The organism is Streptomyces sp. TRM68367, assembly GCF_014495685.1.
GTDB lineage: Bacteria > Actinomycetota > Actinomycetes > Streptomycetales > Streptomycetaceae > Streptomyces.
This window is the reverse complement of sequence record NZ_JACTVI010000027.1, coordinates 1-57,671: the sequence shown is the minus strand read 5'-3', so window position 1 is coordinate 57,671 and position 57,671 is coordinate 1. Positions and strand designations below refer to the sequence as shown.

Sequence of the window (57,671 nt, the reverse complement as noted above, 5' to 3'; positions counted from 1 at the left end):
CTACGCACCGATGCGTCGACTGCGGCCGCAACAAGAAGGCCACCGTCACCACATGGCCGGTCGGCCCCCTCTGCTCGCCCTGCTACAACAGGCGTCGACGCAACCCGGAGCCCTGTGCCCTCTGCGGCGTCACCCGCGTACTGATCGGTCGCAGCGGCGAGGGCGAGCACGGGCGGCTTGCGCCACATCAGTGGGCGGCTTTGGCCCAGGACAGCTGGGCCGACTACCTCGCGGCTCTCACGACTCAGAACAAAATGTCGTAGCAGTAGGGCCCGCACAGCCTCACATCCGGGATCGCAGCACGTCGACCTCGCAACCCGGCGCGAACGGGTCGAAACCGTGCTCGACCAGCCAGCGAACCGCCAGCAGGCTTCGCAACGACCACCACGCGTGGATCACATCGAGGTCGATGTCAGTGCCGTAGCCGGCGATGACGTCGTCAAGGTGCTCCTCGTGTCCGAGCGTGAAGGTGGCGAGGTCGTACCGGGCATCACCCTGGCCCGCCTCGGACCAGTCGATGATGCCCGTGACCTCGTCGCCGTCGACGAAGACGTGCGCGATCTGCAGGTCGCCGTGCGTGAACGACGGAGTCCACGGCCGGAGCGCGGCCTCGGCGACCAGGCGGTTGCGGGTGACCAGGTCGGCGGGCAGGATGCCGTTCGTCACGAGCAACTCGCACTCGTCGTCGAGTTCCGTCGCCAGCGCGGCGATGCTCCGGCCGGCCCGGCCCGGCCGGGGCGGCAGCGGCGCGTCGTGCAGCTTCCGGATGGCGGCGCCCGCAGCGGCCCACCCGGCCGGCGACCCGGTCGACGGCCCGCCGAGGCGCCCAAGCGTCGTCCCCGGGAGTGCGGCGAGGGCGAGCACGGGCGGCTTGCGCCACAGGACCTCCGGGGTCGGGACCGGCGCGAGGGACATCGCCTCGACCTCGACGTCGATGCGCGCCTGATCGGCGTCCACCTTCAGGAACACGTCGCCGACGCGCAGAGTCGCACGCTCGGAATGGGCGACGACGACTTTGACCTCATCCATGGGCGACCAGTATCCCGGGGGTGATCGCCGACGTCGCCGGGTTTATCGCGTGCGATTACGCGGCTGGCCGCATCCCGCTACCCGGCGGCCTCGTGCACGGCACCGGCCTCAGACCAGGTCAAGCAGTCCTCAGAGCCGCTGAATAGCACACTACCGGAACACTGCCTCTGCACCAGTATGCAGGGAAGCAAGCACGGTTGTCGGCGTCCGCGCAGGCGCTGATGCGTTCGGTGTGTGCCCAGCGCGCGGGCCGGGCAAGCACCGCCTGGATGTGGTGGCGTGGTGCTGAATCCTCCACTCCCGCCGATGCTCGCCGAAGCCTGGTGGGCGCTACCCGGCGGGCTGGCCGTGGAGCCGAAGTTGTGGACAGAGGTCACAGCTGCCCGTAGTCCATGCCGATGCAGGCCGACTGTGCACTCCCACTGCCTCAGGTACCGCACCCGAAGCCCGAGTGGGCCTACTCGGAGGTGCGGTGGATCCACCGTTGAGCCTCAGCTTTGGCCGGCTTCTCCCATGTGTGACGCAGTGTCTGGGGGCAGCTACCGTAACTACTTGCCATTGTGATCGTTGAAAGTGATCTGCTTTCGTCCGTCAGGTGGCTTCTCGGGGCGCTGACCTCGATTTTCCTCATCCGGCCGCATGCTGCGCATACTGCTGGACTTACTCCATTCGGGTGATTCGGTGTGATGGTGCCTTGTCACTCAGTTGGAGGTGTGGGTCACTGAGAGTGTGAACCGGCGGGCTGCCCATCCCGCGCCGGGAGAGCGTTCCAGAAGGCAGCCGTTGCCGGTTTTTCCCGTGCCCACAGGAGATGGCAGAGGGCTGCTGCGCTTGCCCGTTTGCGGTCTTGCTCTTGCCTGTTGCGGCAGGTGCTGGCTGGTCCTGCTGGTTCCTCGTCATGTCCCCTGTGAGAAGCGAGGAAAAAACTGCCATGCCTATTTCTCCCAATCAGGGTTCAACCGGCGGTGGGACGCTGGTGACCATCACGGGTACGAACCTGTCCGGCACCAGCGCGGTGAAGTTCGGCAGCAAGTCGGCGACGAGCGTCACCCAGGTCTCACCGACCCAGGTCACCGCCGTCTCCCCGTCGGGAACCGGCACGGTCGGGGTCACCGTGACCACTCCGGGCGGGACCAGCAACCCGGTGCCGTTCTTCTATGTGGGTGCCCCGTTCAAGTCCTCTCTGGACACGTCCTCCGGGCCGCTGGCCGGCGGCAACAGCATCACCATCAGCGGCACCGGTCTGTCCACGGCGACCAGTGTGGACTTCGGCGGGGTGACCGCCACGCCGACGGTGAACTCCGACAGCTCGCTGAGCGTCACAGTGCCCGCGGGCGCGGCGGCCGGCCCGGTGGCGGTGAGCGTCACCACCGCCGGGGGCACGAACAACGGTCTTGCCTACACCTACGTCGACATCCCGGCGATCGGGGCCATCACCCCGACCTCGGGTCCGACGTCGGGGGGTACGGCGGTGACCATCACCGGCACCAACCTCGACAGCACCGACTCGGTCACCTTCGGCGGCACCGCGGCGCCGTTCTCGGTGATCAACACCACCACGCTGTCCGCCGTCACCCCGCCCGGGACTGCGGGAGCGGCCGACGTGGTCGTGACCAACCCCGCAGGGTCGGACACGGAGGTCGGCGCGTTCACCTACGTCGCCGGCCCTGGCATCTGATCCGTCCGGAAGTGACGGGGTCACGCGCCTGCGCTCCTCCAAGCGAGCGCCGACACCCCCTTCACATACCCGCCCGTGGCGGCCTTTGCCGGCGCCACGGGCGGGCACCGGCCTACGTCCTGGGAGAGGAAGCTGCCCGTGTCCGTCGATCTGCTTCCGCACACGCGTACCGTGGCCGCCACGGCCCTCGCTGTGCCGATCGCTGCCATCCCGGTAGGCAACGGCCCGACCGGTATCGCCCTCAGCCGCGTCGGCCGGACGGGTTACGTGACGAACTTCGCCTCCGGCACCGTCACCGCCCTCGACACCGCTACGCGGACCGCCACCGCCACCATCACGGTGGGATCAGGGCCGTGGGGAGTCGCCGTCGACCCCACCGGAGCCGAGGCGTATGTGGGCAACGCCGGTTCCGGGACGGTCAGTGTGATCGCCACGGCCACGAACGCCGTCACCGCGACGATCGGCGGCATCTCCGCCCCCGCCGGTATCGCCTTCTCCACTGACGCTGCCCGTGCCTACGTGGTCAGCCAGGACACCGGCACCCTGATCGTGCTCGATACGGCCACGCGCACAGTCGTGACGAGCGTTGAGGTGGGCAGTACCCCGTACGAGATCGCGCTCTCACCGGACATTCCGCACGCGTACGTCAGCGACTTCGGCGGCGGCACCGTCACGGTCGTCAACACCGGCACCCTCACAGTCATCGCCACCATCGGCGGCTTCACCCAGCCGCGCGGCCTGGCCGTCACCCCCGACGGCCAGCGCCTGTACGTCACCGACCACGGCAGCGGCACCGTCAGCGTGGTGGACACCACCACATACACCGTCGCCAAGACCATCGGCGGCTTCAACGCCCCCGTCTGCGTGGCCATGGGCCCCCGCGGCGTCCTCGCCTACGTCACCGAAGACGGCTCCGGCTCGCTCACTGCGATCAACCTGGGCACCAACACCCGCGCCTCCACGGTCGCCGGTCTCAGCAATCCTGATGGACTTGCCGTCACCCCCGACAGTCACCACATCTATGTGGCCGACACCGGCAGCGACACCGTCAGACTGCTGAACATCCCGGTGGCCGTCTCACCCGACCAGGGCCCCAGCGGAGGCGGTACCCCGGTCATCCTCACCGGACGCGGCTTCCTCCACGCCACCCAGGTCCGCTTCGGAGGCCGCCCCGCCACCTCGTTCACGGTCGTGGACGACACCATCATCACCGCGCTCACTCCCGCGGGCAGCGGTGCCGTCCCGGTCACCGTCACCATCGCAGGTGCCTCCTACTCCATCGGCACCTACTTCTACCTCGAGCCCCCGAGAATCCGCACCGTCTCTCCCACCGCCGGCCCGAACGCAGGCGGCAACACCCTCACCATCACCGGCATCGGCCTGTACACCACCGAGGAAGTACGCCTCGGCACCACCAGCGTGTACCCGACCGTCGTCTCCGACGCCCGGCTCGTCCTCACCGCGCCCCCCGCACCCCCGGCTCCGCCCGGGCCGGCTATAAGGGTCCCGGTGGTGGTGACCACCCTGGGCGGCGTCGCCAGCGGTCGCGTCTACACCTATCTCGACCCGGCCACGACCACCACACTGAGTTCCTCGCCGGAGCTCCCCGTCGTCGGCGAGCGGGTGAGGTTCACCGCGGCCGTCGCGACCGTCGTCCCCGGAGCCGGCACGCCCACGGGGACGGTCTGGTTCGACTTCGGCGACGGCACCGTCCCGGTCAATGTCGTCGTCGTGGACGGTCTGGCAACAGCGGCGCACACCTACACCAGCACCGCCAACAGCCCGTACATGGTCACCGCCGGCTACAGGGGGGACAACGACTTCGCCCCCTCATCGGACGCCGCGCAGCAGGCGGTGGCGCAGGCGCCGACCTCGACGACCGTCCTTTCCTCCCCGGAGCCCTCGAGCCCCGACGGGCCGGTATCCGTCACCACGCGGGTCATCGTGGCCGCCCCCGGCACCGGGCGACCCACGGGCACGGTGACCATCGACTTCGGCGACGGCACACCGACCGTCGTGCAGCCCCTGGTGGACGGCCTGGCCACGGTCACCCACACCTACCCCGCGAGCGAGGCCACCTACACGATCACGGCCTTCTACAGCGGAGACACCGACTACGCTTCCTCCACCGATGTCCACACCCACCGGGTACTGGCCAACGTCCGAGCCACCACCACGAGCGTGGCCTCCTCCCCGGATGCGTCGACGGCCTGGCAGCCGGTGACCTTCACCGCCACCGTCGCACCAGTGCTGCCGGAGGCAGGCACTCCCACCGGCACCGTCACCTTCGACTTCGGCGACGGCACGCCCACGGTCCCGGTCGCTCTGGCCGACGGGGTCGCCGTCGTCAGCCACACCTACACCACCGCGACCGGCAGCCCGTACCCGGTCACCGCCTTCTACACCAGCGACAACGCAGAGCTCAGCTCCTCCGTGGGATACGACACCCAGACGGTGAACCCGGCGCCCACGTCCACCGCGGTCGGCTCCTCAGCCGAGCCGTCCCTGCCGGGCGAGCCGGTGACCTTCACCGCCACCGTCACACCGCACGCTGCGGGGGCCGACGCGCCGGCGGGCACGGTGAGTTTCGACTTCGGCGACGGGACGGCGCGGGTCGCGGCCCCGGTCGAGGACGGGACCGCGGTCATCACCCACGCCTACGCCACCACCGTCGGCAGCCCGTACACGGTCACGGCCGCCTACGACGGGGACGCGGACTTCGCCGGCTCCGCCGACACGGCTGCCCACACGGTGGACCAGGCGTCGACGAGCGTTGCGGTGGCGTCCGTGCCGGATCCGTCGGTGGTGGGCGAGCCAGTGGCTTTCACCGCCACCGTGGCGCCTCTCGCTCCGGGAGCGGGCACCCCCACCGGCACCGTCACCTTCGGCTTCGGCGACGGCACCACCTCCGTCACCCTGCCCCTGACCGGGGCAGCGGCCACGACCGACCACACCTACACAAGCGCCACCGGCAGCCCGTACCCGGTCACGGTCACCTATGACGGCGACACGGACTTCACCGGCTCCACCGGCGCCGCCCTGCACACGGTGAACCGCGCGTTCACCACGACCGCCGTGGCGTCGGTGCCGGATCCGTCGGTGGTGGGCGAGCCGGTGGCCTTCACCGCCACCGTGGCGCCCGTGACTCCGGGAGCGGGCACTCCCACCGGCACCGTCACCTTCGGCTTCGGCGACGGCACCACCCCCGTCACCGTGCTCCTGACGGATGGCTCCGCAACCGCCACCCACACCTACACCGGCAGGTCCGACGGCCCGGAGGCGGTCACCGCCACCTTTGACGAGAGCGTGGACTTCGTCCCCTCCACCGGCGCCGCCCTGCACACGGTGAACCGCGCGTTCACCACGACCGCCGTGGCGTCGGTGCCGGATCCGTCGGTGGTGGGCGAGCCGGTGGCCTTCACCGCCACCGTGGCGCCCGTGACTCCGGGAGCGGGCACTCCCACCGGCACCGTCACCTTCAACTTCGGCGACGGCACCACCCCCGTCGCCGCCCCCCTGGCCGGCGGCACCGCGACCGTCACCCGCCCCTACACCGACCGGAGGGACGGCCCGTACACGATCACCGCCACCTACAGCGGTGACACGCGCTTCGCGGATTCCACCGGAACCGCCCTGCACACCGTGGACCGGGCATCGACCAGCACTGCCGTGGTCTCAGCGCCGGATCCGTCGGTGGTGGGCGAGCTGGTGACCTTCACCGCCACCGTCACCCCCGCGGCTCCGGGAGCGGGCACCCCCACCGGCACCGTCACCTTCGGCTTCGGCGACGGCACCACCCCCGTCGCCGCCACACTGGCGGACGGCACCGCCACCGTCACCCACGCCTACGCCACGCGGGCCGACAGCCCGTACACGATCACCGCCACCTACCACGAGAGCATGGCGTTCGCCGGCTCCACCGGCACGGACACCCACACCGTCGGGCAGGCATCGACCACCACCACCCTGGTCTCGGTGCCGGATCCCTCGGTGGTGGGCCAGCCGGTGACCTTCACCGCCACGGTGGCGCCACTCGCTCCGGGAGCGGGCACGCCTACGGGCACCGTGGCGTTCCAGTTCGGTGACGGCACCACCTCCGTCACCGCCCCCCTGGCCGGCGGCACCGCCACCGTCACCCGCCCCTACACCACGCGAACCGGTACCCCGTACACGGTCAACGCCACCTACAACGCAAGCCCCGACTTCGCCGGCTCCACCGGTACGGACACTCACGCGGTGAACCGGGCATCCACCAAGACCACCGTGACGTCTGCGCCGGATCCGTCTGTGGTGGGCCAGCCGGTGACCTTCACCGCCACGGTGGCGCCACTCGCTCCGGGAGCGGGCACCCCTACGGGCACCGTGGCGTTCCAGTTCGGTGACGGCACCACCTCCGTCACCGCCCCCCTGGCCAGCGGCACCGCCACCGTCACCCGCCCCTACACCGCCAGGTCCAGTGGCCTGTTCACCGTCACCGCCACCTACCTCGGCAGCACCAGCTTCGCCGGCTCCAGCCGCACCGACCCGCACACCGTGGACCGGGCGTTGTCGACCACCACCGTGGTCTCCTCCCCGGACCCATCAACCCCGGGACAGGCCATGACCGTCACGGCAACCGTCACAGCCGTCCCGCCAGGAGCGGGCACACCCACTGGCTCCGTCACCTTCGCCGTCGCAAACCGCTCACCTGTCACCTCTTCTCTCGTCAACGGCAGCGCCACCACAACCGTCAGCACCCCCTTGAGCGTGGGCACCCACAGCATCACCGCCACCTACATCGGCAGCACGGACTACACCGGATCCAGCGGCACCGACAATCACACCGTCACGCCCTGATCCGCGTGACTACACACCGAGCGGCGCCCGCAGTTTCCCGACCGGGCAGAGGAAGCCACCTCAGCGGCCGCCGTACCACGGGGCAGAAAACCGTGCCGAGAAAGGAACGCCTGCGCTGGCCCTGCACCCGTGGTCAGCGGGCCGGCCCGGACGTGGTGCACAGGGGGTCCGTACACCGTGGACCGCGGCACGCCGAACATGTCGGCGATCTGCTGGACGGTCTTCTCCCCCTCGTCGTACAGGCGTTGGGCGAGCGCGGCCTGGTCCGGGGTGAGGCGCGGTCGGCGCTCGCCGACCCGGCCGCGGGCCCGCGCGGAGGCGAGCCCGTCGTTTGCACCATCAACACCCTCGGCGGCAACCCCGACCGTGCGGTTCAGCGTCCTCATCGTGTCCGACCGATCTGCGGTCCGGGAGAAGACGAAGCGACGCAGGTTGTACCCGGTCATGGCGGGACGGGACAGCGTGCCCATGGAGGACTCGCGGCCTTCCTCGCCGGCATGGCACCCGATCGCCTGCCTACTTGATCAGGGCATTCGCGACAATGATCACCAGGCCGATCAGCATGTCCAGACCCCCTGCCCGGCACGAGGACGGCCATCCGTGCCCGGCGGTGCGGGCGGCCCAGGCGCCCCAGCCGAACAAGGCGACGGTGTTGAACAGCAGGGCCGCGTCCACTGCCGTGGCCTCTGCCCACCACCCGGCTACCGCGGCGAGCAGTATCCCCACCGTGGGCAGGACGGCGGCGACCAGGGGCCACTCGGCGAGCACCAACCGCCGTCTGCTCGTGGTGGCTGCCCTGTCGACGGACGCACGCTGGGCGATGACGTGCGCGTACCCATGGGCAGCGCCCGACGCCAGCGCGGTGAGCAGGACCCACAGCGCGTCCGGACCGGGATCGGCCTTCTCGCCCGTCGCGTCCAGCGCGGCCACCAGGGCGCTGGCCAGCACCAGTCCGTAGATGCCGCTGAACATCGAATGCTCGGGCGGCCGGTGCCGCGAGATCCACCCTGGTGCGACGGTCTCGGGGCGGACATGGTCGGCGTGGTCGGGCATCGTATCGCCTCGGTGCGGGAAGAGGGCTGGGTCCGCACATGCTCACCCGCGTGGCGTCAGGGAACACGACGCCACGCGCTGCTCGCATGATTGTTGTGCCCTGTGGGCTCGTAACACGATCTTGGGCGGGTCTTCTTGAGGCGCCTCCGGCAGATGAGGCCGCAGGCGAGGGAGACGAGGGCGTCGTGCAGGCCGAGGCGCCTTTCCCAGCGGACGGCCAGGCGTTCGAAGTGGTGCAGGAGCGAGCAGGTCTGCTCGACGACGTAGCGGAGCTTCCTCAGGCCCTTGATGTTCGGGTCGCCCTTGCGGGAGATCACCAGCAGGATCCGGCGCCGGCGCAGCTCGCGGCGGTGGGGTTGCTGTCGTATCCGTTGTCGCCGAGCAGGGCGTCGGGACGCCTGCGCGGTCGGCCTGGTTTGTCGGCCACAGGCGGGATGCCGAGGTCGCCGACCCGCCGGGGGACCGGTGACCTGGAACGCCTGGAGCACCTCGGCACCCTGCTCACCTATCAGGGGTGCGGCGCCGCCGCCCACCGGCGTGTGTGACGCCTCGGCTCCCGGCACGCGCGCGTTCACGGTCCCCCCGCGCGCTCGCTGTCGTAGGCCCCCGCAGCGCCCGCTCACGGCAGCCGCCCCCCGGCCGCCTTGCGGCACGCCTCCGCATACCCCCGCACCAGCGCCCTGCCCCCGGCCTCCCGCCGCCACGCCAGGACGTAGCGGCTCGGGGACAGCCCCCGTACCGGGCGGGTCGTCACGCCGCCCAGGGTGATCAGCGGGGCGTTGCCCGACGCCACCAGGCACACCCCGAGGCCCGCGACCAGGGCCTCGTACGTCTCCTCCGTGCCGGCGATCTCCGCGCCGATGCGCGGCAGGCGGCCGGCGCGTTCGTCGAGGGCGAGCCAGAAGTCGCGCAGTGGGCCCGCGCTGGGCGGCAGTGCGAGGAACGGCTCGTCGGCCAGGTCCGCGAAGTCCACCTCCGCGTGCTCCGCCAGCGGGTGCGTGTCGGGCAGGGCGACCAGGCGGGGCTCCTCGGCGACCGCCGTCCAGCCGTAGCGGCCGGCGTCGGGCAGCGGCAGCCAGACGAACGCGACGTCCGCCTCGCCGTCCGCCAGGCCCGCCGTCGGGTCCTCCCAGCCGACCTGCCGCAGCCGCACCACCACCTCCGGGTGCGCGGCCGTGAAGCGGGAGCGGATGGCGGGGAGCAGCCCGCCGCGGCCAGGGCTGGTGCTCATGCCCACCACCAGCGTGCTGCGCTGCGCCGACCGCACCGCCTCCACCGCCGCCGCACCCTCGGCCCAGGCCGCCAGTACCCGCCGCGCGTGCGGCAGCAGGGCGGTACCGGCCTCGGTGAGGGTCACGCCGCGCGGCTCGCGCCGGAACAGCTCCACGCCCAACTGCCGTTCCAGCGCCCGTACTTGCTTGCTCAGCGCGGGCTGCGACACGTACAGGCGCTCGGCGGCGCGGGTGAAGTGGAGCTCCTCCGCCACCGTCACGAAGTAGCGCAGGTCCCGTAAATGAACGTCCGTCGACATAACCAACGGTTATCAGTGTGGGTCTTGGACGGGCAACCGGCCCCGGCGGCAGGCTGGTCCACGCAACGGCGAAGAGCGAAACAGCGAAGCAGGGCGAACCCATTCAGGAGCGGGCATGAACAAGGTGTGGCTGGTCACCGGCGCGAGCAGCGGTTTCGGACGGGCGATCGCAGAGGCGGCCCTCGCGGACGGCGATGTGGTGATCGGTGCGGTACGGCGGCCCGAGGCCCTGGACGACCTCGTCGCCGCCCACCCCGACCAGATGGAGGCGCTGCGTCTGGACGTCTCCGACACGGGGGCAGCCGAGGCGGCCGTGCAGGACGTGGTCGCGCGGCACGGGCGGATCGACGTCCTGGTCAACAATGCCGGCCGGACTCACGTCGGCGCCTTCGAGGAGACCACCGAGGACGAGTTGCGGGCGCTGTTCGAGGTGCACGTCTTCGGGCCGGCCGCCCTCACCCGGGCCGTGCTGCCGCACATGCGCGAGCGGCGCTCGGGCGCGGTCGTGCAGATGAGCAGTATGGGCGGGCAGATGTCCTTCGCGGGCTTCTCGGCGTACAGCGGCACCAAGTTCGCGCTGGAGGGCATGTCCGAGGCGCTCGCGGACGAGGTGCGGGACTTCGGCATCAAGGTGCTTGTCGTCGAGCCGGGCTCCTTCCGTACGGGTCTGTTCGAGACGGGCCGGGCGGGCGCCAGTCCGGACAGCGGTCTGTACCCCAAGGTGAGTCAGACCCGCGGCTTTGTCTCCGGCGGCGACGGCACCCAGCCCGGCGACCCGGCCAGGGCGGCGGCGGTCATCCTGGCCGCGCTGGCGGCTGAGGAAACCCCGCTCCGGCTGCCGCTGGGCGACGACGGTGTCAGCGCGGTGCTCGGCCACCTCGACCAGGTCCGTGACGAGGTCATCGCCTGGGAGAAGCGCACTCGCGCCACGGGCTTCGACGACTGAGAGCCGCCACCGGCCAACGGCAAGGGCCCTGCGCATCCGTGCAGGGCCCTTGTGCAATTCCTGTGAAGGCCTCAATCTTTCGGCTGACGCACAGGAGCCGTTTCGATTGACATGACCATGTCTTCGGCTGCTCCCGATGGGCGTGTACCACCCCGCCAGTGCACCACCGACTGAGGAGGATCCCTCATGGCACTGCGTCACACCCGCCGAAGACTGTCCGCACTCGGCGCGGTGACCACCGCGGCGCTCGTCGCGGGCCTCGTCTCCGCCCTCCCCGCCGACGCGGCCGAAGGCCGTATCCAGTACGACGGCGCCGCGAACGCCGTCGCCGACAGCTACATCGTCACCCTCAGGACCGAGCAGGCCGCCTCCGGGCGCGGCCGGGCCCTCGCCGAGAAGTACGGCGCCGACATCGAGCGCACCTACACCAAGGCCCTGAACGGCTATGCCGTCGAGGCCTCCGAGACCGAGGCGAAACGTCTCGCCGCCGACCCGGCCGTCGCCTCCGTCGTCCAGAACCGCACCTTCACCGTCACCGGCACCCAGCCCAGCCCGCCCTCCTGGGGCCTGGACCGCATCGACCAGCGGAGCCTCCCGCGCGACAACTCCTACACCTACCCGGACACCGCCGGGCAGGGCGTGACGGCGTACGTCATCGACACCGGCGTGCGCATCACCCACAGCGACTTCGGCGGCCGCGCCTCCTACGGCTACGACGCCATCGACAACGACAACACCGCGCAGGACGGCCACGGCCACGGCACGCACGTCGCCGGCACGGTCGCCGGGAACGCCTACGGCGTCGCCAAGCAGGCGAAGGTCGTCGGCGTCCGCGTGCTGAACAACTCCGGTCAGGGCACCACGGCCCAGGTCGTCGCAGGTATCGACTGGGTCGCCCGCAACGCCGTCAAGCCGGCCGTCGCCAACATGTCCCTCGGCGGCCCCGTGGACACCGCCCTCGACACCGCTGTACGCAATGCCATCGCCTCCGGTGTCACCTTCGCCGTCGCGGCCGGCAACGAGTCCGTCAACGCCGCCACCCGCTCACCCGCACGCGTCACCGAGGCCATCACTGTCGGCGCCACGACATCGAGCGACGCCAAGGCGAGCTACTCCAACTACGGCTCGGCGCTGGACCTGTTCGCCCCGGGCTCCTCCATCACCTCGGCCTGGCGCACGAGCGACACGGCCACCAACACCATCTCCGGTACGTCGATGGCGAGCCCGCACGTGGCCGGAGCGGCCGCCCTCCACCTGGCCGACAACCCCACGGCCACCCCCGCCCAGGTCGCCTCCGCGCTGACGGCCGCCGCCACCACCGGCGTCGTCACCAGGCCGGGCAGCGGCTCGCCCAACCGGCTGCTGTACGTCGGCGGCGGTACGACGACCCCGCCCGGCCCGCGCTTCGAGAGCACCGCGGACTACGCGATCAGCGACAACTCCACGGTCGAGTCACCGCTGGCCGTCACCGGCGTCTCCGGCAACGCGCCCGCGTCGCTCGCGGTCGAGGTGCACATCCAGCACACGTACATCGGCGACCTCCGGGTCCAGCTGATCGCCCCGGACGGCACGGCGTACACGCTCAAGGCGTACGGCGCCGGCGGCAGCGCGGACAACATCGACACCACGTACTCCGTGAACGCCTCCGCCGAGGCCGCGGGCGGCACGTGGAAGCTGCGGGTCAGCGACAACGCGCGGCAGGACACCGGGAAGATCGACGCCTGGGCGCTGCAGTTCTGACGCCCTGTCAATCCCGCACCGCGTAGGTGTCCTCGTCCTCGCGGAAGGGCTCCGGGTCGGTGACCCAGCCCGCCGCGAGGACGAGGCGTGAGTGACGGTGCAGCGCCAGGAAGCCGAACGGCCGGCCGAAGGTGGCCTCGACGACGGTCGTGCGGTAGCGGAGTTCCGGTATGCCTGCGCCGGCTGCTGGGAACACCGTCACCGCGGCGGCCTCGAAGCCGCGGGCGCCGAAGCGGGCGAGCGCCGACTGCCGGGCCGATTCGATGAACAGGGGGAAGGCGGCGATGCCGGGAAAGTGGCCGGTGATGGCCTGGCTCGCGGACGTGAGGCCGAACAACTCCGGCTGCCTGAGCAGGTCGTGGTCCGCCGCCACGTCGTACGCCACGGTCCTGACGTCCAGCGTCGGCGGATCGGGTCTCATGCTCGACACCTCGACGACCCGCAGGCCGGGGCCCGCGTCTCCGCACGGCAGCTGCGGGCCCGGTACGACCGGGTGGCTGCCCGCGAGGAGGTCCACCCCCGCGCCGAGCACCTGGCCGGGCGTCATCTCCTCCTCGCCGAGCAGCAGATGCACGTCCACGGCGTTGTCGCCGAGCACCTTCAGCTCGGTGACCTGTCCGTGCGGTGTGTCCGCCACGGCGACCCGGTCCAGGAGTGCGCTTCTGCGGCGCAGGCCCCGCAGCACGCGGTCGCGCCACGGCCCGTCCGCCGGCTGCCACGGCACCTCGTGGAAGGGCCGCAGCCACCGCGTCCGCAGCGCCAGCGCGCTCGCCAGCACCAGTTCGGTGTCCTTCGTCAGCCGTACCGGCATGCGCTCGATGAGTCCGCCGGTCCGCTTGGCCGCCCAGGCGTCCAACGCCTCCCGGTCGGCCGCCACGTCCCCGGTGAGCACGCCGTGCGCGTCGGCGGGCAGCCCGGCCGCCCACGCCTCCCGCAGCTCCAGCGTGCGCTTCGTCCACAGTCCCAGGGCCGCGTCCAGGCCGCGTGCGGAGTCCAGCGCGGCGAGCAACTCCCGCGCCGCCGCCCCCGACTGACCGCCCGACCGCCCGCCGGGCAGCCCGACCGCCTCCGTCAGCTCCGCCCGTGCCGCGCCCGCCGCGCCGTCGGCCAGAAGGGCGAGCAGCGGCCAGACCCCGGCGGCCGAGAAGACCGTGCTCTGGCGAACTTCCCCCGCCCAGCGGGTGGTCAGGGCGTTCACCGCCCGGATCGTCGCTTTCGTCACCTGCATTCCGCCCCCCTGTGCCGTCCGCTTACGATGCGCCCAGCCGCACACCGGTTCTTCACCGATCCCGCCTCAGCCAGGAGCACGGTACCCGTGTCCATACCTCCGCCCTCCGGGCCCCACCAGCCCCAGCACCCGCACAGGCAGCCGCCCGGCCCCTGGGGCCAGGGACCCGGTCCGTACGGCCCGTATCTCTACGGCTCGAACGGCACGTACGGCGCCCCGCCGCCGGTCAACGGCGTGTCCATCGCGGCGCTCGTCCTCGGGCTCCTGTGCTTCCTGCCGGCCGCCGGGCTCGTGCTGGGACTGATCGCGCTGCGCCAGATCCGGCGGAAGGGCGAGCGCGGCCGGGGCATGGCGATCGCCGGGTCCGTGCTGTCCTCGGCCGGACTCGCCCTGTGGGTGGTGTCGCTGTCCACGGGCGTCGTGGCGGACGCCTGGGACGGGCTCAGGGACGCCGTGCGCGGCAACGAGAGCCTGACGCTGCGCAAGGGCGAGTGCTTCGACTCGCCGGGCGGCATGGAGGGGGACACGTACGACGTCGACCGGGTGCCGTGCGGCGGCGCGCACGACGGGGAGGTGTTCGCCGTCGTCAAGCTCTCCGACGGCCGCTTCCCGGGCGACAGGTCGGTCGCGGACACCGCCGACGAGCGCTGCTACGCGCTCCAGGACACCTACGCCATGGACACCTGGGCCGTACCGAAGGAGGCGGAGGTCTACTACCTGCTGCCGAGCCGCGAGACCTGGACCCTGGGCGACCGCGCGATCACCTGTGTGTTCGGCAACGCGAACGAGTCGGGCCACCTGACCGGCTCGCTGCGCGAGGACGGGACGACGCTCGACGGCGACCAGGTCGCCTACCTCAAGGCCGAGCGCGTCCAGAACGCCGCGCTGGAGTCGGCGCCCGACACCGAGTACGTCGAGGACGACCTCGGGGGCCACCGGGCCTGGGCCGGGCGGGTCTCGGCGGCGCTCGCCGAGCAGACCCGGATGCTGCGCGGGCACCGCTGGCCCGCCGGCGCCGAGCGGCCGGTCTCGGACCTGGCCGCCGGCCTGGACAAGGCGCGCCAGGAGTGGGCGCGGGCCGCCAAGTCCCCCGACGTCGACACCTTCTACGAGCACTACGACAAGGCCTACGACCTCATCACTCCCCAGAGGTCGGTCACCGCACGCAAGGCTCTGGGCCTGGCCACCACGCCGCCGGCCTACGAGGAGAGCGGTGAGAGCGGAGGCGGAGACTCCGGTGCCGAGGTGTGAGCGAGGCCATAGCGGGGAGAAAGTGCCTGGGTAAAGCCCTCTGCGGCCTCAAGTCATCACATCGGGTGATTCTCTGGCCTTTGCTTGCTTGGCACAACCTACCGTTGCCACGCTGTTGCTGTCTGTACAACCTGATGGGAGCGGCCAGTGACATTCGGTGAGCAGCCGGCGTACCTGCGTGTCGCGGATGATCTCCGCAAGAAGATCGTTGACGGTCTGCTGCCCCCGCACACCCGGCTCCCCTCGCAGGCCAGAATCCGAGAGGAGTACGGCGTCTCGGACACCGTCGCCCTGGAGGCGCGCAAGGTGCTCATGGCCGAGGGGCTGGTCGAGGGCCGCTCCGGTTCCGGGACGTACGTGCGCGAGCTGCCCGTGCCCCGCCGGATCGCCCGCTCCGGCTACCGCCCGTCCAGCGGCGCCACGCCCTTCCGGCAGGAGCAGGCGGACGCCGCCGTGCGCGGCACGTGGGAGTCCAGCAGCGATCAGGCCGAGGCCAGCGGTGCCATCGCCGAGCGGCTCGGGATCCAGGCCGGTGACCCGGTGATGTGCACGAAGTATCTCTTCCGGGAGGCCGGCGAGGCGATGATGCTCTCCACGTCCTGGGAGCCGCTCGCCGTGACCGGCCGTACGCCCGTGATGCTGCCCGAGGAGGGTCCGCTCGGCGGCATGGGCGTCGTCGAGCGCATGCGCGCCATCGACGTGATCGTCGACAACGTCACCGAGGAGGCCGGCGCCCGCCCCGGCCTCGCAGAGGAACTCCTCCTCCTCGGCGGCGTCCCCGGCCATGTCGTCCTGGTCGTCCAGCGCACGTTCTACGCCTCCGGCCGCCCCGTAGAGACGGCGGACGTGGTGATCCCGGCGGACCGGTACCGGGTGTCGTATCACTTGCCGGTGAAGTAGTGCGCTCCGCGCGACGGCGGCCCGCGAAGTGACATAGCGCACGCTGCGCGCGGGCCCGCCCGCTGTTCCTGCTTTCCTCCCTCACCCCACGGCCGCACTGATCCGGCCGTTCTCACCGGCGTTCCCGCGGGTCGCCCTGGCCCGTCTCCGGCATGTCGCCGCCCCGAAGCGCAGGCGCGTGAAGGGGTGCACGCGATTCCTTACGCCCGCTGAATGCTGGCCGGTTGCCTACCTCTTTGTAAAAAGCCGTATTCGGTGCGTGAAGGTAAGGCGTAGGCTCGGGCATATGCGCATTGCGGTTTCCTTAGCGGGTGGGGCACGGCATGAGCCGCGGACGGGGAGTGGAGGGGCGCGATGAGCGACAGCACGGTGACTCTTCCCTGGCTCGTCGTTCGCCAGGACGACAACGGCAATCGCTACCGCGTCGGCCGGTACGCGACCCGCATCGAGGCCGAGAAGATAGCGGACAGCCTCGACAGCAGCGGACACCGGCAGACGTATTCGGTGGAGCGGGTCGGCCAGAACGGCACGGCGGCGACGGACAACTGACGGGCCGACGCCGTCGCGGGGTGCAGGGGGCGAGGCCCCTGCCGGGGTCCGGGGCGGAGCCCCCGGAGGCAGCGAGCTCCTGGCTGGTCGAGTCGGGCAGTGGTCGGGGTTCGGGGGCGGGGGCTTGCTCACCGTTACCCTCCCGGCATGCTCAAGCGAATCGTCGTCGGCGCCGCCGTACACCACCGTGGACGCCTGCTCGCCGCCCGCCGCAGCGCCCCCGCCGACCTCGCCGGCCGCTGGGAGCTGCCCGGCGGCAAGGTCGAGGAGGGCGAGGCGCCCGAGCTCGCGGTCGTCCGGGAACTGCGCGAGGAACTCGGCGTCGAGGCCGAGGCCGGCGACCGCGTACCCGGCGAGTGGCCCCTGAAGCCGCCGTACGTCCTGCACGTCTGGACCGCCCGCCTCCTCCCCGGCTCCGCCGCCCCCGAGCCGCTGGAGGACCACGACGCCCTGCGCTGGCTCACCCCCGACGAGATCTGGGACGTGGACTGGCTCGACCAGGACGTCCCGGCCGTCCGCGACACCCTGATCCACCTCGGCCTCACTCTCGGAGGAACGGCCGGCGCGTGAGGCCCGCCAGGGGAGCGCGCCGTACGGGCCATCCACCGAGGGCACCCGTACGCCGTTCGTGCCACAGTGCGCCGCTCCGGGCGGTACTGCACCCCGGATATCGGGTATGTGCCCATTAACCCCACGAAACCAGACATGGGTGGGCTGCTTGCCTGGGAAGTGATCGGCGTGATCGACACCGAAGACGACTGCGCCGAATGGACCTTTCCCGCGGACCCCGGCGCCGTGCGCACCGCCCGCGCCGCCGTCCGCGGCCAGCTGCGCCACTGGGGCCTGGACAGTGTCGGTGACATCACGACCCTGCTGGTCAGCGAGCTGGTGACCAACTCCCTGCGGCATGCCATCGGCCCCATCGGCGTCCGTCTGGTCCGCCCCTCGGACCTGAACGGCGTCCTGCTGGTCGAGGTCTCCGACTCCCTCCCCGACCCGCCCCGCGAGCGCCACGCCCGTCCCGACGACGAGAGCGGCCGCGGTCTGCAACTGGTCGCCTCCTCGTCCCGCCGCTGGGGCACCCGCCCCGGCCACACGGGCAAGACGGTGTGGTTCGAACTCGCGGTACCCGGCTGAAGCCGCCCCGGTATCCGGCGGAAGGCGACCCACCGGTATCCGGCCGATCCGGCCCTGCGCCGAGCCGCCCGCCCATCGGTGCCGATCGATGGTGAACCCGCCTCGCGGCGGCACCGTGTCCTTGTGCAGCCGTAACAATCGTGTCCAGCCTCCGGGTCGGGCCGGCAACGGTTGACCGGGTGCGTGATTCGACGACGTGTCCCCTGGTTAGAAGACTGGAAGTGTTCTTGCGGCCCGGTCCAAAAACCATCGGGACCGTGCTGTGATCGTGAACACCGTGTTGTGCGGCACCGTAGTGCTGGATACTGCGGGCAGCCGCCCCCGGTGACCGGTGCCGGACGCGGTGAGCTGGAGGGGACGGTTCGCGTGAGCGAGATACCAGCGAAGGCCACGGAGTCCGAGGACCCGTCGGACGGCGCGAGGTCGAGGGGCGACAGCGGCCCCGCTTCCGACGCCGCGGGTGCTCTTCCCGGCGAGGGTGTGCCGCCCGGGGACAGCATGTGGCAGAGCAGTCCGCCCGGCTCCATCTACGACTACATCAAGGTCGCCTCCTTCTCCATCGGCCCGGACGGGCTCGTCGACCAGTGGAGCCTGCGCGCCGAGCAGCTCTTCGGCATCCCCGCCGAACACGCCGTCGGCATGGACCCCATCGAGGCGTTCATCGACCCCGACCTGCGCGAACAGGGCCAGCGGAAGATGGCCGAGATCCTCGACGGCCGGGAGTGGACCGGCGTGGTCCCCTTCCGGATCCCGGACTCCGCCGGTGGGGGTGCCTCCCTGCCAGAGCGAAACCGAGAGCTTGGGGGAGAGCGCGGGCAGGAGGGGCTGGCCGAGGTGTACGTCATGCCGACGCGCACCGAGGAGGGCGAGAAGGCCGCCGTCTGCATCGTCGTGGACGTACGCACCCTGCGCGGCATCGAGACCGACCTCGCCGCCGCGCAGTCGATATTCGGCCAATCTCCCTTCGGCTTCCTGCTGATCGACCCCGACCTGCGGGTCCGCCGCGTCAACCAGCGGTTCGCCTCCACCTTCGGCGGCACCCCCGACGACCACCGCGGCCGGGGCGTCCACGACTACCTGCCGCGCAGCGAGGCCGAACGGGTCGCCGCGACCCTGCGCCGGGTGCTGGAGACCGGCGAGTCCATCACGGACATGAACATCACCGGCTACCTGCCGGGCAGGGACGACCGCCGCCACTGGTCCGTCAACCTCTACCGCGTGCACAGCGGTTCCGGCCGCCCCATCGGCGTCGCCTGGCTCGGAAACGACGTCACCCGTCGCCGCGCCGCCGCCCGCGAGGCCGCCGCCGCGCGGCGCAATCTCGCCCTCCTCAACGAGGCCGGCGCCCGGATCGGCAACTCCCTCGACCTGGAGACCACCGCACGCGAACTCCTCGACGTCGTCGTGCCCGGCTTCTGCGACCTGGCCACCGTCGACCTCTACCAGGGGCTCCTGGTGGGCGACGAGACCCCGCCGGGCCTCGCCGACGGCAGCGCGGAACTGCGCCGGGTCGCCTTCGCCAGCGCCGTCTGCGACGTGCCCTTCGCCGGTGCAGGCGAGCCCGTCGCGGTGGGCGCGGTCCACCACTACCCGTTCAACTCGCCCTGCGCGGACGCCCTGCGCACCGCCCGCCCGCGCAACGTCTCCGGCGAGGACGGCGGCCTCGTGCAGTCCACGCTCGCCGTGCCGATGGTCGCCCATGACACGGTCGTAGGACTGGTGCAGTTCGCCCGGACGAAGGGCAGTGAGCCGTTCGGGGAGCGGGACCGCGCCCTGGCCGTGGAGCTCGCCGCGCGGGCCGCCGTCTGCATCGACAACGCCCGCCTGTACCGGCGCGAGCACGAGCGCGCGCTGATACTGCAACGGTCCCTGCTCCCGCCCGGCGACCCGGAGGCCTCCGGCCTCGACATCGCCTGCCGCTACCTGCCCGGCAACGCGAACACGGGCCGTCCCAGCGAGGTCGGCGGCGACTGGTTCGACGTGATCGAACTGCCCGGTCACCGCACCGCGTTGGTCGTCGGCGACGTCATGGGCCGCGGCCTGCGCGCCGCCGTCGCCATGGGCGAACTCCGTACGGCGGTCCGCACGCTGGCGCAGCTCGACCTCGAACCGGCCGAGGTGCTGTCCCAGTTGGACGAGATCGCGCGCGGTCTCGGCGCGCCGGGCGGTGTCCAGCAGGCGACGCGGGCGGCCCGCCGGCCCCGCGAGGCGGACCTGTCCGAGGTGTACCTCGCGACCTGCGTGTACGCCGTCTACGACTCCGTCACCAGGCGCTGCACCTTCGCCAACGCGGGCCATCTGCCGCCCGTGCTGGTCGAACCCGGCGAGCCGGCGCTGATGCTCGACGTGCCGCCGGGCATGCCGCTCGGCGTCGGCGGGGAGCCCTTCGAGGAGGTCGAGGTCGAACTTCCCGAAAGCGCCCTGCTCGCGCTCTACACGGATGGACTGGTCGAAAGCCGCGACCAGTCCATCGATGAGGGCCTGGATGCCTTGGTGGGGGCGCTGAGGGACCCGGCGCACCCACTGGAGGACGTCTGCGACCACGTCCTCAACACCCTCGACACCCACCACGGCGAGGACGACATCGCATTGCTGATGGCACGCGTACAAGGGCTGCCCGCCGAGTCCGTCGGCGACTGGACCCTGCTGCGCGAGCCGCGCAGCGTGGGCCGGGCCCGTGAGTACGCCCGGGCCCAGCTGCTCAGCTGGGACATGGAAGAGCTGGTCGACACCACGGAGTTGCTGGTCAGCGAGCTGGTGACCAACGCGCTGCGGTACGGCGAGGGCGAGATCAGAGTGCGTCTGCTGCTCGACCGCACGCTCGTCTGCGAGGTATGGGACTCGGGGCTGGTCCAGCCGCGCCGCCGCCGCGCCCGCGACACGGACGAGGGCGGCCGTGGGCTCCAACTGGTCGGCCTGCTCAGCGCGGCGTGGGGCTCACGCCGTACGCCGCGCGGCAAGACGGTGTGGTTCGAACTCCCGCTCCCGGGCGGCGACCGCACCCTCACGGATCCGGCGGAGGCCCTGCTGAGCCTGTTCTGACTCGGCACGGCTCCCGCAACAGCATCTTCCGATGTCCCCGATCACCGCGCGCCTGCACGCGCCCGCCACTGCGACCGCGCCGGCCCTCACCCTGCGCCCCTGGACTCCGCAGGACGCCGCCGAACTGGCCGCGCTGCACCGGGACGCGACCCTGCGGCGCTGGATCACCGGGGCCGTGGACGACGAGGCGGGCGCTGCGCGGTGGCTGCGCGAGCAGCGGCGGGGCTGGGAGTCGGGACACCAGTACGCGTTCGCGGTCGTGGAACCGCACGGGGACGGGGAGAACGGCGGACGGCTGGCGGGACACGTGATCCTCAAGGACGTCACGCCGGGCGCCGAGTCCGCCGAGGTCGGCTACTGGACAGCCGCCCACGCCCGAGGCCGCGGCGTGGCCACCCGCGCCCTGCACACCCTGACCGACTGGGCGTTCACCACCTTCGCCGCGTCCGGCCTGACCCGCCTCACCCTCCTGCACCAGGCGGACAACACGGCCTCATGCAGTGTGGCCCGCAAGACGGGCTACGACTTGACCGACCTGCTCCCGCCCGCCCCGCCCGCGTATCCGGCGCAGGGGCATCTGCATGTGCGGCATGCGTAGGGCGGCAGGGGGAGGCCATGCGGGCCGGGTGCGGGGCTTCCGGGCGACAGGGCCGCAGGGCTCAGTGCGGCGGAGGTGTTCCCCGGCGGGTCCGGGTGTCCGGGCCGCCGTAGGAAGGCGGTGCGAGGGAGCCGGACGCGGCCGGCCCGCCGTCCGTCGGCGTTCCGGTCAGGAGGATGCCGCCGAGGACGGCCCCGCCGATGCCGCTCGCGTGCTCGGCCGGGCCCACGACCGGGGTGCCGTGCAGCCGTACGTCCTGTTCGGCCAGCTCGCGGGCCTGCCGGGCGAGGGCGTCGGCGGTGGACGCCTCGACCGGCTCGGTGCCGAGCAGTCGCTGTGCCTCCGCCAGCCGCGTACGGGCCGTGGCCCCCACCGCGCCCCGATGGGTCGTGACGTAGTCGGACGCGGCGGCAACGGCGCTCCGGGCGACGAGCACCCCGGCGACCGGCACCACCGCGGCCCGCCCCGTGGCCAGCGGCTCCACCGCCCGCACAATCCGCCGCAGCACATCGAGCGGGTCGTACACCCCACCGACGACCTCCTCCCGCACGCTTCCCAGCGCGAAGTCGGCATGCACCACCCGCGCCCGCAACTCACCCAGGGGCACATCCACCGCCCCCGCCACGGCCGCCGGACCCGGCATACTCCGACTGCCCTCGACGGCTCCCGGAGCTGGGCCGGTCATCCCCGCCGCGCCTCTCGCCGTCCCCTGATCCGCCCCCGCCACGGGCGCCGGACCCCGCAAACCCCGGCTGCCCTCGACCGCCTCCCGCGCCGTACCCGGCACGCCTCCGTCGCCTCCAAGCGTCTCGTCAGCCGCGCCCGGCACGCCTCCGTCGCCTCCGACCGGTGCCTCAGCCGCACCCGCTACCCCCGCTCCGCCTGCCGTCGTCTTCTCCGCCGCACCAGCCACCCCTGCGCCGCCTCCCACCGTCTCCTCAGCCGAGCCCGCCACCCCCGCCCCCGCGGACCCGCCCCCCTCCAGCACCACCCCCGAAGCCCCGGCCGCCGCCACCTCTACCGCCCACGCCAACCGCTCCCGCGCCCCCGCCACCTCCACCTCCGCCCCGGTCAACGCGGCCGGTATCAGTTCCGTCGCCTCGGACAGTTCGGTCGCGAGGCGTTCGATGGCGTGGACGAAGGTGGCTGTCTGGGCGATGGCGGACTCGGCGGTGCGCAGGCGGGCGGCGGCGCGGAGGTGGTCGGCGGCGTCTGCGGACTGGTGGGCGTCGTTGAGCCGGGCCGTGGCGAACACCAGGCGGTCCTTGGCCTGTTCGGCATAGCCGGTGACCGGGGTGCTCGCCGACGGCCCGTACCGTTCGGCCAGCTCCGCCAGCACACCCTCCGCGCTCCCCGTCCGCGCCGTCAGCTCCCGGAACCGCGCCTCCGCGAGCGCCAGCGCCTCCCGGACGCCCTCCCCCTGCTCCAGCCCGCGCATCGCGTCGAACCCGGCCGCCGCCGCGTCCAGCCGCCGCCCCGCCTCCTGGCACCGCCCGACGATCCCCGCGAGCGCCTGCCGCCGGGCCGACTCCTCCGCGGGGACCCCCTCGTCGTACCGCTGCCGCATCCCGAACGCCGCCGCCAGCTCACCCTCGGCCTCTCGCAGGGCCCGCGCGAAGGGCTCCACGGCCGCCGTACCGGACCGGGCCTCGGCGAAGGCGAGTTCCTCCCGGCTCGCGCGCACGCAGTCGTCCGCCTGGACCAGCAACCGCCGCGTCCGTTCGTCCAGTTCACGGAGGGCGGCAGGCCCGTGCGCCGGCGGCCCGGCCGGCGCTCCGCCCGGTGTCGTACGGATCCGGGCCCGTCGGGTGCGCCGTACGTACGCGTACGCCGCCAGCACACCCACCACACCCAGCGTGGCGACCGGGAGGATGAGGTCGACGGGGGAGGTCTCGTCCTGCGCGTTCGTCGTCGCGCTCGCGACCGGCCCGGCCCCCGTGACCGGCGCCGGCGCATCCACCGCCTCCGTCACCGCGGGCAGCACTAGCCACGCCGCCCCGACGGCAGCGCCCAGCACGGCATGCGCCACTCGCACGGATATATGCGAGTCGGCCCGCCGCGGTCGGCTCCGGGACGAGGGAGATGTCACATTTCGGAGCGTATGAGCAGGAATGGCGTGGCGCGAGCGGGGGACCTTCCGGTCGTGGTGGGCGTACGGTGGCCGGTCCGGGGCCGCCGCCGACAGCCGAGGAGACCGGGTTCGTGACCGCCACCCGCAGGACGCTCACCCGCGACGCCCGGGCAGCGCTGGCCCGCGCGGCCGTCGGCCCGCGGCGCACGCTCGATGCCGTGGAGCGCCTGCGCGGCGACACCGAGAAGCCGACCACGTCCTGATCACGCCCGACGGGCATCCGGCCCTGATCGACATCGAGGGACTGATGTACTTCGACGTGGAGCAGGAGCACGTGTTCCTGCGCCTGCGCTTCGGCAGGCACTACGAAGCCCTGCGCGCCGAGCACAACCTCCAGGAGGCGCTCAGCCGGCTGAGGAACGCCTCCTGATCTTCGAGCCGAGCCACACCAGCGGGTCGTACTTACGGTCGACGGCCCGTTCCTTCAGCGGGATCAGCGCGTTGTCCGTGATCTTGATGCCCTCGGGGCAGACCTCCGTGCAGCACTTGGTGATGTTGCAGTAGCCGAGCCCGTGCTCGTCCTGGGCGGTGGTCTTGCGGTCGAGCCCCTCCTCCGCCGCCGCGTCCAGCGGGTGCATGTCCAGCTCGGCCACCCGCATCAGGAACCGCGGGCCCGCGAACGCCTGCTTGTTCTCCTCGTGGTCGCGCACCACATGGCAGGTGTCCTGGCACAGGAAGCACTCGATGCACTTGCGGAACTCCTGCGACCGGTCCACGTCCTCCTGCATCATCCGGTACTCGCCGGGACCGACCCCGGCCGGCGGCACGAAGGACGGCACCTCCCTGGCCTTGGTGTAGTTGAAGCCGACGTCCGTGACGAGATCCCGTACGACCGGGAAGGCGCGCAGCGGCGTCACGGTGATCGTCTCGTCCCGGTCGAAGACCGACATGCGCGTCATGCACAGCAGCCGGGGGTGGCCGTTGATCTCCGCCGAGCACGAACCGCACTTGCCGGCCTTGCAGTTCCAGCGCACGGCGAGGTCGGGGGCCTGGGTGGCCTGGAGGCGGTGGATGATGTCGAGCACCACCTCGCCGTCGTTCACCTCGACCCTGAAGTCCTCCAGGCCGCCGCCCTGCACATCGCCCCGCCACACCTTGAAGCGGGCCTCGTAGCTGCTCACTCGTACAGCTCCTCTTCGGCGAGGTACTTGACCAGCTCTTCCTTGTCGAAGAGGGCGAGCAGGTCGGCGCGGATGGGTTCGGTGGTCTCGCGTTCCAGGGCGATCTGGCCGCGGACGGAATACGTCGCCGCCAGCCCGGCCGTGGGGTCGGTCAGGGCGCACAGCAGGTTGATCCGGCGCCACTTGCGGTCCATCGACGGATGGTCTTCACGGGTGTGCCCGCCGCGCGACTCGGTGCGCTCCAGCGCGGCCCGGGCCACGCACTCGCTGACCAGCAGCATGTTCCTGAGGTCCAGCGCGAGGTGCCAGCCCGGGTTGAACTGCCGGTGCCCCTCGACCCCGGCCCGCCGCGCCCGGACCCGCAGCTCGGCCAGCTTCTCCAGGGCCTGCTTCATCTCGGTCTCGCGGCGGATGATGCCGACCAGGTCGTTCATCGTCGTCTGGAGTTCCTGGTGCAGGGTGTACGGGTTCTCCGGCGGGCCCTCGGCGGGCCGCTCGCCCTCCACCCCGGCCTCGGCCGAGAAGGGCCGCAGTGCCTCCGCCGCCGCCGAGTCGACCTGTACGTCGTCCACCCGGGGCCGTTCCCCGCCCGCGGCCGTCGCGTACTCGGCCGCGTGCCAGCCCGCCCGGCGCCCGAACACCAGCAGGTCGGACAGCGAGTTGCCGCCCAGCCGGTTGGAGCCGTGCATGCCGCCCGCGACCTCACCGGCCGCGTACAGCCCCGGCACCCCGCGGGCGGCGGCCGTGTCGGACTCGACCGCGATGCCGCCCATCACGTAGTGGCAGGTGGGCCCGACCTCCATCGCCTCCGCGGTGATGTCGACGTCGGCCAGCTCCTTGAACTGGTGGTACATCGATGGCAGCCGCCGTTTGATCACCTCGGCCGGCATCCGCGTCGAGACATCCAGGAAGACCCCGCCGTGCGGCGAGCCGCGCCCTTCCTTCACCTCCGTGTTGATCGCCCGCGCGACCTCGTCCCGGGGGAGCAGCTCGGGCGGACGCCGGTTGTTGTCGGGGTCCTCGTACCAGCGGTCGGCCTCGTCCTCCGTCTCGGCGTACTTCTCCTTGAAGACGTCCGGGATGTAGTCGAACATGAACCGCTTGCCGTCGGAGTTGCGCAGCACGCCCCCGTCGCCGCGCACCGACTCGGTGACGAGGATGCCCTTCACCGACGGCGGCCAGACCATGCCCGTCGGGTGGAACTGCACGAACTCCATGTTCAGCAGGGGCGCCCCGGCCAGCAGCGCCAGCGCGTGCCCGTCGCCGGTGTACTCCCACGAGTTCGACGTCACCTTGAAGGACTTGCCGATGCCGCCCGTCGCGATCACCACGGCGGGCGCCTCGAGGACGAAGAAACGGCCGGACTCGCGCGCGTACCCGAAGACCCCGCTGACCTTGCCCCCGTCTTTCAGCACCCGCGTGACCGTGCACTCCTGGAAGACCTTCAGCCGGGACTCGTAGTCCCCGGTCTCCTTGAAGTCCTCCTGCTGGAGCGCGACGATCTTCTGCTGGAGCGTGCGGATCAGCTCCAGGCCGGTCCGGTCGCCGACGTGCGCGAGGCGCGGGTACTCGTGGCCGCCGAAGTTGCGCTGCGAGATCCGCCCGTCCTTGGTCCGGTCGAACAGCGCGCCCCAGGTCTCCAGCTCCCACACCCGGTCCGGTGCCTCCTGTGCGTGCAGCTCCGCCATCCGCCATTGGTTGAGGAACTTGCCGCCGCGCAGGGTGTCGCGGAAGTGGACCTGCCAGGTGTCGTTCTCGTTGGCGTTCGCCATTGCCGCCGCGATGCCGCCCTCGGCCATCACCGTGTGCGCCTTGCCGAACAGCGACTTGCAGATCACGGCCGTACGGGCGCCGCGCTCGCGCGCCTCGATGGCGGCGCGCAGCCCGGCTCCGCCGGCGCCGACCACGACGACGTCCCATTCCTGCCGGTCGACCACGGACATCAAAAGGCCTCACTCATCGGACTCATCAGAAGAAGCGCGGATCGTCGAAGACACCGGACGCCACGAGATAGACGTAGAAGTCGGCGAGCGCCACGCTCACCAGCGACGCCCAGGCGAGCAGCATGTGCCGGGCGTTGAGCTTGCCCACCCACTGCCACATCCGGTAGCGCACGGGATGCTTGGAGAAGCTCTTGAGCTTGCCGCCGACGATGTGCCGGCACGAGTGGCAGGACAGCGTGTAAGCCCAGATCAGCACGATGTTCGCGAGGAACACGAGCGTGCCGAGGCCCATGTGGCCCCACTCGTAGTTCTCGTCGCGGAAGGCCAGCACGGTGTCGTAGGTCAGGATGGCGGCGACGAGGATCGCCGCGTAGAAGAAGTACCGGTGGATGTTCTGCAGGACCAGCGGGAAGCGGGTCTCGCCGGTGTACTTCCTGTGCGGCTCGGCCACCGCGCAGGCCGGAGGCGAGGCCCAGAAGCCCCGGTAGTAGGCCTTGCGGTAGTAGTAGCAGGTCAGGCGGAAGCCGAGCGGGAAGATCAGGATGATGATCGCGGGGGAGATGCCCCACCAGCTGCCGAAGATCTCCCAGTTGGGCCCGGCGCGCATGGGCTCGCAGCGCTCCGCCAGGCAGGGGGAGTAGAACGGCGAGACGTACGGCGCGGCGTAGTAGTCGGCGTCGGCGAAGGCCCGCCAGGTCGAGTAGACGATGAAAGCGAGCAGACCGGCCGCGGTGGCGGCGGGCGCCAGCCACCAGCGGTCGGTCCGCAGGTGCGGGGCGGTGATCGCGGCGCGCGTGGCGGTCCGTACGCCGCCGCTGGTGGGATGGGGTTCGGTGGCTGGAGGTTCGGTACCAGTGGCCAACTCTTGACTCCCGCGTCGTTGGGGGATCGGTTCGCCCTCGGCTCAGGGTGCGCGGCGGTCGCGGGCGCCGAGTCCCTCGTCGTCCGAGTCCGTCCACAGCGACGGGTCGTACGGCGTGTCGGGGATGGTGACGAGGTCGGGGCGCTTGGGCGCGGCGGGCTTTTCGCCGGGTTCGCCGGCCGCCTCGCGCAGCAGCTCGACGCTTTCGCGCAGGTGGTTGATGTCGGCGCGGACGCGGCGCATCTCCAGGCCGCCGCTGCCGATCTGCTTCTCCAGGCGCCCCACCGACCGGAACAGGTCGTCGAGGCTGCGCTGGACTGATGTCAGGTCGTCGTGCACGGACATGACTTGCCCTCACTTCCGCGGGTCCTTGGGCCCAAGGCGGCAACGCTCATGCGCCTGCGAGTGTTGCGCGTCACACCTGCCGGTGGGAAGGCGTGTGCACCGATTGGCTGGTGTCTGTTGGTGTGTACGAGTGCCGGACGGGCTGAGAGTGTTCGACAGGTGCTCGCATGTGCGATTTTGTTGGGCCGTGCGGGTGGGGTTCCCGCAGCGTGCCGCCGTGTCGCCGTGGGTTGCTGAACCCTTTCCTCTTCAGTGTGCCGTAGATCTGATCAGCTCCAAAAGCCCCCAAACGTGATCATAAACCCTCTCCATCGGTGACGCGGCTCCCGGAGGTACGCAGTGATGTCCCACAACGGCGTCCGACTGCGCGCGGTCATGCGCTCGGTTGCCTTTCTGACCGCGGGGGCGCTCGCCGCGCCCGCGCTGACCGCGTGCGGGTCCGAGGATCCGGCCGGCAAGCCGCTGGCCGGGCAGGACATCGCGCCGGCCGCCCGCTCCCTGGTCGCGGACGGCGGCACCCTGCGCTGGGCCGTGGACTCCGTGCCCGACACCCTGAACACCTTCCAGTCGGACGCCGACGCGACCACCACCCGCGTCGCCCAGGCCGTGCTGCCGTCGATGTACCGCCTGGACGCCGCCGGGCGCCCCGGGCGCAACCCCGACTTCCTGGAGTCCGCAGAGGTCGTCGAGACCGAGCCCAAGCAGGTCGTGCTGTACAAGCTCAACCAGCAGGCCGTGTGGAGCGACGGCCGGGAGATCGGCGCCGCCGACTTCGCCGCCCAGTGGCGCGCCCTGTCCGGCAAGGACACCGCCTACTGGACCGCCCGCAACGCCGGCTACGACCGCATCGAGCGGATCGAGCGCGGCAAGGGCGACCTGGAGGTCAAGGTCACCTTCAGGCGCCCGTACACCGACTGGCGGTCGCTGTTCTCGCCCCTGTACCCGAAGGACGTCATGGGCACGCCGGACTCCTTCAACGAGGGGGCGCGCCGGAAGCTCAAGGTCACCGCCGGTCCCTTCACCCTGAAGAAGGTCGACCGCACGGACGACGAGATCACCCTCGTCCGCAATCCGCGCTGGTGGGGTGATCCGGCGAAGCTGTCGCGGATCGTGCTGCGGGCGGTGCCGCGTGACAAGCGGTCGGCGGAGCTGGCCAAGGGCACGATCGACCTGGCGGAGATCGACCCGGCGGCGGCACGGCGCATCTCGGTGGCGGCCGGGCCGGAGGGCCGCGGAAGGTCCACAGGGCCCAGCGGCAGCCAGGGACCCCAGAGCAGCTCCGAGAGCTCCGAGAGCTCCGAGAGCTCCGAGAGCTCCGAGAGCTCACAGGGCTCTCAGAGCTCCGAGAGCTCCGGTGGCTCCGCGGATCCGAAAGGCTCCCAGGACTCCTTGGGCTCCGCGAGTTCTCCGCACGAGCGTAAGCCGCAACCCCTGCGCGGCTTCGAGGTCCGCAAGTCGCTGGAGCCGGCCTACACCCAGCTCGCCCTCAACGGCGCCGACGGTCCGCTCGCCGACGAGCGGGTCCGCCGGGCCGTGGCCCGCGCCCTCGACCGCAAGAAACTGGCCGAGGCGGTGCTGAAGCCGCTGGGTCTGCCGGCGGTGCCGGTCGGCAGCCACCTCGCGCTCTCCGGCCAGGCCGCCTACGCCGACAACAGCGGCGCGCTCGGCGGCCAGGACACCAAGGAGGCGCGGGCGCTGCTTGCGGACGCCGGGTGGGTGCGGGGCGGGCCGATCAAGGAGCAGAAGAAGGAGGAAGCGGCCGGCGCCGAGGGCGAGAAGACCGGCAAGGGCAAGGGCTCGGAGAAGGGCTCCGGGAAGTCCGAGGAGGAGTCAGGGGGCGGCGACGACGGGACGTACATCGTCGGCGAGGACGACGGCGACGGCAGCGGCGAAAGCGGCAGCGAGAGCACTGGCGACGGCGGCAGCGGCAGCGAGAGCACCGGCGACGGCGGCAGCGAGGGCAGCGGCGGCGAGGCGAGCGGCGACGGCAAGGCGGCCGGAGGCGCGCCTCGCGAGGCGGACCGGGAGAAGAAGCCGAACCAGCACACCGGCGAGCAGCGCAAGGCGCAGGGCGGTGCGCCCGGCGCGTACGCCCCCAAGGGGACCGCCGCACCGGCCGGCGCCGTGGACCGGCCGCTCGCCAAGGACGGCAAGCCGCTGACCCTCCGCTTCGTACTGCCCTCGGGGGACGGTTCGCAGAACCTGCGCACCGTGGCCGACCGCATCGCACGCATGCTGAAGCGGGTCGGTATCGGCACCGAGATCTCCAAGGTCGCCGACGAGAGCTACTTCAAGGACCACATCGCGTCCGGCCAGTACGACCTCGCCCTGTACTCCTGGCCCGCGTCCGCCTTCCCCGCCACCGACGCCCGCCCGATCTACGCCAAGCCGGTCCCGGCCGCCGACGGCTCCCTGAACGTCGAGCAGAACTACACCCGCGTCGGCACGGACCAGGTCGACCAGCTCTTCGACCAGGCGATCGGCACGCTCGACGAGCACGAGTCCCGCTCCCTGATCCGCAAGGCCGACTCCCGTATCTGGGCGGCGGCCGGCTCGATCCCCCTCTACCAGCGCCCCCAGCTCATCGCCGCGCGAAAGACCCTCGCCAACACCGGCGCCTTCGGCTTCCAGACCCCGGTCTACGAGGACATGGGCTTCCTGAAGAAGGGCGCGAAGCCGTCGGCGAGCCCGTCGGAAGGGTAGGGCCCGACCGCCCGCGCCCCCCGCCGGCCGCCGCTTCGCAACGACGCGGAGCGGCGGCCGGCCGCACGATCGGGTGAACCGGCGCACGGTCGGCCTTGGGCGGCCCGCCTGCGCTAGACGGCGGCACGATTGCGCTTCGCGCTCGGCGAGGCGGTGCGGAAACAGCGGCAGGACCTCGGGCTTTCACCGCACGAACTCGGCCGCAGGGCGGGCATGACCCAGTCGGCCGTGGCGCGGTTCGAGAGCGGCGGTACCGTACCGACGATCCCCGTCCTCGACCGCCTCGCCCGGGCGCCCTGGGACTCGAACTGAAGGTGGAGTTGTCGCCCCAGGCCAAGAGCGCCTGACCCCGACGAGCGGGGGGTCTGGGGGCTGCCAGCCCCCAGAAGCGCCCAGGCCAACGCCGGGCACCCTCAAAGCACCCCCCACCTGCACCGACGTCCCCGGCCGAGCCCAAGCGGCAGCGCACCCGTACCATGGGGTGAGGCCGTGGCATGTTCCGCCCGGCAGGGCCCGCGCAAACACCGACGTCAGCGCAGGGCATTCCTCACCACTCCGGGAGTACGCCGCATCATGCCTGTGACCTCAACGCGTCACGACATTCGTAACGTCGCCATCGTCGCCCACGTCGACCACGGCAAGACCACCATCGTCGACGGAATGCTCAAGCAGGCCGGCGCCTTCGCCGCGCACCAGCTCGACCAGGTCGACGACCGCATGATGGACTCGAACGACCTGGAGCGTGAGAAGGGCATCACGATCCTCGCCAAGAACACGGCGGTGAAGTACCACCCCAAGGACGGCGGGGATCCGATCACCATCAACATCATCGACACCCCCGGCCACGCCGACTTCGGCGGCGAGGTCGAGCGCGGTCTGTCGATGGTCGACGGCGTGGTCCTGCTCGTCGACGCCTCCGAGGGCCCGCTGCCGCAGACCCGGTTCGTGCTGCGCAAGGCGCTCCAGGCCCGGCTGCCGATCATCCTGTGCATCAACAAGACGGACCGTCCGGACGCCCGGATCGACGAGGTCGTCAACGAGACGTACGACCTCTTCCTCGACCTGGACGCCGACGAGGAGCAGATCGAGTTCCCGATCGTCTACGCGTGTGGCCGTGACGGCATCGCGTCGCTCACCAAGCCCGAGGACGGCACGGTCCCGACCGACTCCACCAGCCTGCAGCCGTTCTTCTCCACCATCCTGGAGCACATCCCGGCCCCGACCTACGACGAGACCGCCCCGCTCCAGGCCCACGTCACCAACCTCGACGCCGACAACTTCCTCGGCCGTATCGCCCTGCTGCGCGTCCACCAGGGCGAGCTGAAGAAGGGTCAGACTGTCGCCTGGATGAAGCGCGACGGGTCCGTGCAGAGCGTGCGGATCAGCGAGCTGATGATGACCGAGGCGCTCACGCGCAAGCCCGCCGAGAAGGCCGGCCCCGGTGACATCTGCGCCGTCGCCGGCATCCCGGACATCATGATCGGCGAGACGCTCGCCGACTCGGAGAACCCGGTCCCGCTGCCGCTGATCACGGTCGACGAGCCCGCGATCTCCATGACCATCGGCACCAACACCTCCCCGCTGGTCGGCCGCGGCGCCACCGGCAAGGGCGCCGACAACAAGGCGGCCGTCAAGGACCGCAAGGTCACCGCCCGCCAGGTCAAGGACCGCCTCGACCGCGAGCTGATCGGCAACGTCTCCCTGCGCGTCCTCGACGCCGGGCGGCCGGACGCCTGGGAGGTGCAGGGCCGCGGCGAGCTGGCGCTGGCCATCCTCGTCGAGACCATGCGCCGCGAGGGCTACGAGCTGACCGTCGGCAAGCCGCAGGTCGTCACCCGGGAGGTCGACGGCAAGGTGTACGAGCCGGTCGAGCGCATGACGGTCGACGTGCCCGAGGAGCACATGGGCGCGGTCACGCAGCTCATGGGCATCCGCAAGGGCCGGATGGACAACATGTCCAACCACGGCTCCGGCTGGGTGCGGATGGAGTTCGTCGTGCCGTCGCGCGGTCTCATCGGATTCCGTACGGAGTTCCTGACGCAGACCCGCGGCACGGGCATCGCCCACTCCATCCACGAGGGCTTCGAGCCGTGGTTCGGCCCGCTGCAGACCCGTAACAACGGCTCCCTGGTCGCCGACCGCTCCGGCGCCGTCACGGCCTTCGCCATGACGAACCTTCAGGAGCGCGGCGTGCTGTTCACGGAGCCGGGCACCGAGGTGTACGAGGGCATGATCGTCGGCGAGAACTCCCGCTCCGACGACATGGACGTCAACATCACCAAGGAGAAGAAGCTCACCAACATGCGGTCGTCCACGGCCGATGTGACCGAGTCGATCGTCCCGCCGCGCAAGCTGTCCCTGGAGCAGTCCCTGGAGTTCTGCCGCGACGACGAGTGCGTCGAGGTGACGCCGGAGGCGGTGCGCATCCGCAAGGTCAACCTGGACGCGCGCGAGCGCGCCCGCGCCGCGAGCCGCGCCAAGCACGCCTGAGGCGCCTTCCGCTCGACCACGGCACCGGGTACTCCGCTGGGGCGGGGTGCCCGGTGCGGTCGTAGTGCGGGACCGCAAGGGGGACCGCAAGTGGGCCGCAGGGACAAGGGGATGGGGAAAACCCTCGATTTGGCCGTAGGGGGTCTTCGGGCCGCCGCGCTCCCACTACCCTGCTGTGAATCCGCTGTGCCGTCGCCGATCCGGCCGTGCACCGCTCGCGCGCCCGCCCTCAACGGCCCTGACGCATGGGCGTAATGAAGGCGTGACAGTGCTGTGGGCAGCCTGCCCGGCGAGCACGATAGAGCGCAATCACATTTTCCCTCCCGGGCGTCCGGAATGCGGACGGTCACTCCCGATAGATGTGTAACAAGTCCGTTTCGCAGGGATCTTTCGGCAAACCCTTTGTCCGGATTTTGGAAGAAGTTGGCGCGAGGTGTGATCGAACCGAGACCTTAGCGGTGTGGTTCGGTCATGGTGCATGGCAGATAGTTAGGCGCGTAGAGCTCGGATGAACGGGTCATGCGCCGTCAGGTCGGCGCCGACTCACGGGCGCGGGGGCACCTGATCAACTCCGGTACCGGCGACGGGCGGTGGCGGCAGTGTGTCGTGTGCACCCCTTTGCGGTGAACCAATGGACTCATGAGGAGGAACCCATGCGCGGTGCCAAGAGCGCCAAGTGGGTCGCGATAGCCGCGGTTGTGGCCCTGGGCGCGACCGCCTGTGGTGGGGGAAGCGACGAAGGCAGCGACAGCAAGGCCGCGGTCGATCCGAACGGCAAGTTCTCGGTCGAGGTCGGCGAGCCGCAGAACCCGCTGCAGCCAGCGAACACCATGGAGTCCAACGGCAGTATCGTCACCCGGGCGCTGTTCACCGGGCTCGTCGACTACGACTCCAGCGGCAAGATCGTCATGATGAACGCCCAGTCGGTCGACAGCAAGGACAACAAGACCTTCACGGTCAAGCTGAAGCCGGGCTGGAAGTTCCACGACGGCACCCCGGTGACCGCCCAGTCCTACGTCAAGGCGTGGAACTGGGCCGCGAACCCGGAGAACAAGCAGACCAACAGCTTCTGGTTCTCCGACATCCAGGGCTACGCCGACGTCGCGCCCGAGAAGGGCAAGCCGAAGGCCACCGAGATGTCCGGCCTGAAGGTGGTCGACGACAACACCTTCACCATCACGCTGAACAGCCCGATCCCGTACTTCGTGTACAAGCTGGGCTACGAGGTCTTCTCGCCGCTGCCCGAGTCCTTCTACAAGGACCCGAAGGCCGCGGGCGAGAAGCCGGTCGGCAACGGCCCCTACAAGTTCGTCAGCTGGCAGCACAAGAAGCAGATCGAGATCGTCCGCAACGACGACTACAAGGGTCCGAACAAGGCCAAGAACGGCGGCGTGATCTTCAAGAACTACGCCAAGCTGGAGACGGCCTACCAGGACCTGAAGTCCGGCAACCTCGACGTGATGCGCCAGGTCGCCCCGCGCGACCTGCCGGTCTACAAGGCCGACCTCGGCGACCGCGCCGTCGACCAGCCGTACTCCGCGATCCAGACCATTGCCGTCGCCTTCTACACCAAGCAGTGGAAGGACATCGACCCGAAGGTCCTGCAGGGCCTGTCGATGGCGATCGACCGCAACACCATCGCCAAGACGGTGCTCCAGGGCACCCGTGAGCCCGCCACCGGCTGGGTCGCCAAGGGCGTCCTCGGCTACCAGCCAAACGCCGCCGGCGACGTCACCACGTACGACCCGGCCAAGGCCAAGCAGCTCATCAAGGAGGGTGGCGGCGTCCCGGGCAACAAGATCTCCATCCAGTACAACACGGACGGCGGTCACAAGGAGTGGGTGGAGGCCGTCTGCGGCTCCATCACCAAGGCGGTCGGCGTGGCGTGCACGGGTGACGCCAAGGCGGACTTCCAGGCGGACCTCAACGCCCGCGACAACAAGCAGGTCAAGTCGCTGTACCGGTCCGGCTGGGTGCTCGACTACCCGTTCAACGCCAACTTCCTCCGTGACCTGTTCGGCACCCACTCGGACGGCAACCAGGGCAGCTTCTCCAGCAAGGAGATCGACGACCTGATCAAGAAGGCCGACAGTGCCAAGACGATCGAGGAGTCGGAGAAGCTCTACCAGGACGTGGAGAAGGCTCTGCCGAAGTACATGCCGAGCATTCCGCTCTTCTACTACAAGGTCAACGCGGGCTACTCGGAGAACGTCACCGGCGTCAAGTACGCCCAGGACGGTGACCCGATCCTGACCGGCGTTCAGGTCAAGAAGTAACCGCTGACGACAGCGTGTGCCGTGCCGCACCCCGCATCCGGGTGCGGCACGGCGTCGGCCGGCCGGCCGGGGGCCCTTTTCGCCGCGTACGTACGGAATCCATTCGGGAAGCCGTTCGTATGGGGCGAAGAGGGCCTGCCGCTGTAACTGACATGGAGGCACCATGGGGCGTTATGTCGCACGACGACTGCTCCAGATGATCCCGGTCTTCATCGGGACAACCCTGTTGATTTTCCTGATGGTCTACGCCCTGCCCGGCGATCCCGTGCGGGGGCTCTTCGGCGACAAGGCCGCCAGCCCCGCGGTGCTGCGGTCGCTGAGGCACGAGTACGGCCTCGACAAGCCCGTCCTGGTGCAGTACTGGGACTACATGCGGAACATCGTTCTGCACTTCGACTTCGGCACGCAGATCGGCAGCGGTCGGCCGGTCACCGACGTCCTGGGCGACGCCTTCCCGGTGACGCTCCGGCTGGCCGGTCTGGCGTTCGCCATCGAGGCCACCCTCGGCATCCTGCTCGGCGTCGTCTCCGGCATGCGCGCGGGCAAGGCCGCCGACACCGCGATCCTCTTCCTGACGCTGCTGCTGATCTCGGTGCCGATCTTCGTGCTCGGCTACATCTTCCAGACAGTCTTCGCCTTCCAGCTGAACTGGCTGGAACCGTCCGTGGTCGACGACACCAACGTCGGCCAGCTGCTGATGCCCGCCACGGTGCTGGCCTGCGCCTCGCTCGCCTACGTGGCCCGGCTGACCCGTACCTCGGTCGCCGAGAACCTGCGCGCCGACTACATGCGCACGGCCATCGCCAAGGGCCTGCCCCGCCGCCGCATCATCGGCGTGCACCTGATGCGCAACTCCCTCATCCCGGTCGTCACCTTCCTCGGCACCGACATCGGTGCCCTGATGACCGGTGCGATCGTGACCGAGGGCATCTTCAACATCCACGGCATCGGCGGCACCATCTACGACTCGATCGTGCGCCGGGAGGGCACCACGCTCGTCGGCCTGGTCACCATCCTCGTCCTCGTCTACCTCGCCACCAGCCTGATCGTCGACCTGCTCTACGCGGTTCTGGACCCGAGGATCCGTTATGCCTGAGCTGACCAAGACCGCCGACGACACCGCCGTCGCCACCAGCGCGGCCGCGCCGGAGGCCAAGCCGGAGAAGACCCGCAGCCTGTGGGGCGACGCCTGGCGGGACCTGCGCTCCAACTGGGTGTTCATCGTGGCGGCCGTACTCATCCTGCTGCTGCTGGTCATGGCGGCCTTCCCGGGACTGTTCACCAGCGCGGACCCCAACTACAAGGACCTGGCCAACCACTACCTCCAGAAGCCGAACTACGGCCATCTCTTCGCGGCCGACTGGCTGGGCTACGACGCCCAGGGCCGCAGCGTGTACGCCCGCGCCATCCACGGCACGCGCGCCTCGCTGCTGGTCGGCGCCGGCACCGCCCTGGTGGTGACCCTGTTCGGCGGCCTGATCGGCATGGTGGCCGGCTACTTCGGCGGCTGGCTGGACGCCGTGCTGTCGCGGATCACGGACATGTTCTTCGGCATCCCGTTCCTGCTCGGCGCGATGGTGATGCTGAACTCCTTCACCGACCGCTCCATCCCGGTCGTCATCGCCGCCCTGGCCTTCCTCGGCTGGACCCAGACCGCCCGCGTGATGCGCGGTTCGGTGATCACCGTCAAACAGGCGGACTACGTGCATGCGGCCAAGGCGCTCGGTGCCGGAACCCGCCGGATCCTCTTCCGGCACGTCCTGCCCAACGCGGTGGCCCCGGTGATCGTCGTCGCGACCATCTCGCTCGGCCTCTACATCGCCGCCGAGGCCACCCTGTCGTTCCTGGGCCTCGGCCTGGACGGCGTCTCGTGGGGCAACGACGTCTCCGACGGCGGCAACCAGATCCGGGTGGCCAAGTGGATCATGCTCTATCCGTCCATTCTGCTCAGCATCACGGTGCTGGCGTTCATCATGCTCGGTGAGGCCGTCCGCAACGCCCTCGACCCGAAGATGCGCTGAGGGAGGCGTACGTGACCATCATCGAAGAAGTCGCCCCCGTGCCCTCGCCCCGCGACGGCGGGGACGACGGTGCCCCGCTGCTCGAAGTGCGCGACCTGCACGTCGAGTTCCACACCCGCGAGGGCGTCGTCAAGGCCGTCAACGGCGTCAACTACAGCGTGAACGCGGGCGAGACGCTCGCCGTGCTCGGTGAGTCCGGCTCCGGCAAGTCGGTCACCGCGCAGGCCATCATGGGCATCCTCGACATGCCGCCGGCGAAGATCCCCGAGGGGGAGATCCTCTTCCGCGGCCAGGACATGCTGCGAATGGCCGCCGAGGAGCGCCGCAAGATCCGCGGCCGCCGGATCGCCATGATCTTCCAGGACGCGCTCAGCTCGCTCAACCCGGTCCTGACGGTCGGCTACCAGCTCGGCGAGATGTTCCGGGTCCACCAGGGCCTGGCCAAGAAGGAAGCCAAGGCCAAGGCGATCGAGCTGATGGACCGGGTGAAGATCCCCGCCGCCGCGGCCCGGGTGAACGACTACCCGCACCAGTTCTCCGGCGGTATGCGCCAGCGCATCATGATCGCCATGGCGCTCGCCCTGGAACCGGACCTGATCATCGCCGACGAGCCGACCACAGCCCTCGACGTGACGGTCCAGGCCCAGGTCATGGACCTGCTCGCGGAACTCCAGCGCGAGTACAACATGGGTCTCATCCTGATCACCCACGACCTCGGCGTGGTCGCCGACGTCGCGGACAAGATCGCGGTGATGTACGCGGGCCGGATCGTGGAGCGGGCGCCGGTGCACGAGCTGTACAAGCGGCCCGCGCACCCCTACACCCGCGGTCTGCTGGACTCGATCCCCCGCCTGGACCAGAAGGGCCAGGAGCTGTACGCGATCAAGGGCCTGCCGCCCAACCTGATGCGCGTCCCGTCCGGCTGCGCCTTCAACCCGCGCTGCCCCAAGGCCCAGGACATCTGCCGCACACAGATCCCGGACCTGCACCCGGTGACCGAGCAGGACGGCACCGAGCTGGTGGGCCGCGGTTCGGCCTGCCACTTCTGGAAGGAGACGCTCCATGGCTGAGCCCAGCAAGAAAGTCGAGCAGCAGGACGCCACGCCGAACGTCTCCGACGTCGAGGCCGCGGGCGCCGCGATCGAGGCCCCGGCCGAGCGTGGCGAGCCGATCCTCCAGGTGCGGGGACTGGTCAAGCACTTCCCGCTGACCCAGGGCATCCTGTTCAAGAAGCAGGTCGGCGCGGTCAAGGCCGTCGACGGCATCTCCTTCGACCTGCACCAGGGTGAGACGCTGGGCATCGTGGGCGAGTCCGGCTGCGGCAAGTCCACGGTGGCCAAGCTGCTGATGCACCTGGAGCGGGCCACGGCCGGCGAGATCTTCTACAAGGGCCAGGACATCACCAAACTGTCCGGGAGTGCGCTGAAAGCCGTCCGCCGCAACATCCAGATGGTGTTCCAGGACCCGTACACCTCGCTCAACCCGCGCATGACGGTGGGCGACATCATCGGCGAGCCCTTCGACATCCACCCGGAGGCGGCGCCCAAGAGCGACCGGCACCGCAGGGTCCAGGACCTGCTGGACGTCGTCGGCCTCAACCCGGAGTACATCAACCGCTACCCGCACCAGTTCTCCGGCGGTCAGCGCCAGCGCATCGGCATCGCCCGCGGCCTGGCTCTGAACCCCGAGATCATCATCTGCGACGAGCCGGTGTCGGCACTGGACGTGTCGGTCCAGGCACAGGTCATCAACCTGATGGAGAAGCTCCAGGACGAGTTCAACCTGTCCTACATCTTCATCGCGCACGACCTGTCCATCGTCCGGCACATCTCGGACCGCGTGGGCGTGATGTACCTCGGCAAGATGGCCGAGATCGGCACGGACGAGCAGATCTACGACCACCCGACGCACCCCTACACCCAGGCGTTGCTGTCGGCGGTCCCGGTGCCCGACCCGGACGCCCGCGAGCACCGCGAGCGGATCATCCTCACCGGCGACGTGCCGTCCCCGGCCAACCCGCCCTCGGGCTGCCGCTTCCGCACGCGCTGCTGGAAGGCCCAGGACAAGTGCGCCGAGGAGGTCCCCCTGTTGGCCGTCCCCGAGCGCTTCAAGGACGCGGACTCCCCGGCGGCCCACGAGTCGGCCTGCCACTTCGCCGAGGAGAAGGACGTGGTCCACGCGGCCTGACACCTCTTGCGCGATGGTCCCCGGCACTTGGTCGAGTGCCAGGGACCAGTCATGTGGGGGAATCGTGCCGTCCGGCACTTTTACCCGTCAGTCGCCTGGGTCGGCCTGTGATCGAACTCCGCGTCCAAGGCGGCTTCTGCGTCCGTGTTGTGAGCCACGACCTGGGTACGCACCTGGCGCAGGACCTCGGCACTGCTCTCGTCCGAGCAAGGCGTAGAACCATCCGTCGGAGAGCAGAGGGATGCGGCGCACGCCGCCCGGAACGCCACGGCGTGGCCCTTCGCCGATGTCGGTCACATCTACGCCGACTTCGGCGAGGGCGACCAGTTCCGCGCCCGTGTTCGTCGCCGTCCGTGGGGGAGCGGGGCGTGGGCGTACCTGGCTCGTGATCCCACACCGTGACGCGGAACGGTTGCGTCCCTCATTGCTGGATCTCGCCGAGTTGGAGGACGGCTCCCGTGAGCTCGTCTGCTACGAGCCGATGTTCATTCCTGGGTTGCTCCAGACCGAGGAGTACGCCACCGCTGGCTATCGCGGGGGATACACGGGGGCGTCGCGAGTGGAGCAGGACCGGGAGGTGGAGTTCCGGATCCGTCGTCAAGCTGTGCTGACCGGCGAAAACGCGCCGCGTCTGCACGCCGTGATCCATGAGGCGGCCCTCCATATGTCGTTCGGGGACCCGGAGATCAGGCGCGGTCAGCTCGTCCGGCTGCTGGAGGCTGCGGAGCTAAGGACTCACAGGGGCTCATTCAGCGCCTTCTGTACCCACTGCTCTAGAGAAGGCGAGCATGTCGCAACTGGCGTGGCAGAAGTCGACGTTCAGTGAGCCGGGATCCGACACCTGCGTCGAAGTCGCCCTCGACTCCGCCGGACGCCTCTGCCTCCGGGAAAGCGCCACGCCCGGCAATGTCATCGTGACGACTTCCACCGCCCTCGGCGATCTGCTCCGCGCTGTCGCGGACGGTGCCACGGGTGCAGTTCGGCGCTGAATTGCTGCACCACATCGAGCTGTGGGTGCCCGGCCTGCCCCGCGCCGCCTGCGAATGGGACTGGCTCCTCGGCCGCCTCGGCCACCGCCCGTACCAAGAGTGGGAGCGGGGACGCAGCTGGCGTCTGGGCCCGACGTACCTCGTGGTCGAGCAGTCCCCGGCGATGACCGGCACCGAGCACGACCGGACGCGTCCGGGGCTCAACCACCTCGCGTTCCACGCCGGAAGCCGCGAGACGGCCGACGGGCTGGCGGCCGAGGCGCCCGCATGCGGCTGGGCCCCCTCTTCGCCGACCGCTACCCCCACGCCGGCGGTCCCCAGCACTACGCGGCCTCCCTCGCCAACACCGACGGCTTCGAAGTGGGGCTCGTGGCGGGTGCGGAACCCTGGCGGAAGGGCGTAGCCGTACAAACCCGCACCAACCGCGTTAACGCGCAGGCAACTTGGCGGAAGCCGTTCCGGAATACGGACACGGCACGCTGAACAGCGTACGGCCGTGCGGGTGCCGTAAAAGCGGGCCGGGATGCGCCATGTCGTCCCGGCCCGCTCCCGTGCCCGCAGGGTTACGTGAGCCCCAGTGACCGCTTCAGGAAGTCCACCTGTAGCAGCAGCAGGTTCTCCGCGACCTGTTCCTGTGGGGTCATGTGCGTGACGCCCGAGAGGGGCAGGACCTCGTGCGGGCGGCCCGCTGCCAGCAGGGCCGAGGAGAGGCGCAGGGTGTGGGCGGCGACCACGTTGTCGTCGGCCAGGCCGTGCACGATCATCAGCGGGCGGTGCGGTGCGGCGGGGGAGGACAGGCCCTCGTCGGTGACCAGTGAGCTGTGGGCGTATGCCGTCGGCTGCCCGTTTGGCGTGCCCAGGTAGCGCTCGGTGTAGTGGGTGTCGTAGAGGCGCCAGTCCGTGACCGGGGCGCCGGCGATGCCCGCGTGGAAGACGTCCGGGCGGCGCAGGACGGCCAGGCCCGCGAGCCAGCCGCCGTAGGACCAGCCGCGGATCGCCACCCGGGACAGGTCCAGGGGGTGGGACTTCGCCAGATCCTGGAGCGCCTCCACCTGGTCGTCCAGCGACACCGTGAAGTCGTGGTGGACAGCCTTCTCCCAGGCGGGGGAGCGGCCGGGCGTCCCGCGGCCGTCGGCGACGATCACCGCGAAGCCCTGGTCGGCGAACCACTGCGAGGTCAGGTGGGTGTTGTGCGCGGCAAGCACACGCGCGCCGTGGGGGCCACCGTACGGGTCCATCAAGACCGGCAGGGGGGTGTCACCGGCGTAGTCCCGAGGCATAAGCACGGCGCACGGGATGCGGCGTGCGCCCCCCTCGGTGAGCCGCACGCGCGGGGACATACCGGGATCTTCGGCGTACGAAGGAACCGTCGCCACCTGCTTGCCGTCGCGCAGGACCCGTACATGGGCGCCCGGCCGATCGAGCGTCACGGACGCCAGCACGGTCACGCCCCCGGTCCGCACCGCCGAGTGCACGCCGGGCTCCTGCGACAGGCGCTCCACGCCGAGCTCGTTCACCCGGTACAGGTGCACCTGACCCGTCTCCGGCTCGGCCGCCTCCTCGCCCGCCGAGGCCGAGATGAGTACGTCCTCGTCGGACACGTCCAGCACCGCCCGGACGTGCAACTGTGGCCCCGTGAGCGGGCGTTCTCCCACCGTGAGCACCCGCGCACCGCCCTCGTCCGCGATCCGCACGAGTTGCCCGGACGGGCTCCAGCGCGGCACCCCGGCGAAAAGTTCCAGCCATGTTGGATCTTCGTCCGCGTGCACCATCCGGGTCGCCCCCGACTCCGGGGCCACGGCCAGGAACAGCTGGCTGCGCTGGTCCCGCGCCTGGACGAGCAGCAGCGGCGCACCAGCCGCTGACCAGTGCACATGTGCCAGATAGGGGTACCGCGCCCGGTCCCAGACGACCTCCGTGCGCACCCCGTCCAGACCGATCACGAAGAGCCGTACCGCCGCGTTCCCGGTCCCCGCCGCCGGGTACGCCACCCGCTGCGGCTCCCGCTCCGGATGCGCCGGATCGGAGATCCACCACCGGCTGACCGGTGTGTCGTCCACCCGCGCCACGAGCAGCCGGTCCGACTCCGGCGCCCACCAGAAGCCCCGGGAACGTCCCATCTCCTCGGCCGCGATGAACTCCGCCAGCCCGTACGACACCCCCTCCGACTCCGGCTCGGCCAGCGCCCGGTCGCCCTCGCCCTCGGCGCCCACCACGCGCAGGGCGCCCTGCGCGACGTACGCCACGTGCCGTCCATCGGGGGAGGGGCGCGGGTCGATCACCGGCCCGGCGACGGGGAGTTCACGTGCCGTACCGGCCCGCAGCTCCGCCGCGAAAAGCCGCCCTGACAAGGCGAAAGACGCCAGCTCGACGGCCGTGTCGGTGGCGTAGCCGACGATGCCCGCGCCGCCCTCGCGGCTGCGCTCGCGGCGTGCCCGCTCCTCGGGCGGGAGGTCTTCCGAGGCGCCGCCCAGCAGAGCGCGCGGGTCCGCGGCCACGCGCTCCGCGCCGTTCTCCGTGTCGAGGACCCACAGCGAACTCGCCCGGTCCGTACCGGAACTGGAGCGCAGGAACACGACACGCGAACCGTCGGGCGCCACGGTGAACGAACGCGGCGCGCCGAGCGTGAACCGCTGGGTCCGGGCGTGCCGTCGGGGGAAGGAGTCAGCCTCGGTGGTCATGCCCCGACCATATTGGCCATGCGCCCCCTTGTGCGGCTGTGCGCCAGTCGATGCGCGCGTATGGATAGTTATGATCACTAGCGCATAGTGGGTATGAACCCGCTGGCCAGTACGGTTATCTGCACTGACTACTGCTCCCATAGTCCGACCCCCCACGTCCCTGGGTTCTTTGGAGGTGAGCCGCCGTGGCACTCTCGATTTCGGCGGTGGTGCTGCTGGCGATCATCGTGTTCCTTCTGATCAAGAAGTCAGGGCTCAAGGCGGGGCACGCGATCGTGTGCATGCTCCTGGGCTTCTACCTCGCCTCCTCGACCGTCGCCCCGACGATCAGCGAGCTGACGAACAACATCGCGGGGATGATCGGCAGCATCAAGTTCTGACATCCCCGGGACTTAGGGTGGGGTCCATGACGGATCTGCCCTCCCGGCGTCTGCTGCTGGTGCACGCGCACCCGGACGACGAGTCGATCAACAACGGCGCCACCATGGCCCGGTACGCGGCCGAGGGAGCCCATGTGGCGCTGGTCACCTGCACCCTCGGTGAGCGCGGCGAGGTCATCCCGCCCGGCCTCGCGCACCTGACCGGCGCCGCCCTGGGCCAGTACCGCCTGGGCGAGCTGGCCGCCGCGATGCACGAGCTCGGCGTCACGGACCACCGGCTGCTCGGCGGCGCCGGGCGCTACTGCGACTCCGGGATGATGGGCCTGCCCGACAACGACGACCCCGCCTGCTTCTGGCAGGCGGACGTCGACGAGGCCGCCGCCCACCTCGTCGAGGTGATCCGCGAGGTGCGCCCCCAGGTCCTCGTCACCTACGACGACAACGGCGGCTACGGCCACCCCGACCACATCCAGGCCCACCGCGTCGCCATGCGCGCCGCCGGCCTCGCCGCCGAGGCGGGCTGCCCGGTCGACCGGATCTACTGGAACCGGGTGCCCCGGTCCGTGGCCGGGCAGTCCTTCGCCCGCCTCCAGGACGACCTCGCGGGCCTGCCCTTCACCAAGACGGCCACGCTCGACGACGTTCCCGGGCTCGTCGCCGACGAGCGGATCACCACCACCGTCGACGGCACCGCGCACGCCGCCGCCAAGGCCGCCGCGATGCGCGCGCACGCCACGCAGATCGAGGTGGCCGACCCGTATTTCGCGCTCTCCAACGAACTCGCGCAGCCCATCCTCAGCACGGAGTACTACGAGTTGGTGCGCGGCGAGCGAAGCGAGACGGGGGTCCCCCCGGCCGGAGGCCGGCCGAGCGCCTCGGACACATGGGAGACGGACCTGTTCGCCGCAATCGCCGATCCGTCGGCCGAGGAGGCGTCATGAGCGACCGGGGTTCGATGCTCGCCCAGCCGATGCGGCCGCCCTCCGCCGGGCGGATCGTCGCCTACCTGGGGCTCTTCGTGCTCGGCGCCGTGGTCGGGGTGGCCGGGGCGCTGGTGCAGCCCGCGTGGTTCCCGGGCGGGCTGCTGCTCGCCCTGGCCGGAGAGGCCGGCCTCTGCCTGGGCGCGGCCCGCGCCTCCGGCCGCCGGGGCGGGGCGATCGCACCGGCCGTCGGCTGGATGCTCGCAGTCATCCTGCTCACCGCCAGCCGGCCCGAGGGCGACTTCCTCTTCGCCGCGGAAGGGGGCTCCTATGTCTTCCTGCTCGGCGGCATCGCCGTGGCTGTGATGTGTGCCACCCTCGCTCCGGGGCGGCAACCGGACGACGGTCACGTCCGACTTGGCAAGTGACGTACTACTTCGCCATAACGCGCGCGTGCGGGTCCCGTGTGGGTTTCCCCAGCGGTCCTGGCGTACGGGCGAGTAGTGGCCAGTATGGTGGTGCGCGCCGCCGAGCCGCCCGCAGTGAGGTCGTGTGGGGCGGCGGAGCCAACCGGGAGAACCTGCCTTGAGTCGTGAAACTGACACACCGTCCTCCGGGCCCAACGGGCGCGGCGGAGCCGCATACCCCTCGGGGACGCCGCCGTACGGTACCCCCACGGCTTCCGATGACGGTACGGATGCGGGCCGCTCGGGCTCGCGGCCGGAGGACCGCAAGACCGAAACCACGCTGACCACCCGGATCCGGATCAACATCCCCGGATCACGGCCCATTCCGCCGGTCGTCGTGCGCAAGCCCGTCGGGGAGGCGGAGGACGGCGGTGACACCGACGCGGAGGCGTCGGCGCCGGGCGACATCACGTCCATGAGTACCGTCCAGGCGCCAGCGGAGCCCGCGCGGCCGGCCGAGGAGAAGCCGACCAGCGACTGGTTCGCGCCACGCAAGTCCCCGGCGAGCAAGGGCGGTCAGGGCAGCGGCATCACCAACGGCGCCGGTCAGTCCGGCAGTTCGGGTGCGGGTATGTCTGGGCCGGGCGCGGGCGCGGGCGCGGGCGCGGGTGCGTCCGGTTCCGGCGCGGGTGGTGCGGCCGGCGGCCGGCCCGGAGGCGTGGTCGGCTCCATGAGCGTGCCGGGTGGCTCCCGGCCGGGCGGGGCGAACGGCTCCCGCCCCGGCGGCAGCATGAACGGCGCCGGGCTCCCCGGCGCGACCGGCGGCCCCGTGGCGCCCGGGCACGGCGGCGGCACCGGCTCCTTCGACGTCACCGAGGCGCTGGCGGCGGGCCCGCTGGGCAACGGCTCGCGCCCCGGCCCGGGCGGCGCCGAGCCGCGCCGCGACGACCTGCCGTACTTCTCGGAGGACGAGCAGGGCGGCCCCGTCGGACGCGGCGGTCAGGACTCCTACGGCGGCCGGGACGGCCTGGGTGGCCGGGACGGCCAGGACGGCTTCGGTGGCCAGGACGGCTTCGGTGGCCAGGACTACGGCGGTCAGGATGGCCTGGGCGGTCGGGGCAGCTTCGGTGGCCAGGACGGTTACGGCGGCCAGGGCGGCCCCGGCAGCTTCGACGAGCCGGGCGGCCGTGGCGGCCACGGCGGTCGCGGCGGCCCGGGTGGCTCGCAGGGCCCCGCGGGCCCGACCGGCGGCCCGGTCACCGGGGACGGCCCGAGGGTGACGTCGGCGAGCGGCGGCCCAGGCGGGCCCGGCGGCCCCGGTGTTCCCGGCGCTTTCCATGAGGCGGGCGGCCACCCGGGCGGACCGGGCGGTCCCGGCACCCCTGGCGGCCCCGGCAGCTTCGACGAGCCGGGCGGCCGCCCCGGCGCGCCTGGCGGCCCCGGAGGCCCCGGCACCCTCGGCGGTCCCGGCGGTCCTCGCACCCCGGGTGGCCCCGGCGGCGGCATGAGTGACGACACCGCGATCCTCACCCCGCAGAAGCCGGCCCCCGAACCGGACAACCTCCCCTACGGCAACCCGGACAACGTCTCCGGGCACACCGTCACCAGCGGTATCCCGGTCGTCCCGCCTGGCGCGAACTCGCCGTTCGGCCCGGGCGCGCCCGGCGACGGACCCGTGCCGCACACGCCCCCGAAGCTGCCCGAACCGGTCTCGCAGACCCCGGCGGGCTCCGCGAAGCCGGCGAAAAAGGGCCGCAGCAAGCTGACACTGCTCGGCGTCGGCGTGATCGTCGTGGCCGGCGGCTTGTACGGCGCCGGACTGCTGATGAACCGCTCCGACGTGCCCAAGGGCACCACCGTGCTCGGCGTCGACATCGGCGGCGGCACCCGCGACGACGCCGTGAAGAAGCTCGACGACGCCTTCGACGCCCGTGTGAACAAGCCGCTGAAGCTGTCGGTGAACGGCAAGGCCGTCGAGCTCAGGCCCGACCAGGCCGGGCTCCAGTTCGACATGCAGACCACGGCCAGCACGGCCGCGCAGAGCGACTACAACCCGGTCTCCGTGGTCGGCTCGCTGTTCGGCAACCACCGGGTCGTCGAACCGGTCATGCCCGTCGACGAGGAGAAGCTGAAGGCCGCCCTGGAGAACGCGGCCGGCGGTTCCGGCTCGGTCACCGAGGGCACGATCAGGTTCGAGCCCGGCAAGGCCGTCCCCGTGTACGGCAAGGCGGGCAAGGGCATCGACGTCGCCCAGTCGACCGAGGCGGTCGAGGAGGCGTACCGCACCCAGGTGGAGACCGGTACGGCGCCCGCGGTGGCGGTCCCGACCACCACCCAGCAGCCGAAGGTCACCAAGGCCGAGGTCGACCGGATGATGAAGGAGTTCGCCGAGCCGGCCATGTCGGCCAACGTGACGGTGGAGACCGATGCGGAACACTCGGTCCCGATGAGCCCTGAGAAGTCGCTGTGGAAGTTCCTCAGGGTGACGGCCGTCAACGGCAAGCTGGTCGAGAAGCCCGACCTGGCCGCCCTGAAGCAGCTCTACGGCCAGGCGTTCGACGGTGTGCTCATCACCCGGGCCGACGGCAAGAAGACGCCCGTCACCCCCCAGGACGTCTACGTCGCCCTGCGGCAGGCCCTGGTGAGCACGACCGACCGGGTCGCGGTCATCAAGACGAACCCGAGCTAGTCCGCGCGCACGGCACAGGGCATCCGGGACTCCTCGGGCGCCCTTCGTGGTCGTACGGGACCCACCGCCCCGGACTGCTGCCGCCGTATGACAAGACCGCCGGCGCCGCCGTCGTCAGCCAGCCGTCGATCGTGGTCGCGGGTCGCGCGGCCTGGCACCGCACCTCGCCGCGTTGCCGAAAAGCCCCAGTAGCTCCTCCCCCACTCTCGGCTCCGCCCGAGCCGGGGCACCCCCATCGAGGGCTCTCCGGCGCCTTGCGATGCACGGCACCAGACCACGCGACCTCATCTGGCGCTCAGAGTGCTAGGACCCCTAATTCAACATCGCCCGAGCCATCCGAGCCTCCCCCCGCACCCGCTCAGCGGCGGCAAGGTCAACCTCGGCCACCACGCCGGCATACGCCTCCAACTCCGCGGCTCCATCGGCGAAGTCACCCCGCTGCACCAGCAACTTCCCCCGCTCATAGCGCAACCGCGCCGGATGTGAAGGCAACAGCAACGCCAGCTCAACCCCCCACAACGCCACATCCGACCGCTCCGGCCGCGCCGTGGCCCACGCCCGCACGTTGTTCAGAATCCGCCGCACCACATCCAACGGATCGGCCGGCGCCAGCATCGACGGATCCAGCCGCGTCCCCGTAGCCCCGGCCACCAGAAACTCCGCATCGGCCCCCGTCATCACCCGCCCCCCGTCGAACGGATCCGCCAGCACCTGCTCCTCAGCCGCCCCGAACCCGACCACGAAATGCCCCGGCAGAGCCACCCCGTACACCGGCGCCCCCGCCCTGCGCGCCACCTCCATCCACACCACCGACAACAAGATCGGCAACCCGCGCCGCCGCCCCAGCACCTCATGCAGCAGCGACGACTCCAGCCGCCGGTAGTCGGCCGGCGTCCCGTGAAAACCGCACCGCTCCCCGAGCAGCTCCCGCAGCGCCACCGCCCAGGCCCGCGGCCCGCCCGGCCGGTACGGCAGCAGCCCCGCGAGCCGGTCCAGCTCGACCTGCGCCGAGTCGATGCCCGCCTCGTCCAGCGCCCTGTCCGCCTCCGCCCCCACCAGCAGGCACAGTGTCGACACATCGGGCCGCTCGGACCGCGCCTCGTCGGCGAACCGCCGGCGCACTTCGGCGGACCGCTCCGCGGACGGGGGATAGGGCGGACCCATAGCTGCTTCGTGCCCCCTCACGGCGATTCGTACCGCCCGTCGTCGCCGGCCTGTGGCTCGCGGTAGTGGTGGTACGCGTGGTGCGCCGCGAAGCCCATCCCGGCGTACAGCGCCCGCGCCCCCGGGTTGTCCTCCTCGACCTGCAGCCACGCCGCCGACGCACCCTCGTCGAGGGCCTGCCGGGCCAGCGCGGCCATCACACCGGTGGCGAGTCCGCGCCGCCGCAGCCGAGGATCCACCTCGACCGCGGCGAACCCGGCCCACCGCCCGTCCACGACACACCGCCCGATCGCCGCCGGAGCCTCCCCTTCCGCGAGGCCGGGCACGGTCGCGAACCACACCGACGGCCCGCTCCCCAGCACCCGCAACGCCACCTCGCTCACGCCCTTGCGCTGGTAGCGCGCCAGCCACGCCTCGTCGGCCGCCCGGGCCAGCACGATCCCGGACGGTGGCTCGGCCCGGTCGGCGACGGGCGCCAGGGCGCCGGTCCACAGCTCGGCGGTCACCTCCCGCACCCACCCCCGCTGCTCCAGCTCCGCGCACAGCAGCTCCTGCGTGCCCTCGGCGCCGGTCGCGGTCTGCACGCACGCGGGCAGCCCGCGCTCGCCGTACCAGCGCCGTACGGCGGCCAGCGCCTCGTCCAGCGGCAGGCCGGGGTCGCCGAGCGGCAGCACGGAATTGGCCCGCCGGGTAAATCCGGAGGCCGCCCGCAGCTCCCACTCACCCAGCCGCTCGCTCTCCACGGGCCGCCAGGACCGCGCGGACGCCCGGGCCAGCTCCTCGTACGAGGCGGCGGGACCGCGGCGACGCGCCGGAGCGGAGGGGACCACCTTGCCCGCAACCAGTGAGGTCTCCGGGATGCGGACGGACTCGCCGCTCTTCCGTGTGATCAGCAGCACACCGTCGTCCCATGATGTGAGAACACCCACCGTGTCAGTAAACTTCTCTTCCGTGACTTCAGGTTCGCTCAACCGTCGTACGGAGACTCGTTTGCCCACGTCAGCTGCGGTGATACGAACCTCGAGACGCCCGGCGGCCGAGATTTCCACAGGTCGGTCCACCCCTCCTGTTCGGATCATGCCCAAGAACGGAGATACTAGAGGCGGGCATCGACGACGCCGCGCTCCCGCGCGCCAGGCGGCGGAGCCTGAGGAGGCCCGCCAGCGCCCTATCGAGGAGGAACGACAGCGTGACCTACGTCATCGCGCAGCCTTGTGTCGACGTCAAGGACAAGGCGTGCATCGAGGAGTGCCCGGTCGACTGCATCTACGAGGGCCAGCGGTCCTTGTACATCCACCCGGACGAATGCGTCGACTGCGGGGCCTGCGAGCCGGTCTGCCCGGTCGAGGCCATCTTCTACGAGGACGACACTCCGGAGGAGTGGAAGGACTACTACAAGGCGAACGTCGAGTTCTTCGACGAACTCGGCTCCCCCGGCGGCGCCAGCAAACTGGGCCTGATCGAGCGCGACCACCCGTTCGTCGCCGCGCTGCCGCCGCAGAACCAGTAAGCGGTCCGGCAAGGCGCCCGCGCGCAACCGCGCCGCCTCGGTCCCGTACGGCCTCGACCGCGTTGATCGCCGTACGGGACCGAGGCGTTTGCCGTACGAGAAAGTGAGCGAAAAGCTGTGTCCGCAGTCTCCGACCGCCTGCCCACCTTCCCGTGGGACAAGCTGGAGCCGTACAAGAAGACGGCCGCCGCGCACCCGGACGGCATCGTCGACCTCTCCGTCGGCACGCCGGTCGACCCGGTGCCCGAGCTGATCCAGAAGGCCCTGATCGACGCGGCCGACTCGCCGGGCTATCCGACGGTCTGGGGCACGCCGGCGCTGCGCGACGCGATCACGGGCTGGGTGGAGCACCGCCTGGGCGCCCGCGACGTCACCCACCGCCACGTCCTGCCGGTCGTCGGCTCCAAGGAACTCGTCGCCTGGCTCCCGACCCAGCTGGGCCTCGGCCCCGGCGACAAGGTCGCCTATCCGCGCCTGGCCTACCCGACGTACGAGGTCGGCGCCCGGCTGGCCCGCGCGGACTACGAGGCCTACGACGACCCCACCGAGCTGGACCCGGCGGGCCTGAAGCTCCTCTGGCTGAACTCCCCGTCCAACCCCACGGGCCGGGTCCTGTCGAAGGACGAGCTCACCCGCATCGTGGCCTGGGCCCGCCGGCACGGCATCCTGCTCTTCTCCGACGAGTGCTACCTGGAGCTGGGCTGGGAGGCCGACCCGGTCTCGGTCCTGCACCCGGACGTGAACGGCGGCTCGTACGACGGCATCGTCTCCGTCCACTCCCTCTCCAAGCGCTCCAACCTCGCCGGCTACCGCGCGGCCTTCCTCGCCGGCGATCCGGCGGTCCTGGCGCCCCTCCTGGAGATCCGCAAGCACGGCGGCATGATGACCCCGGCCACGACCCAGGCGGCCGTGGTCGCGGCCCTGGGCGACGACGATCACGTCCGCGTCCAGCGCGAGCGCTACGCCGCCCGCCGCACGGCCCTGCGCGAGGCACTCGTCTCCCACGGCTTCCGCATCGAACACAGCGAGGCCAGCCTCTACCTCTGGGCCACCCGGGACGAGTCCTGCTGGACCACGGTGGCCCACCTGGCCGAGCGAGGCATCCTGGTGGCCCCGGGCGACTTCTACGGCCCGGCGGGCGACAGGTTCGTACGAGTGGCCCTGACGGCAGCGGACGAGCGCGTACGGGCAGCCGTAGAGCGGCTGTAACCGCCGTGGGCAGGCGTTCCGCCGGGCAATGGGGGAAGGTGGGCACGGCCCACAGCGCCAGGCACCGTCCGAACCCGCTCCAGCTGTCCCGACCCACAACACACCGACGCCGGGGCCCAGGAAACTCCCTGAACCCCGGCGTACGGCTCGAGCCAGGCGCTTAGCCGAGCGGCAGACCCTTCAGCGGCAGCTGCCCGGTCGGCGTGCCGCCCTGCGTCGCCGTACCGGCGGTGTCCCCGAGGATCTCCCCGGCGGACCCCGCCGTGTCGCCGGCCGCCTGCTGCGCGACCGGCGTGGTCTTCTTGACGGTCTTGCCGCTGGTCTTGACCACCTTTCCGCCGGTCTTGCCCGCGGCCGGCACCGCCTTCTTGGCGGTCTTGCCACCGGTGTCACCCGCGGACTCGGTGACCTTCTGCGCCGCACCGTCGACGGTGGTGCCGACGTCCGCCCCGTCCAGGGCGGTCAGCCCGCCGAGGTTCGGGGTGGTGGGCAGCTCGGGGGCCGCGCTGGCGGAGCCGGCCGCACCGACCCCGGCGGCCGCTCCCGCAGCGACGAGCAGCGCGGCACGGGCGATCCGGCGGGTCAGGGGGAGGGACATAATGCTCCTTCGACGGGAGTGAACGGTGAAGTGTCGGACCGTGCCCGGCTGTTGATCGTCCGGTGATCGTCCGGGCTCGGACGCAGTGACTACCGCTCGAAGCCCGCGAAGGTTGCGGCCGCCGAACGTAAAGAGTTGGTAATGCGTCGCATAATCGGCTACGGATAAAAAAGGGCAAAAAGCTCGGCGCCCGAAAGTCTGCCGAATCCTTACACCTCCGTGTTCTCAAGGCTTCGACGGATCCGAGGGTGACGGCGCGAAAACCTGCACGCCCCGTCGCCCGCGAACCCCGCACGTAACCCTTGAGGGTGACGACCCGCACTACCGAGCAGTGACGATCCGGACCGCGTCGGCCCCGCGCTCGGCGCCCCCGGCACCCTGCGCACCGGCGGCCGTACTCCACTGGCCGACCGTGTTCCCGGCGATCCACTCCCGCCCGGCGTACGACACACGTTCGATGTGCAGGGCGGAGGAGTTGGCTACCGCCCAGTGCGCGAGCTGCCAGCCGCGCTCGCGCGCATCGCGCCCGTCGCCGGCACCCGCCCCGGCCGGCACGGGCAGCGTCACGGTCCGGTCGCCCGAGGCCCCCGCGGCCGGCGTCGGCGACGCCGCAGTGCCCACCTCCGCACCGGCCAACTCCAGTACATCCCGCCCGAAGTCCCGCACCAGCGCCGTCCGCACCGCGTCCGGCCCCGCGGCCCGGGTGGCGGCGGGACGCCCGTCGCAGGTCAGCGTGGCCGCCGAGTGCCCGGTGAGGGCGGCGGCGAGCAGCGTGGCGTCCGGCTCGTGCTTGGCGTACGCCTCCGGGAAGCCGCTGCGCTGCACCCGCTGCGCGGCGACGGTGAGCGGCAGCCGCATGTAGTCCGGCACCTTGACGAGGTGCTCGTAGAACTCGCCCGCCGAGTAGATCGGGTCCATGATCTCCCGCGGTGCGCCCCAGCCCTGCGAGGGCCGCTGCTGGAACAGGCCCAGCGAGTCCCGGTCGCCGTGGTCGAGGTTGCGCAGTGCCGACTCCTGCAGTGCGGTCGCCAGCGCGATGGTCACGGCCCGCTCGGGCAGGCCGCGCGCGGTGCCCACGGCGGAGATCGTTGCCGCGTTCACCGCCTGCTCCGGCGTGAACTCGTACGTCGCCCCGTCGTCCTTGCCCGAGACGACTCTGCAGCCCGGCCCGCCCGCGCCCCCGGTGACGTACTGCACCACGAGGTAACCGGCGACCGCGCAGAGGATCAGAAAGGCCGCCCCGATGCGCAAGGGGCGGCGGCGACGAGGCTTGAGGGTGGATGGGTACGACTCTGGCACGCGTACAAGGTACTGGAGAGTAGGGGTGCCCGTGTGCCGACTGTGGACAGAGGGCCGACAGCTGGCGCGTTAGGGTCGACGGCATGACCGACACCCCGCTTGACCTCACCTGGGACGCCGCGCGGCTGACCGCGCAGCTCGTCGACTTCCCCTCCGAGAGCGGCTCCGAGAAGCCGCTCGCGGACGCGATCGAGACCGCACTGCGCACACTGCCCCACCTGACGGTCGAGCGGTACGGCAACAACGTCCTGGCCCGCACGAACCTGGGCCTCGCGGAGCGGGTCGTCCTCGCCGGTCACATCGACACGGTCCCGATCGCGGACAACGTCCCGTCGAGGCTGGACGAGGACGGCGTCCTGTGGGGCTGCGGCACCTGCGACATGAAGGCCGGGGTGGCGCTCCAGCTGCGCATCGCGGCCACGGTCCCCGCCCCCAACCGCGACCTGACCTTCATCTTCTACGACAACGAAGAGGTCGCCGCCGAACTGAACGGCCTCAAGCACGTGGCCGAGGCGCACCCCGAGTGGCTGGAGAGCGACTTCGCGGTGCTGCTGGAACCGTCGGACGGCCAGGTCGAGGGCGGCTGCCAGGGCACCCTGCGCGTCCTGCTGAAGACGAAGGGCGAGCGCGCCCACTCCGCGCGCGGCTGGATGGGCGCGAACGCGATCCACGCCGCGGCCCCGATCCTGGCCCGCCTGGCGTCGTACGAGCCGCGCTATCCGGTGATCGACGGCCTGGAGTACCGCGAGGGGCTGAACGCGGTCGGCATCACGGGTGGCGTGGCCGGAAACGTCATCCCGGACGAATGCGTCGTAACCGTCAATTTCCGCTACGCACCGGACCGCACGCCGGAGGAGGCCGTGGCCCACGTCCAAGAGGTCTTCGCCGACTGCCGCGTGACGGAGTTCGTGGTCGACGACCACAGCGGCGGTGCCCTGCCCGGCCTGTCCCACCCGGCGGCGGCCGCCTTCATCGAAGCGGTCGGCGGCACCCCCCAGCCCAAGTACGGCTGGACGGACGTCTCGCGCTTCTCGGCCCTCGGCATCCCGGCGGTCAACTACGGCCCCGGAAACCCGCACTTGGCGCACAAGCGGGACGAACGCGTGGACACGGCAAAGATCCTGGCGGGGGAGGAGCGGTTGCGGGCCTGGCTGACGGCCTGAGGCCGCCTGCTGTCCTGTCCGTCACGGCGCGCGCTCCATGGCGGACACGCGCGCGTCCCCCCGCCGTAATCCCCGTGGATCTACGCTGGACCGGAACGACCTGCAATCGGAGGGAGCGCACATGGCTACCGACACCCCCGAGGGGACGACGCGGCCACCGTCGGAGCAGCGCCTGGGGCCGGTCCTCCGTAGGCGGGGCCAGGTACAGGCGAGCACGACCGACCAGCGACTGCTGGACGCGGGCGGCCCCTCGGACTGGGTCCACACCGACCCCTGGCGAGTCCTGCGCATCCAGTCCGAATTCATCGAGGGCTTCGGTACCCTCGCCGAACTCCCCGCCGCGATCAGCGTGTTCGGCTCGGCCCGTACGCCGGTGGACTCCTCCGAGTACAAGGCCGGTGTGCGCCTCGGCAGGGGCCTGGTGGAGGCGGGCTTCGCGGTGATCACCGGCGGTGGCCCCGGCGCTATGGAGGCCGCCAACAGGGGTGCCGTCGAGGCGAACGGCATCTCGGTCGGCCTCGGCATCGAGCTCCCCTTCGAGCAGGGACTGAACGCCTACGTCGACATCGGCCTCAACTTCCGCTACTTCTTCGTCCGCAAGATGATGTTCGTCAAGTACGCCCAGGGCTTCGTCGTCCTCCCCGGTGGCCTCGGCACCCTCGACGAACTCTTCGAGGCCCTCACCCTGGTCCAGACCCAGAAGGTCACCCGCTTCCCGATCGTCCTCTTCGGCAGCGAGTACTGGGGCGGCCTGGTCGACTGGCTCAAGGACACGGTGATCTCCCAGGGCAAGGCGGCTCCCAAGGACCTCCTCCTGTTCCACGTGACGGACGACGTGGACGAGGCGGTGGCGTTGGTGTCGAAGGAGGCAGGCCGCTAGCAGGGCCAAACCACTTTTGAGGTCCGGGGCGGAGCCCCCTGGTGGGGTCGTAGGGGCGAAGCCCTTACCCCTACGCCAGCCCTCGCCGCGCAACCGCCGGCACCCGATGCCCCGCGATGGACGCCACCATGTCCACCACCTGCCGCGTCTCCGCCACCTCATGCACCCGGTACACCTGCGCCCCCAGCCAGGCCGACACCGCCGTCGTCGCCAACGTCCCCACCAACCGCTCCTTCACCGGCTTGTCCAACGTCTCCCCGACAAAGTCCTTGTTGGACAACGACACCAGCACAGGCCACCCGGTGGCCACCATCTCCCCCAGCCTCCGCGTCGCCTCCAGACTGTGCCGCGTGTTCTTCCCGAAGTCGTGCCCGGGATCGATCAGCACCGACTCCCGCGGCACCCCCAACGCCACCGCCCGCTCCGCCAACCCCCGGGTCACCCGCAGGATGTCGGCCACCACATCGTCGTACGTCACCCGATGCGGCCGAGTCCGCGGCTGAGCCCCACCCGCATGCGTACACACCAACCCCACGCGATACCGCGCGGCCACCTCCGCCAGCCGCGGATCGACCCCGCCCCACGCGTCGTTCAGCAGATCCGCCCCCGCCTTGCACACGGCCTCCCCGACCTCGTGCCGCCAGGTGTCCACGCTGATCACGACATCGGGAAACCGCCGCCGCACCTCCGCCACGAACCCGACCGTCCGCCGCACCTCCTCCTCGGTGGTCACCTCGTCCCCCGGCCCGGCCTTCACCCCGCCGACGTCGATGATCGCGGCCCCCTCCGCCACCGCCTGCTCCACGCGCGCGAGGGCCGGCTCGTCGCGGAAGGCCGCCCCCTGGTCGTAGAAGGAGTCCGGGGTCCGGTTCACGATCGCCATGACCACCGGCTCGTGCGGCCCGAATTCCCGCCTGCCCAGCCTGAGCATCCCCTGTGTCCTCTTCTCCTGCGTCCCGCGTCCGGTCTTCGGCCGCCTGCGGCCCTCATTGTCAGAGTCGCATGGCACGATCGGAGCCTGACACATCCGACTCCGACTCATCCGACCGTGGGGACCCAGCGATGGTTATGTTCTTGTTCCTGGTCGTCGCGCTCGCCGTCGTGGTCGCCGCGGTGACCCTCGCCGTGATCGGCGGCGGCGAGAACGGCCCGCTGCCCGAGGCCGCGCCGGAACGGCTGCAGGACTCGCTGCCCCCGGACCGCCCGGTCAACCGCGCCGACGTGGACAGCCTCCGCTTCCCCCTCGCCGCCCGCGGCTACCGCATGGCGGACGTGGACGACGCCCTCAACCGCCTCGGCGCCGAGCTCGCCGAGCGCGACGCCCGGATCGCCGACCTGGAGTCCGCCCTCGCGGGTGCCCGGGCCGCCCGGGTCTCCATGGAGAAGCAGGAGCGGGACGACCATCCGTGGCAGCAGGAGGACCACCAGTGAGCGACGGCACCGCCCTGGCCGGCCCGGACGGCGCGCTGCGCTGCCCCTGGGCCCTGTCCACCACTGACTACGTGACGTACCACGACGAGGAGTGGGGCCGCCCGGTCCACGGCGACGACGCCCTCTACGAACGCCTCAGCCTGGAGGCCTTCCAGTCCGGCCTGTCCTGGATCACGATCCTGCGCCGCCGCCCCGGCTTCCGCGCCGCCTTCGCCGACTTCAGGATCGCCAAGGTGGCCGCCTTCACCGACGAGGACCGCGAGCGCCTGCTGGCCGACCCCGGCATCATCCGTAATCGCGCCAAGATCGACGCGACCCTCGCCAACGCGCGCGTGCTGGCCGAGTGGACCCCCGGCGAACTGGACGCCCTGATCTGGTCCCACGCCCCCGACCCGACCACCCGCCCGGCCCCGAAGACCCTGACCGACGTCCCCGCGGTCACCCCCGAGTCCACGGCCCTATCCAAGACCCTGAAGAAACGAGGCCTGCGCTTCGTCGGCCCGACGACGGCATACGCACTGATGCAGGCGTGCGGCCTCGTCGACGATCACTTGGAAGCATGCGTGGCGAGGAGCGCCTCCTAGGGGCGCGGGCCGTATCGATTTGCGGCTCCGCCGCGTGGGCGCGCCCAGCCACAACGGACCCGCAGCTCCGTATGGTGCTCCAGGGGCCTGTCGATGAATTAGTGGGGCGTGTCGTGCTCGGCGGCCTGGGATGTCGCGTGCATGACGTAGCTGGCGAGGTCGCTGGGGTC

At 71.2% G+C, this 57,671-nt stretch carries 50 protein-coding genes and 1 pseudogene; 34 read left to right on the top strand and 17 right to left on the bottom strand.

The features are described 5' to 3' along the window. Positions 1 to 282: 282 nt before the first annotated feature. On the bottom strand, positions 283 to 1,029 hold the full coding sequence (locus H8R17_RS19455; protein ID WP_187824478.1) for a phosphotransferase family protein: 747 nt from the start codon (positions 1,027 to 1,029) through the stop codon (positions 283 to 285). A gap of 931 nt (positions 1,030 to 1,960) precedes the next feature. Here H8R17_RS19455 and H8R17_RS19450 point away from each other — a divergent pair. Beyond that, positions 1,961 to 2,707, top strand: a complete 747-nt coding sequence (locus H8R17_RS19450; protein WP_187824477.1) for an IPT/TIG domain-containing protein — start codon at positions 1,961 to 1,963, stop codon at positions 2,705 to 2,707. 138 nt (positions 2,708 to 2,845) lie between these two features. Continuing rightward, positions 2,846 to 7,543 (top strand): Ig-like domain repeat protein, encoded by a 4,698-nt coding sequence (locus H8R17_RS19445; protein ID WP_187824476.1) that lies wholly within the window; start codon positions 2,846 to 2,848, stop codon positions 7,541 to 7,543. Here H8R17_RS19445 and H8R17_RS46960 read toward each other — a convergent pair. The 4 genes from H8R17_RS46960 to H8R17_RS19425 form a co-directional block, all read right to left on the bottom strand. Continuing rightward, entirely contained in the window at positions 7,525 to 7,989 is a 465-nt protein-coding gene (locus H8R17_RS46960; RefSeq protein WP_262505352.1) for a helix-turn-helix domain-containing protein, read from the bottom strand. The two genes, H8R17_RS19445 and H8R17_RS46960, sit on opposite strands and share 19 nt — an antisense overlap. Before the next feature lie 70 nt (positions 7,990 to 8,059). Further along, positions 8,060 to 8,596: a hypothetical protein gene (locus tag H8R17_RS19435; RefSeq protein WP_187824475.1), complete on the bottom strand. Its 537-nt coding sequence runs from the start codon at positions 8,594 to 8,596 to the stop codon at positions 8,060 to 8,062. A 56-nt stretch (positions 8,597 to 8,652) separates the two neighbouring features. Continuing rightward, the gene (locus tag H8R17_RS19430; protein ID WP_187824474.1) at positions 8,653 to 8,913 is read right to left on the bottom strand and encodes a hypothetical protein; all 261 of its coding nucleotides are present in this window, start codon (positions 8,911 to 8,913) and stop codon (positions 8,653 to 8,655) included. Between the two features lie 302 nt (positions 8,914 to 9,215). Continuing rightward, a complete protein-coding gene (locus H8R17_RS19425) occupies positions 9,216 to 10,127 on the bottom strand; it encodes a LysR family transcriptional regulator (RefSeq protein WP_187824473.1) in 912 nt (303 codons plus the stop codon). Positions 10,128 to 10,242: 115 nt separating this feature from the next. Here H8R17_RS19425 and H8R17_RS19420 point away from each other — a divergent pair, with 115 nt between their 5' ends. Together H8R17_RS19420 and H8R17_RS19415 are read left to right on the top strand one after the other, a co-directional pair. Then, positions 10,243 to 11,073 (top strand): oxidoreductase, encoded by an 831-nt coding sequence (locus H8R17_RS19420; protein WP_187824472.1) that lies wholly within the window; start codon positions 10,243 to 10,245, stop codon positions 11,071 to 11,073. 186 nt (positions 11,074 to 11,259) lie between these two features. After that, positions 11,260 to 12,813, top strand: a complete 1,554-nt coding sequence (locus H8R17_RS19415; protein ID WP_187824471.1) for a S8 family peptidase — start codon at positions 11,260 to 11,262, stop codon at positions 12,811 to 12,813. A 7-nt stretch (positions 12,814 to 12,820) separates the two neighbouring features. Here the strand turns inward: H8R17_RS19415 and H8R17_RS19410 are convergent, their stop codons facing one another. Next, a complete protein-coding gene (locus H8R17_RS19410) occupies positions 12,821 to 14,041 on the bottom strand; it encodes a serpin family protein (protein WP_187824470.1) in 1,221 nt (406 codons plus the stop codon). Between the two features lie 87 nt (positions 14,042 to 14,128). Between H8R17_RS19410 and H8R17_RS19405 the strand changes: the two genes are divergently transcribed. From H8R17_RS19405 to H8R17_RS19375, 7 genes are all read left to right on the top strand, one after another. After that, positions 14,129 to 15,292 carry a DUF4190 domain-containing protein gene (locus tag H8R17_RS19405; RefSeq protein WP_316959451.1) on the top strand — a complete coding sequence of 388 codons (1,164 nt, stop codon included), beginning with the start codon at positions 14,129 to 14,131 and terminating at the stop codon, positions 15,290 to 15,292. A 147-nt stretch (positions 15,293 to 15,439) separates the two neighbouring features. Then, the gene (locus H8R17_RS19400; RefSeq protein WP_187824468.1) at positions 15,440 to 16,192 is read left to right on the top strand and encodes a GntR family transcriptional regulator; all 753 of its coding nucleotides are present in this window, start codon (positions 15,440 to 15,442) and stop codon (positions 16,190 to 16,192) included. A 354-nt stretch (positions 16,193 to 16,546) separates the two neighbouring features. Further along, positions 16,547 to 16,741 carry an SPOR domain-containing protein gene (locus H8R17_RS19395; protein WP_187824467.1) on the top strand — a complete coding sequence of 65 codons (195 nt, stop codon included), beginning with the start codon at positions 16,547 to 16,549 and terminating at the stop codon, positions 16,739 to 16,741. A gap of 147 nt (positions 16,742 to 16,888) precedes the next feature. Further along, complete coding sequence (locus tag H8R17_RS19390; RefSeq protein ID WP_187824466.1) at positions 16,889 to 17,311, top strand: (deoxy)nucleoside triphosphate pyrophosphohydrolase; 423 nt, start codon at positions 16,889 to 16,891, stop codon at positions 17,309 to 17,311. A gap of 135 nt (positions 17,312 to 17,446) precedes the next feature. Then, complete coding sequence (locus H8R17_RS19385) at positions 17,447 to 17,878, top strand: ATP-binding protein (RefSeq protein WP_187824465.1); 432 nt, start codon at positions 17,447 to 17,449, stop codon at positions 17,876 to 17,878. A gap of 366 nt (positions 17,879 to 18,244) precedes the next feature. Then, positions 18,245 to 20,920, top strand: a complete 2,676-nt coding sequence (locus tag H8R17_RS19380; RefSeq protein ID WP_399476954.1) for a SpoIIE family protein phosphatase — start codon at positions 18,245 to 18,247, stop codon at positions 20,918 to 20,920. A 31-nt stretch (positions 20,921 to 20,951) separates the two neighbouring features. Then, the gene (locus tag H8R17_RS19375) at positions 20,952 to 21,518 is read left to right on the top strand and encodes a GNAT family N-acetyltransferase (protein ID WP_187824463.1); all 567 of its coding nucleotides are present in this window, start codon (positions 20,952 to 20,954) and stop codon (positions 21,516 to 21,518) included. Between the two features lie 61 nt (positions 21,519 to 21,579). On the opposite strand, the gene H8R17_RS19370 is transcribed toward H8R17_RS19375, so the two are convergent. Next, positions 21,580 to 23,553, bottom strand: a complete 1,974-nt coding sequence (locus H8R17_RS19370) for a hypothetical protein (RefSeq protein ID WP_187824462.1) — start codon at positions 23,551 to 23,553, stop codon at positions 21,580 to 21,582. A gap of 167 nt (positions 23,554 to 23,720) precedes the next feature. Between H8R17_RS19370 and H8R17_RS46955 the strand changes: the two genes are divergently transcribed. Beyond that, a complete protein-coding gene (locus H8R17_RS46955; protein WP_262505364.1) occupies positions 23,721 to 23,852 on the top strand; it encodes a hypothetical protein in 132 nt (43 codons plus the stop codon). 44 nt (positions 23,853 to 23,896) lie between these two features. Further along, on the top strand, positions 23,897 to 24,019 hold the full coding sequence (locus tag H8R17_RS19365) for a hypothetical protein (RefSeq protein WP_399476951.1): 123 nt from the start codon (positions 23,897 to 23,899) through the stop codon (positions 24,017 to 24,019). Here H8R17_RS19365 and H8R17_RS19360 read toward each other — a convergent pair. Genes H8R17_RS19360 through H8R17_RS19345 form a run of 4 tightly spaced genes read right to left on the bottom strand, consistent with a single transcriptional unit; the run spans position 23,994 to position 27,920 of the window. Beyond that, complete coding sequence (locus H8R17_RS19360; protein ID WP_187824461.1) at positions 23,994 to 24,770, bottom strand: succinate dehydrogenase/fumarate reductase iron-sulfur subunit; 777 nt, start codon at positions 24,768 to 24,770, stop codon at positions 23,994 to 23,996. The genes H8R17_RS19365 and H8R17_RS19360 overlap by 26 nt on opposite strands. Further along, positions 24,767 to 26,713, bottom strand: coding sequence for a fumarate reductase/succinate dehydrogenase flavoprotein subunit (locus H8R17_RS19355; RefSeq protein WP_187824460.1), 1,947 nt, complete (start codon positions 26,711 to 26,713; stop codon positions 24,767 to 24,769). Before H8R17_RS19355 ends, H8R17_RS19360 begins: the two co-directional genes overlap by 4 nt. 25 nt (positions 26,714 to 26,738) lie before the next feature. Beyond that, a complete protein-coding gene (locus tag H8R17_RS19350) occupies positions 26,739 to 27,575 on the bottom strand; it encodes a hypothetical protein (protein WP_187824459.1) in 837 nt (278 codons plus the stop codon). A gap of 42 nt (positions 27,576 to 27,617) precedes the next feature. Then, positions 27,618 to 27,920 carry a hypothetical protein gene (locus tag H8R17_RS19345; protein ID WP_187824458.1) on the bottom strand — a complete coding sequence of 101 codons (303 nt, stop codon included), beginning with the start codon at positions 27,918 to 27,920 and terminating at the stop codon, positions 27,618 to 27,620. A gap of 342 nt (positions 27,921 to 28,262) precedes the next feature. Here H8R17_RS19345 and H8R17_RS19340 point away from each other — a divergent pair, with 342 nt between their 5' ends. The 11 genes and pseudogenes from H8R17_RS19340 to H8R17_RS19290 form a co-directional block, all read left to right on the top strand. Beyond that, entirely contained in the window at positions 28,263 to 30,623 is a 2,361-nt protein-coding gene (locus tag H8R17_RS19340; protein WP_187824457.1) for an ABC transporter family substrate-binding protein, read from the top strand. A 129-nt stretch (positions 30,624 to 30,752) separates the two neighbouring features. Then, positions 30,753 to 30,935, top strand: coding sequence for a helix-turn-helix transcriptional regulator (locus H8R17_RS19335; RefSeq protein WP_223125230.1), 183 nt, complete (start codon positions 30,753 to 30,755; stop codon positions 30,933 to 30,935). Positions 30,936 to 31,196: 261 nt separating this feature from the next. Beyond that, the gene (gene typA / locus H8R17_RS19330) at positions 31,197 to 33,113 is read left to right on the top strand and encodes a translational GTPase TypA (RefSeq protein ID WP_187824456.1); all 1,917 of its coding nucleotides are present in this window, start codon (positions 31,197 to 31,199) and stop codon (positions 33,111 to 33,113) included. Positions 33,114 to 33,766: 653 nt separating this feature from the next. Beyond that, a complete protein-coding gene (locus H8R17_RS19325; protein WP_187824455.1) occupies positions 33,767 to 35,389 on the top strand; it encodes an ABC transporter substrate-binding protein in 1,623 nt (540 codons plus the stop codon). Positions 35,390 to 35,552: 163 nt separating this feature from the next. After that, complete coding sequence (locus tag H8R17_RS19320; protein WP_187824454.1) at positions 35,553 to 36,485, top strand: ABC transporter permease; 933 nt, start codon at positions 35,553 to 35,555, stop codon at positions 36,483 to 36,485. Beyond that, complete coding sequence (locus tag H8R17_RS19315; protein ID WP_187824453.1) at positions 36,478 to 37,410, top strand: ABC transporter permease; 933 nt, start codon at positions 36,478 to 36,480, stop codon at positions 37,408 to 37,410. The genes H8R17_RS19320 and H8R17_RS19315 overlap by 8 nt, the downstream gene beginning before the upstream one ends. Before the next feature lie 11 nt (positions 37,411 to 37,421). After that, positions 37,422 to 38,480: an ABC transporter ATP-binding protein gene (locus H8R17_RS19310; protein WP_187824452.1), complete on the top strand. Its 1,059-nt coding sequence runs from the start codon at positions 37,422 to 37,424 to the stop codon at positions 38,478 to 38,480. Further along, the gene (locus H8R17_RS19305) at positions 38,473 to 39,597 is read left to right on the top strand and encodes an ABC transporter ATP-binding protein (protein WP_187824451.1); all 1,125 of its coding nucleotides are present in this window, start codon (positions 38,473 to 38,475) and stop codon (positions 39,595 to 39,597) included. Before H8R17_RS19310 ends, H8R17_RS19305 begins: the two co-directional genes overlap by 8 nt. A 424-nt stretch (positions 39,598 to 40,021) precedes the next feature. Next, positions 40,022 to 40,423 carry a DUF5753 domain-containing protein gene (locus tag H8R17_RS19300; protein WP_187824450.1) on the top strand — a complete coding sequence of 134 codons (402 nt, stop codon included), beginning with the start codon at positions 40,022 to 40,024 and terminating at the stop codon, positions 40,421 to 40,423. Then, positions 40,386 to 40,586: a DUF397 domain-containing protein gene (locus H8R17_RS19295; RefSeq protein WP_187824449.1), complete on the top strand. Its 201-nt coding sequence runs from the start codon at positions 40,386 to 40,388 to the stop codon at positions 40,584 to 40,586. Before H8R17_RS19300 ends, H8R17_RS19295 begins: the two co-directional genes overlap by 38 nt. A 1-nt stretch (position 40,587) precedes the next feature. Continuing rightward, positions 40,588 to 40,970: pseudogene (locus H8R17_RS19290) on the top strand (VOC family protein); the annotation flags it as partial. A gap of 179 nt (positions 40,971 to 41,149) precedes the next feature. Here the strand turns inward: H8R17_RS19290 and H8R17_RS19285 are convergent. Further along, positions 41,150 to 43,267 (bottom strand): S9 family peptidase, encoded by a 2,118-nt coding sequence (locus tag H8R17_RS19285; RefSeq protein ID WP_187824448.1) that lies wholly within the window; start codon positions 43,265 to 43,267, stop codon positions 41,150 to 41,152. 185 nt (positions 43,268 to 43,452) lie between these two features. On the opposite strand from H8R17_RS19285, the gene H8R17_RS19280 reads away from it, so the two are divergent. The 4 genes from H8R17_RS19280 (at position 43,453) to H8R17_RS19265 (ending at position 47,663) form a co-directional block, all read left to right on the top strand. Further along, positions 43,453 to 43,647, top strand: a complete 195-nt coding sequence (locus tag H8R17_RS19280) for a hypothetical protein (protein WP_187824447.1) — start codon at positions 43,453 to 43,455, stop codon at positions 43,645 to 43,647. Positions 43,648 to 43,673: 26 nt separating this feature from the next. Next, positions 43,674 to 44,588 carry an N-acetyl-1-D-myo-inositol-2-amino-2-deoxy-alpha-D-glucopyranoside deacetylase gene (gene mshB / locus H8R17_RS19275; protein ID WP_187824446.1) on the top strand — a complete coding sequence of 305 codons (915 nt, stop codon included), beginning with the start codon at positions 43,674 to 43,676 and terminating at the stop codon, positions 44,586 to 44,588. Next, complete coding sequence (locus H8R17_RS19270; protein ID WP_187824445.1) at positions 44,585 to 44,995, top strand: DUF6113 family protein; 411 nt, start codon at positions 44,585 to 44,587, stop codon at positions 44,993 to 44,995. The genes mshB and H8R17_RS19270 overlap by 4 nt, the downstream gene beginning before the upstream one ends. A 157-nt stretch (positions 44,996 to 45,152) precedes the next feature. Beyond that, complete coding sequence (locus H8R17_RS19265; RefSeq protein WP_187824444.1) at positions 45,153 to 47,663, top strand: hypothetical protein; 2,511 nt, start codon at positions 45,153 to 45,155, stop codon at positions 47,661 to 47,663. A gap of 312 nt (positions 47,664 to 47,975) precedes the next feature. On the opposite strand, the gene H8R17_RS19260 is transcribed toward H8R17_RS19265, so the two are convergent. Continuing rightward, complete coding sequence (locus H8R17_RS19260; RefSeq protein WP_187824443.1) at positions 47,976 to 48,827, bottom strand: transglutaminase-like domain-containing protein; 852 nt, start codon at positions 48,825 to 48,827, stop codon at positions 47,976 to 47,978. Positions 48,828 to 48,844: 17 nt separating this feature from the next. Beyond that, positions 48,845 to 49,876, bottom strand: coding sequence for a GNAT family N-acetyltransferase (locus tag H8R17_RS19255; RefSeq protein ID WP_187824500.1), 1,032 nt, complete (start codon positions 49,874 to 49,876; stop codon positions 48,845 to 48,847). A gap of 140 nt (positions 49,877 to 50,016) precedes the next feature. Here H8R17_RS19255 and fdxA point away from each other — a divergent pair, with 140 nt between their 5' ends. Beyond that, positions 50,017 to 50,337, top strand: a complete 321-nt coding sequence (fdxA, locus tag H8R17_RS19250; protein ID WP_003973842.1) for a ferredoxin — start codon at positions 50,017 to 50,019, stop codon at positions 50,335 to 50,337. A 117-nt stretch (positions 50,338 to 50,454) separates the two neighbouring features. Next, positions 50,455 to 51,546, top strand: coding sequence for a bifunctional succinyldiaminopimelate transaminase/glutamate-prephenate aminotransferase (locus tag H8R17_RS19245; protein WP_187824442.1), 1,092 nt, complete (start codon positions 50,455 to 50,457; stop codon positions 51,544 to 51,546). Positions 51,547 to 51,706: 160 nt separating this feature from the next. On the opposite strand, the gene H8R17_RS19240 is transcribed toward H8R17_RS19245, so the two are convergent. Together H8R17_RS19240 and H8R17_RS19235 are read right to left on the bottom strand one after the other, a co-directional pair. After that, positions 51,707 to 52,144, bottom strand: coding sequence for an ATP-binding protein (locus tag H8R17_RS19240; protein ID WP_187824441.1), 438 nt, complete (start codon positions 52,142 to 52,144; stop codon positions 51,707 to 51,709). Positions 52,145 to 52,465: 321 nt separating this feature from the next. After that, a complete protein-coding gene (locus H8R17_RS19235) occupies positions 52,466 to 53,443 on the bottom strand; it encodes a heavy metal transporter (protein ID WP_187824440.1) in 978 nt (325 codons plus the stop codon). Positions 53,444 to 53,526: 83 nt separating this feature from the next. Here H8R17_RS19235 and dapE point away from each other — a divergent pair, with 83 nt between their 5' ends. Together dapE and H8R17_RS19225 are read left to right on the top strand one after the other, a co-directional pair. Continuing rightward, entirely contained in the window at positions 53,527 to 54,606 is a 1,080-nt protein-coding gene (gene dapE / locus H8R17_RS19230; RefSeq protein ID WP_187824439.1) for a succinyl-diaminopimelate desuccinylase, read from the top strand. Between the two features lie 121 nt (positions 54,607 to 54,727). Continuing rightward, entirely contained in the window at positions 54,728 to 55,486 is a 759-nt protein-coding gene (locus tag H8R17_RS19225) for a TIGR00730 family Rossman fold protein (RefSeq protein ID WP_187824438.1), read from the top strand. Positions 55,487 to 55,556: 70 nt separating this feature from the next. Here the strand turns inward: H8R17_RS19225 and folP are convergent, their stop codons facing one another. Next, on the bottom strand, positions 55,557 to 56,417 hold the full coding sequence (gene folP, locus H8R17_RS19220; protein ID WP_187824437.1) for a dihydropteroate synthase: 861 nt from the start codon (positions 56,415 to 56,417) through the stop codon (positions 55,557 to 55,559). 131 nt (positions 56,418 to 56,548) lie between these two features. Here folP and H8R17_RS19215 point away from each other — a divergent pair, with 131 nt between their 5' ends. Then, positions 56,549 to 56,917 (top strand): DivIVA domain-containing protein, encoded by a 369-nt coding sequence (locus H8R17_RS19215; RefSeq protein WP_187824436.1) that lies wholly within the window; start codon positions 56,549 to 56,551, stop codon positions 56,915 to 56,917. Next, positions 56,914 to 57,501 (top strand): DNA-3-methyladenine glycosylase I, encoded by a 588-nt coding sequence (locus H8R17_RS19210; RefSeq protein WP_187824435.1) that lies wholly within the window; start codon positions 56,914 to 56,916, stop codon positions 57,499 to 57,501. The genes H8R17_RS19215 and H8R17_RS19210 overlap by 4 nt, the downstream gene beginning before the upstream one ends. The last annotated feature ends 170 nt before the right edge of the window (positions 57,502 to 57,671 follow it).

What these genes read in the sequence shown, in the direction of transcription:
- folP (WP_187824437.1), bottom strand. Translation starts at nt 56,417, where the DNA reads ATGCTCAGGCTGGGCAGGCGGGAATTCGGGCCGCACGAGCCGGTGGTC.
- H8R17_RS19225 (WP_187824438.1), top strand. Translation starts at nt 54,728, where the DNA reads ATGGCTACCGACACCCCCGAGGGGACGACGCGGCCACCGTCGGAGCAG.
- H8R17_RS19420 (WP_187824472.1), top strand. Translation starts at nt 10,243, where the DNA reads ATGAACAAGGTGTGGCTGGTCACCGGCGCGAGCAGCGGTTTCGGACGG.
- H8R17_RS19305 (WP_187824451.1), top strand. Translation starts at nt 38,473, where the DNA reads ATGGCTGAGCCCAGCAAGAAAGTCGAGCAGCAGGACGCCACGCCGAAC.
- H8R17_RS19295 (WP_187824449.1), top strand. Translation starts at nt 40,386, where the DNA reads ATGTCGCAACTGGCGTGGCAGAAGTCGACGTTCAGTGAGCCGGGATCC.
- H8R17_RS19325 (WP_187824455.1), top strand. Translation starts at nt 33,767, where the DNA reads ATGCGCGGTGCCAAGAGCGCCAAGTGGGTCGCGATAGCCGCGGTTGTG.
- H8R17_RS19355 (WP_187824460.1), bottom strand. Translation starts at nt 26,713, where the DNA reads ATGTCCGTGGTCGACCGGCAGGAATGGGACGTCGTCGTGGTCGGCGCC.
- H8R17_RS19365 (WP_399476951.1), top strand. Translation starts at nt 23,897, where the DNA reads ATGTACTTCGACGTGGAGCAGGAGCACGTGTTCCTGCGCCTGCGCTTC.
- H8R17_RS19410 (WP_187824470.1), bottom strand. Translation starts at nt 14,041, where the DNA reads ATGCAGGTGACGAAAGCGACGATCCGGGCGGTGAACGCCCTGACCACC.
- H8R17_RS19320 (WP_187824454.1), top strand. Translation starts at nt 35,553, where the DNA reads ATGGGGCGTTATGTCGCACGACGACTGCTCCAGATGATCCCGGTCTTC.
- H8R17_RS19340 (WP_187824457.1), top strand. Translation starts at nt 28,263, where the DNA reads ATGTCCCACAACGGCGTCCGACTGCGCGCGGTCATGCGCTCGGTTGCC.
- mshB (WP_187824446.1), top strand. Translation starts at nt 43,674, where the DNA reads ATGACGGATCTGCCCTCCCGGCGTCTGCTGCTGGTGCACGCGCACCCG.
- dapE (WP_187824439.1), top strand. Translation starts at nt 53,527, where the DNA reads ATGACCGACACCCCGCTTGACCTCACCTGGGACGCCGCGCGGCTGACC.
- H8R17_RS19455 (WP_187824478.1), bottom strand. Translation starts at nt 1,029, where the DNA reads ATGGATGAGGTCAAAGTCGTCGTCGCCCATTCCGAGCGTGCGACTCTG.
- H8R17_RS19315 (WP_187824453.1), top strand. Translation starts at nt 36,478, where the DNA reads ATGCCTGAGCTGACCAAGACCGCCGACGACACCGCCGTCGCCACCAGC.
- H8R17_RS19260 (WP_187824443.1), bottom strand. Translation starts at nt 48,827, where the DNA reads ATGGGTCCGCCCTATCCCCCGTCCGCGGAGCGGTCCGCCGAAGTGCGC.
- H8R17_RS19385 (WP_187824465.1), top strand. Translation starts at nt 17,447, where the DNA reads ATGGGTGGGCTGCTTGCCTGGGAAGTGATCGGCGTGATCGACACCGAA.
- H8R17_RS19240 (WP_187824441.1), bottom strand. Translation starts at nt 52,144, where the DNA reads ATGTCCCTCCCCCTGACCCGCCGGATCGCCCGTGCCGCGCTGCTCGTC.
- H8R17_RS19375 (WP_187824463.1), top strand. Translation starts at nt 20,952, where the DNA reads ATGTCCCCGATCACCGCGCGCCTGCACGCGCCCGCCACTGCGACCGCG.
- H8R17_RS19345 (WP_187824458.1), bottom strand. Translation starts at nt 27,920, where the DNA reads ATGTCCGTGCACGACGACCTGACATCAGTCCAGCGCAGCCTCGACGAC.
- H8R17_RS19425 (WP_187824473.1), bottom strand. Translation starts at nt 10,127, where the DNA reads ATGTCGACGGACGTTCATTTACGGGACCTGCGCTACTTCGTGACGGTG.
- H8R17_RS19415 (WP_187824471.1), top strand. Translation starts at nt 11,260, where the DNA reads ATGGCACTGCGTCACACCCGCCGAAGACTGTCCGCACTCGGCGCGGTG.
- H8R17_RS46960 (WP_262505352.1), bottom strand. Translation starts at nt 7,989, where the DNA reads ATGACCGGGTACAACCTGCGTCGCTTCGTCTTCTCCCGGACCGCAGAT.
- typA (WP_187824456.1), top strand. Translation starts at nt 31,197, where the DNA reads ATGCCTGTGACCTCAACGCGTCACGACATTCGTAACGTCGCCATCGTC.
- H8R17_RS19215 (WP_187824436.1), top strand. Translation starts at nt 56,549, where the DNA reads ATGGTTATGTTCTTGTTCCTGGTCGTCGCGCTCGCCGTCGTGGTCGCC.
- H8R17_RS19435 (WP_187824475.1), bottom strand. Translation starts at nt 8,596, where the DNA reads ATGCCCGACCACGCCGACCATGTCCGCCCCGAGACCGTCGCACCAGGG.
- H8R17_RS19285 (WP_187824448.1), bottom strand. Translation starts at nt 43,267, where the DNA reads ATGACCACCGAGGCTGACTCCTTCCCCCGACGGCACGCCCGGACCCAG.
- H8R17_RS19450 (WP_187824477.1), top strand. Translation starts at nt 1,961, where the DNA reads ATGCCTATTTCTCCCAATCAGGGTTCAACCGGCGGTGGGACGCTGGTG.
- H8R17_RS19390 (WP_187824466.1), top strand. Translation starts at nt 16,889, where the DNA reads ATGCTCAAGCGAATCGTCGTCGGCGCCGCCGTACACCACCGTGGACGC.
- H8R17_RS19270 (WP_187824445.1), top strand. Translation starts at nt 44,585, where the DNA reads ATGAGCGACCGGGGTTCGATGCTCGCCCAGCCGATGCGGCCGCCCTCC.
- H8R17_RS19395 (WP_187824467.1), top strand. Translation starts at nt 16,547, where the DNA reads ATGAGCGACAGCACGGTGACTCTTCCCTGGCTCGTCGTTCGCCAGGAC.